Here is a 43734-nt window from a genome sequence, read left to right on the forward strand (position 1 = left end):
CCCATCAGGGAAAAAATGGAATCAATAAAGCCCTGTGCGGCTCGCAGGGTCAGCCGGAATACGCGTTTAATCATCAGGACAGTCGTGATGGCAAGGTCTGAATAGCGCTGAGGCCGTCCGCGTGATGGGGGCGTTGGTGACTCATACCAGGCCTGAATCGCCTCATCATCCAGCCAGAAAGTGATGGAGCCACGATTAATCAGGGCCTTGTTGTAGTTGCACCAGTTGGTGATTTTGAATTTCTGCTTAGCCACGTAACTGCCTGCATTATCAGGATTATGCGTGATCTGATCCTGCAACTCAGCAAAAGTTCGATTTATTCAACAAAGCCGCGCAGCGGCTGAAAATGCGGATCGCTGAACAGACGTCCGCCCCCCAGGCACGACCAGGCCATTGGGCGCAAACGCTGCTGCTGGCAGTGATCCAGCGATCCATCAAGCAGAACATGTTGCTGAACGGGTGAGATCTCAAGCTGGTTGGTCACGAGGCCAAACGGCAAACGAGACTGCAGCAGGGCAAACTGCGAGGGGGTAAAATTGGACACGCCAAAATGCAACACTTTGCCTGCCTGATGCAGGTGCAGAAAGGCTTCGGCAACCTCATCGGCCGCCATGAGCGGGTCGGGGCGATGAATCAACAGCAGATCAAGGCGATCGGTATTGAAATGTCCCAGCGAGCGTTCGGCACTGGCCACAATATGCGCTTTTTCCGTAATGTAATGGCCAATCTGGTGTTCAGGTTTTGCGCGGGTCGCGATACCGCACTTGGTGACGATCTGCAGCCGATCACGTAATCCCGGGGCCTGTCTGAGCGCCTCACCAAATGCGGCCTCACAGCGGTAATCACCATAAATGTCGGCATGATCGACCGTCGAAATGCCCAGTGAAAGATGGTGCTCAATAAACCCCACCAGCTGCTGTGGTGTCATGCCCCATTCCATCAAACGCCAATAGCCCATAATCAGCGGTGAAAAGTCGGGGCCCTGTGGCGCGATGGCTTGCGGTTGTAGCATGGTGTTCTCCCTGTGGCCTTGAGGCTGGATGTGTGTCAGGGAGTATAACGGAAATCACCATGCGGTCAGAATAAGGTGGGTTGCTGCGGTTCCTGCGGTTCTTCTTTGTGCTGCTGACGTAACAGGCGCAAACGGCGCTGGTGACAGAGGCGGAGCACCTCACGCTTTTGACTGTCGCTGTATTGCAGCCAGTTAAAACGTTCCTCACGGCTACGCAGGCAGCCTTTGCAGTAGCCACGTGAATCGGTTTCGCAAATACGCCGGCATGGACTGGGTACCGGAAAAAACTCAAGCTGCTCTGCCACAACGGCCTCTACTGAAACGGTGATACGTCTATTGAAGCCAGAGTCCGGCATTTGTGCAAGAAATAATCATAACTTGAACAATTTATTCACTCTAAATCGCCTTCAATTTAACACTGCGTGCCTGGCGCGCGATAAAAGTTTGCATTAGACCGATTGGTCTACCAGGATGACCCCCATGAATAAGATGCCGCAACGTAATGAAACCCGGGAACACCTGCTGACGACAGGCGAATCGCTTTGCCTGCAACGGGGCTTTACCGGTATGGGCCTGAGCCAGCTACTGAATCAGGCGCAGATCCCTAAGGGATCGTTTTATTACTATTTTCCCTCTAAAGAAGCCTTTGGCGTGGCGTTGCTTGAGCGGTACTTTGTCCGTTACCTGCAGAACCTTGAGCAGCAGCTCTTCCAGCCTGCGGGATCGGCGGGTGAGCGATTATTGGCCCATTTTCGCCATGCGCTCGATCTGTTTGAACGGCAGGGCAATATTGTGGGCTGCCTGAGCGTAAAATTATCAGCCGAAGTCTGCGACCTGTCAGAGCCTATGCGCATAGCCTTGCAGCAGGGAGCCAGCCACGTTATCGCCGCCTATGCTAAGGCGCTGACGCAGGCACAGCACGAAGAGGATTTATCTCTGCCCTCGCCTCCGGAGCAACTGGCTGAACTGCTGTATGTTCTCTGGCTGGGTGCAAGTTTACAGAGCAAGCTATCCCGTAATGCACAGCCCATGCGGCTGGCCTTAATTACCATCGAACAGTGGCTAACAAAACCGCTGGTTTAAAAAAACCACCATTTGTAGACGACCGGTCTACTTGAAAGGAGTTGTTATGGCGAGTACTCAGTTGTTTCGTCCGTTAAAAGTGGGCGCAATTACCGTTCCTCATCGTGTCTTTATGGCCCCACTGACGCGTTTACGTAGCATCGAACCGGGCGATATCCCGACGCCGTTGATGGCCGAATACTATCGCCAACGTGCGGGTGCGGGGTTAATTATCACTGAAGCGACTCAGGTCTCCTTCCAGGCGAAAGGTTATGCGGGCGCGCCAGGTCTGCACACGCAGGAACAAATTGCCGCGTGGAAAGTCATCAATGAAGGCATTCATCAGGCAGGCGGCCACAGCGCAGTCCAGCTTTGGCACACCGGCCGCATTTCACATAACAGCGTTCAGCCTGAAGGTAAGGCACCGGTTGCACCGTCCGCCATTCCGGCAGGAACCCGCACCTCATTGCGTGCTGAAGACGGCAGCGTGTATCGCGAAGATACCTCGATGCCGCGCGAGCTGAGCGTCAGTGAAATCCAGCAGATTGTGGCGGATTTTGGTCAGGCAGCCGCCAATGCGCGTGAAGCTGATTTCGACCTGCTGGAACTGCACTCTGCTCATGGTTATCTGATGCATCAGTTCCTGTCGCCGTCGTCTAACCATCGTACCGATGCCTACGGCGGCAGCGTGGAAAACCGTGGCCGTTTTGCGCTGGAGGTCGTCGATGCCGCCATTGCTAACTGGTCCGCAGACCGCGTAGGTATTCGCGTGTCGCCCGTTGGCAGTTTCCAGAACCTGGATAACGGTCCGAACGAAGAAGAAGATGCGCTGTGGTTTATCGCTGAGCTGGCGAAACGCAACATCGCTTATCTGCACATGTCCGAACCGGACTGGGCAGGCGGCACGCCTTACAGCGATGCGTTTTGCCAGAAAGTGCGGGATACCTTCCCGGGCGTCATCATTGGTGCCGGCGCCTACACCGTCGAAAAAGCCGATGACCTGATCAGCCGTGGCCTGATCGATGCCGTTGCGTTTGGTCGTGACTACATCGCCAACCCGGATCTGGCGCAGCGTTTACAAAAAGATGCTCCGCTTAACCCACAACGTCCCGAATCGTTCTACGGCGGTGGCGCAGAGGGCTATACTGATTATCCTGCGCTGTAAAACAGCAGGCAGCCGTGAGAAGGTGTCACGGCTGCGGTTATTGTTTGGCGATGATCGTCGCTATACTGCGTATTTATGTCATCCGGGGATGACGTTTTTTTAAAGAGGAAACTATGCGTTTACTTCATACCATGCTGCGCGTTGGCGATTTACAACGCTCGATCGATTTTTACACCCTTGTGCTGGGCATGCGTCTGCTGCGTCAAAGCGAAAATGCTGAATATAAATATACGCTTGCGTTCGTCGGCTACACCGAAGAGAGCGAAGGCGCGGTGATTGAACTGACCTATAACTGGGGCGTAGACAGCTACGACCTGGGGAATGCTTATGGCCACATTGCGCTGGGCGTTGATGATGTCGCGGCAACCTGTGAACGTATCCGTAACGACGGCGGCAACGTGACCCGTGAAGCGGGCCCGGTGAAAGGCGGCTCCACCATCATCGCCTTCGTTGAAGATCCTGACGGTTATAAGATCGAGCTGATCGAAAACAAACATGCCGGTCACGGCCTCGGTAACTAACCGTTACCGCCCATCAGCCTGCCGCCTGCAGGCTGATTCTTACTTCCCTCGCCCACATCTGCTGCAGAGAGTGCGCTTTTTTGGCATACTACGCGCTGCCCTTTTTCTGCAATGAGATCCTGATGTCTGAATCGTCTTCCCCCAACGCACTCAATCAACGCTTTCGTGGTTTTTATCCTGTCGTGATCGATGTTGAAACGGCGGGCTTTAATGCGCAAACCGATGCGTTGCTGGAAGTTGCTGCCATCACCCTGAAAATGGATGATGAGGGTTGGCTTCATCACGACGAGACGCTGCATTTTCATGTGGAACCCTTTGTCGGTTCGCTCCTGCACCCTGAAGCGCTGGCGTTTACGGGCATCGATCCCACGAATCCTTTGCGCGGCGCAGTCAGCGAATATGAGGCCCTGCATGCCATTTTTAAAATGGTGCGAAAAGGCATCAAAGAGACCGGATGCAACCGCGCCATCATGGTCGCTCACAACGCCACGTTTGATCTGAACTTTATGAATGCGGCGGCGGAACGTGCGGGCCTGAAACGCAATCCCTTTCATCCCTTTGCGACCTTCGACACGGCCGCGCTGAGCGGACTGGTGCTGGGCCAGACCGTGTTGGCGAAAGCCTGCAAAGCCGCAGGAATGGCGTTCGACAGCAGTCAGGCGCACTCCGCGCTCTATGATACACAGCAAACGGCGACCTTATTTTGCGAGCTGGTTAACCGCTGGAAACGGCTGGGTGGCTGGCCGTTAGCTGTAACGGAAGCGTCGGCGACGGGTGGAGAAACAACCGAGTAACGCGCGTAAAAAAGGCCGACGAGGTCGGCCTTTTTCAGTTATTCCGCTTCTTTAAACTTCTCAGCGGTTTCTTTGATTAACGGCTGCAACTCGCCGCGCTGGAACATTTCAACAATAATGTCGCAGCCGCCGACCAGTTCGCCATCAACCCATAACTGCGGGAACGTGGGCCAGTTGGCGTATTTTGGCAGCTCTGCGCGAATATCCGGGTTCTGCAGAATATCCACGTAAGCAAAGCGCTCACCACAGGCAGACAACGCCTGGACCGCCTGCGCAGAGAAACCGCAGCTTGGCAGTTTCGGCGAACCTTTCATGTACAGCAGGATCGGGTTTTCTGCGATCTGGCGCTGAATTTTTTCTACAGTACTCATTATTGCCTTCCTTAATTCGTCACTTCGTGTTTCTTTATTGTAGCGACTTCACGCCAGGACTGAAAACGAGATTTTGGCTCGTCCGACGTTAAATCGCCATGTTTGCTAAGTAGGCTGGTCAGGCATTCGCAGGAAACTGTGACAAAGACTATGAATGTATTCATAATTTGCAATGAATTTGCTGTTATAAGAGACTGAAATTCCTGATTTATGCCTGATTTTTATCCAGGCCATCAATTAATAAAAAAAGGACTTACTCTTTTAAAAAAAACTGGACTAGAATGACTTCGGCGCTGATCGGTGATCAGATTTTTCTTAACTTTGTCAGAGACCTGTTTGATCTGACAGCTTAACCAGTAAACGGACTATGCGTTCAATCATTACGCTTCTTATTCTGGCTTTTGCGCAACTCTTCTTTAACATCGCTGCTGCCTCCCCGCATGCGACGGTTAAGGCCAGCTTGCATAAGGTAGAGAAAAAAAGTGCGCGCGACGATGATCGGCGCAAACGACGCGCGGTTAAAGCCTCATCTAAAAAAAGTCGCGCCTCCGCTGTTCAGAAAGTCAGTAAGACCACGAAAACCAGCAAAACGACCTCTCACACCACCACGCACAAAACGCTCGCTAAAACGACTTCCTCGCACAAGACGCTGAGCAAAAAAGTCGCCGTTAATGCCGCCAGCAAAAAACGGTATGGTCATCAACGTGCTGCGAAGGCGTTAACGGCAGACAATACCGAAACCGGCACCATTAAAATGAGTAAAGCGCATCGCCAGCGTTACCAGAAAGCGCGTGAAACGGCGATGGCAAAACTGATGGGGCAACTTGGCAAGCGTTATCAGTGGGGAGGCAAATCGCCCCATACGGGTTTTGATTGCAGTGGCCTCGTATGGTACGCCTACAAAGACGTCGTGAAGTTTAAGATCCCCCGTACCGCTAACGAAATGTACCATCTGCGGGATGCAGCACCGGTCAACCGCGAATCCCTTGAAAAAGGCGATCTGGTTTTCTTCCGCATCAACGGGCGTGGAACAGCAGATCATGTCGGGGTTTACCTGGGCAACGGTAAATTCATTCAGTCACCGCGTACCGGTAAAGATATTCAAATCAGTGCGTTGAGCGAAGATTACTGGCAGCGCCATTATATTGGTGCGCGTCGCGTTATGACGCCAAAGACCGTTCGCTAAACGTCCTTCATACAAAAAAGCCGGGTAAAGAAACTTTCCCGGCTTTTTTATTGCCCACATCGCCCCGATTGTGCAGCGGGGTGTTCCGGGCGAAAATGCCGCACCTGCCGGTGATACGGTCTGACAGACAGGACGTATCACCGGCAAGGCTGGACGCGCAGTCAGCCAGTCAGCCAGTCAGCCAGTCAGCCAGTCAGCCAGTCAGCCAGTCAGCCAGTATAGCGTCGCTGCAAACGAATGCGGCTAGTGCAGAATAGCGGTGAAGCTAAACGCGATGATCATTAACAGTGCGGCTGCCGTCGTCATTAATGACAGTTTTAAATCGGTACTCATCCCCTCTCCTTTAACCCTGACGTTTGTAAGGTGAAAGCATTTTCACATACGCGTGGGTAAAAATCTCGTTTTATCCGCACAGCCTTGTTAGAATCCCCCCTTTGTTGCGCAACAGCGCGCAATATCGGTTGCGTCCGCGCCCTTTTCAGACGTTATTTCCTGCCCTGATGACTCAATACCGGACAGAAAAGCGATGTTTTTCGCAGAAAAAACCGTCCGCTGACGCAAACGTTTAACAATATGCTTATCAATAATTTAGATAGGCCCGGGAGTTCGATTTACATGGCAACAATTAAAGATGTGGCGAAGCGTGCGGGCGTGTCCACCACGACCGTCTCACACGTCATCAATAAAACGCGCTTTGTCGCAGAAAATACCTGCGAAGCGGTGTGGGAAGCGATTCGGGAACTGCATTATTCTCCCAGCGCAGTCGCGCGTAGCCTGAAGGTGAATCACACCAAAACGCTGGGCCTGCTCGCCACGTCCAGTGAAGCGCCCTACTTTGCTGAAATTATCGAAGCCATTGAGAATCACTGCTTCGATAAAGGCTATACCCTGATTCTGGGCAACGCACATAATGACCTGCAAAAACAGCGCGCCTATCTGTCGATGATGGCGCAAAAGCGCGTTGACGGGCTTCTGGTGATGTGTTCAGAGTATCCGGATGATCTGCTGCAAATGCTGGAAGCGAACCGCAATATTCCGATGGTGGTGATGGACTGGGGCGAATCCCGTGCCGACTTTACCGATACCGTACTGGACAATGCTTTTCAGGGCGGTTATCTGGCGGGACGTTATTTGATTGAGCGTGGTCATCGCGATATTGGTGCCATTCCCGGCCAGATGGAGCGTAACACGGGAGGCGGTCGCCATGCCGGTTTCCTTAAGGCGCTGGAAGAAGCGGGTATTCAGCCACGTGCCGAATGGATTGTGCAGGGTGACTTTGAACCCGAATCTGGCTATCAGGCCATGCAGCAGATTCTGTCACAGAAGCAGCGCCCAAGCGCCGTATTCTGTGGGGGCGACATCATGGCGATGGGCGCAATCTGCGCGGCCGACGAAATGGGCCTGCGCGTGCCGCAGGATATCTCCGTCATTGGTTACGACAATGTGCGCAATGCGCGCTATTTCACTCCGGCACTGACCACGGTGCATCAACCTAAAGCCCAGTTGGGTGAGAAGGCGCTGGAGATGTTGTTAGATCGCATCACCAGTAAGCGGGAAGAGTCGCAGACGATTGAAGTCCACCCGACGCTTATTGAGCGACGCTCGGTGGGCTATGGTCCTTATCGCGATTATCGCCGTTAATCCTCGCTCAACCACTCCTGATTTAGCGTTTGCGCATCGCCCAGGTACTGGAGTAACCACCCCAGCGCCGGTGATGCGCGATCTTCCGCCCAGCTGACGCAGCAGGGACTTTCCGGAAACGCCTGCGGTAAGTTCAGCTCTGCCATCTCGCCGCTGTCCAGTAAGGGCCGCGCTAAATGGCCCGGTATCATCGCGACACACAAACCGGCGCGCACACAGTCCAGACCGGTTTGCCAGTCCGGGACCACCAGCCGGCGTTGGTTATCCAGCGCCCAGGTCATACGACGCGGTAACGCGCGCGACGTATCTTCCAGCACCAGAGAAGGCCAGTTGCGCAACGCCTCATCATCCAGCGTAGCAACCTGCGTCAGAGGATGCTGACGCGCCACCACGCAACGCCAGTTCAGGGTGCCCATATCGCGAAAGGCGAAACGCCCCCCCACCGGAATCGCCTGTGTCGCACCTATCGCCACATCCACTCGCCCGTCTGCCAGCGCATCCCAGACGCCGTTAAAGACCTCATAGCTGATGTGCAACTCCATGTCGGGAAAATGGCGGTAAAAATCCCTGACAAACTGTCGGGTCCGCTGCGGTTTGACGATGCAGTCCACGGCAATACCAATCTGACCGCGCCAGCCGTTGGCGAGCTGTTGACACTGACGTCGTGTGGCATCCATTTTTTTGATAACGCTGCGCCCTTCCCGCACAAAATGCTCGCCCGCCGGGGCGAGAATCACCTCCCGGTGCTGGCGTTCAAACAGCGGCACAGCCAGCCAGGTTTCCAGCTGGCGAACGGTATAGCTGATGGCAGAAGGCACACGGTGCAGTTCCTGGGCGGCCGCGCTAAAGCTGCCACCGCGTGCGACCGCATCCACCACTTCCAGCGCATATTCAGACCACATAATTTTCCTTCAAAATTTTTAACAGCAACAGGCAAATTTTACCGTTTCACAGCGTGAAGTACAGCTTTTACACTGCCCCGCGTTTATTCTGCAACTGATGAGAACCCGATGTCCGCTTCAAAAGGCTTTATTCCCTATCTTGCCGTGCTCAGTATGCTGGGCTTTCTGGCAACCGATATGTACCTGCCCGCCTTCGGCGCTATGCAGCAAAGTTTTAGCACGTCAGCCGGGATGATCAGCGCCAGCATGAGTCTGTTTCTGGCCGGTTTTGCCTGTGGTCAACTGGTCTGGGGCCCCTTATCTGATCGGTTGGGGCGTAAGCCGGTGCTGCTGGCAGGCCTCGCCCTGTTTGCTCTGGGCTGTGCGGGTATGTTGTGGGTAGATAATGTGATCCTGATGCTGGTACTGCGTTTTGTGCAGGCTATCGGCGTGTGCGCGGCGGCCGTCAGCTGGCAGGCGCTGGTCGTCGATCGCTATCCTCAGTCACAGGCCAATAAAGTCTTTGCTACCATTATGCCGCTCGTCGCGCTGTCTCCCGCCCTGGCACCGTTACTGGGCGCCTGGCTGATCGGCCATTTTCACTGGCGCGCCATTTTTGCGGTGCTGACGGGAATTGCTGTGGCGCTCATCCTGGTCACGCTGCGCCTGCCTTCGCCGCAAAAAAATCAACGTTCCTCTGCTCCGCAGCCTGGGTTTCTGACGCTGCTGCGCGCACGTGCCTACAGCGGTAACGTACTGATGTATTCCGCCTGCTCGGCCAGTTTTTTTGCATGGCTGACGGGTTCGCCGTTTATTCTGGCTGATATTGGTCTGTCTCCTGCGGATATCGGGCTCAGTTATATTCCCCAAACCATCGCCTTTTTAATCGGCGGGTTTGGCTGCCGTGCGCTGCTCAACCGGTTTTCTGGCGCAACACTGCTGCCGTGGTTGCTCGGCGTCTATAGCCTGAGTGTCGGGGCGCTGTTTGCCGTCGCGCTTTCGGGAAGCCCGTCACTCACGGCGTTACTGGTGCCGTTCTGCGGCATGGCGCTGGCAAATGGCGCGATTTATCCGATTGTGGTGTCCAGTGCGCTGCTGCCCTTCCCAAATGCCACCGGGAAAGCGGCGGCATTGCAGAACACGCTTCAGCTCGGACTCTGTTTTGCCGCCAGCCTTGCGGTGTCCGCAGGCTTGATCCAGGCTCTGTTTACGACCACGCTAATTATGATGGTGACGATTGGTCTGGCATTGATGGGCTATCAGCTACAGCGCCGCGCCGGCGCACAAACTGATATTGCCTCATCTGCACATCCCTGCCAGGATAATCACTGAGGCAACGATTTGCGTGTTACCCGTTTTCACTGACTGAATCAGGGTCTGCCAGTGTGCCTCCTCTGCCAGACCCACTCGCACTGTCATCATAATAAAAATGTTTCACACAGCCTTCAGGCTGTGACGGCATCTGTGTGAGCAACGCTGCATGGATACCGACGTTTTCTCTTCTCTGTATCCTTTTTGTTGTCTGGCGCAAGGCGTCATCTGTGACTTTTCTCATAATCCTGAGAAACAGCTCCTGCTTTTTCTCAGGTTCTGACGGTTCTGGTGATGGAGTGGCTATGAGTTCATCATGTGTAGAAGAAGTAGGCATCGAACGTAACCATTGGTATCGCATCGTTCAGGAGTTACTGCAAAAAGCCGATATTGAAATTAACGGTTCGCGGCCCTGGGATATTCAGGTTAAACACCCCGATTTTTTCAAACGCGTTCTGCAGAAAGGATCGCTGGGCCTGGGCGAGAGTTATATGGATGGCTGGTGGGAATGCGAGCGGCTGGATATGTTTTTTCATCGGGCGCTGAAGCATAAACTCGATGAGCAACTGCCGCATCATATTCAGGACATCCTGCGTATTGCGCTGGCGCGTCTGGTGAACCTGCAATCCAAAAAGCGGGCCTGGCAGGTGGGTAAAGCCTACTACGATTTAGGCAACGATCTCTTCAGCCTGATGCTGGATCCTTACATGCAGTATTCCTGCGCGTACTGGAAAGACGCCACCACGCTTGAGGCGGCGCAGGAAGCCAAACTCGATATGATTTGCCGCAAGCTGCAACTCAAACCGGGAATGCGCCTGCTGGATATCGGCTGCGGCTGGGGCGGCCTGGCGGCCTTTGCCGCCAGAAATTATGGCGTGAGCGTTCAGGGCGTAACCATCTCGGCAGAGCAACAAAAACTGGCTCAACAGCGCTGTTGAGGGGCTGGATGTCCAAATCCTGTTGCAGGACTACCGAGATCTCGATCAGCAGTTTGATCGCATTGTGTCCGTGGGCATGTTTGAACATGTCGGGTCTAAAAATTACCCCACCTATTTTGCTACGGTCGATCGCAACCTGAAGCCTGACGGGATTTTCCTGCTTCACACAATAGGCGCGATCAAAACGGATATGCACGTCGATCCCTGGATTGGCAAATATATCTTTCCGAACGGCTGCCTGCCCTCTTTGCGCCATATCGCCGACGTCAGCGAACCCCATTTTATTATGGAAGACTGGCATAACTTTGGCGCGGACTATGACACGACATTGATGGCCTGGCACGAACGCTTCTTACATGCCTGGCCGCACTTGCCGGGCGCTATGACGAACGCTTCCGCCGCATGTTCACGTACTATCTGAATGCCTGCGCGGGTGCGTTTCGCGCCCGCGAGATCCAGCTATGGCAGGTGGTGTTTAGCCGAGGCATAGAGGGGGGATTGCGCGTAGCACGGTAACAGGACGCGCTGCGGTTTGGCGCCGCGCATTGCCCGAACCGGCTCAGGTCGGTTGGCTGAGATGCCGGGGCGACGAAACGCGACGGCGCGTCAGCAGTTTCCCGATAAAAAAGCAGCCCTGATAACAGGGCTGCTTTTTTGCAATAACCGCGTGCGAATGACAACAAGATTGTTGCCAGGCGGGCCTTATTCGTGATCGGCTTCCGGCTGATCGGCCTGCTCCGCAAGCGCCTTCACGGCAGCGGCTTCACGCTGCGCCAGCACGCGCTCTACCGTATCCACAATGGCCTGTGTATGGGGATCGATTTCAATGTTGACCCGATCGCCAAAGGTTTTGGCTCCCAGGGTGGTGCGCTCCAGCGTTTCAGGAATCAAATGGACGCAGAACTTCGTTTTTGTCACATCCCCCACGGTCAGACTGATGCCATCGATGCCGACAAATCCTTTGTGCAGGATGTATTTCATCTGCAGAGGATCCTGAATCCTGAACCACACTTCGCGGTTGTTTTCAGAGCGGATAATTTTGCAAATTTCTGCCGTGGTCATGATATGGCCCGACATCAGGTGTCCGCCAATCTCATCACTGAATTTGGCCGCGCGTTCAATATTCACCACGTCGCCCTGGCGCAAGTCGCCCAGATTGGTCACGCGTAAGGTTTCTTTGATCAGGTCAAAACTCACCAAATCACCGTTAATCTCGGTAACGGTCAGGCAACAGCCGTTATGGGCCACGGATGCGCCAAGTGCCAGGCCTGGCAACAGTTCAGCGGGAAGGCGGACAACATGAGTACGGAATAAACCTTTATCTTCAATGGACACGATTTCTGCGGTGCCCTGCACAATACCGGTAAACATAATCTTTGCCTCTGTGAAGTTTGCCTCCAGTTTATCACAGGCGCGCTTAACTTTTAGATTTCAACGTGCTGAGAGATGCGCAACCGCAAAGCGTGACAAAGATTGGAGAAATCGGCTGCGGCAGTTACACTAGTCCCGACTTCGCCTGAAGTCGTCCTCATTTCCTTATTAATCACACAAGTCAGGTGCTTACGTGCAGAAGTATTTAACAGAAGCGCGTCAATTGCTGGCCCTCGCGATTCCCGTTATCCTGGCTCAGGTGGCGCAAACCGCGATGGGATTTGTAGATACCATTATGGCCGGCGCCGTCAGCGCCACGGATATGGCCGCCGTCGCTGTTGGCACGTCCATTTGGCTTCCCGCCATCCTGTTTGGTCATGGTGTTTTACTGGCATTGACGCCGACCATTGCGCAACTTAATGGTTCAGGTCGCCGCGAGCGCATCGCTGAACAGATCCGTCAGGGGTTTTGGCTGGCGTTTTTTCTCTCATTGCTCATCATGCTGGTCCTCTGGAACGCGGGCTATTTTATTCGCTCGATGCATGATATCGATCCGCTGCTGGCTGAAAAAGCGGAAGGTTATCTGCATGCCCTGCTGTTTGGCGCGCCGGGTTACCTGTTTTTTCAGGTGATGCGTAACCAGTGCGAAGGGCTGTCTAAAACCAAGCCCGGCATGGTGCTGGGCTTTCTGGGATTGATGCTCAACATTCCGCTCAACTATGTCTTTATCTATGGGCATTTTGGTATGCCCGCGTTGGGCGGTGTGGGCTGTGGCGTCGCCACCGCCTCCGTTTACTGGGCGATGTTTATCTGTATGCGCTTTTGGGTGCGGCGCATGCGCAGCATGCAGGATATCCGGCCTGAACAGCGCTGGTCATCGCCCTCGGCCGCCATTCTGAAACGTCTGGCCGGTCTGGGCCTGCCTGTCGCCCTGGCGCTGTTTTTTGAAGTTACCCTGTTTGCCGTGGTGGCGCTGTTAGTCTCCCCGCTGGGCATTGTGAATGTGGCTGGTCACCAGATTGCCCTGAACTTCAGCTCACTGATGTTCGTGCTGCCGCTGTCACTGGGCGTCGCGACAACCATTCGCGTGGGCTATCGCCTGGGTCAGGGATCAACCGAACAGGCGCGCGTGTCCGCCTGGACCGCGCAGGGCGTGGGCGTGAGTATGGCCGTGCTTACGGCGATCTTTACGGTGACCTTCCGCCATCACATTGCGCAGCTCTATAACGATAACCCCGACGTAGTGACGCTGGCTGCTCAACTGATGATGCTGGCCGCCATTTACCAGATTTCGGATTCCATTCAGGTGATTGGTAGCGGTATCCTGCGCGGTTACAAAGACACAAGGTCTATTTTCTTTATAACCTTTATCGCCTACTGGCTACTGGGGCTGCCTTCAGGGTATATCCTGGCGTTGACCGACTGGGTGGTGCCGCGCATGGGCCCGGCAGGATTCTGGTGTGGGTTTATTGTCGGCCTGACCTCAGCCGCCGTCATGATGCTGTGGCGGGTTCGGCGTTTGCAGCAACTCCCGGCCGCGTTAATCCTTTCGCGCGCATCGCGTTAAAAGCAGAACGGGCCGTAACAGGCCCGTTACGTTCAAAAAAACGACGCTTCGCACAGATGATGTTCATTCATTTGCAATTTTGCGTTTTTCCCCTTGCCAGCCTTCTGCGCTGTCGTTAATATTCGTCCCCGCTGTCGCCCTGACAGCATGTTGCGCTCTTAGCTCAGTTGGTTAGAGCACCACCTTGACATGGTGGGGGTCGATGGTTCGAGTCCATTAGAGCGCACCAAGTGCGTCCGTAGCTCAGTTGGTTAGAGCACCACCTTGACATGGTGGGGGTCGGTGGTTCGAGTCCACTCGGACGCACCAAATTTATTTTGCGCTCTTAGCTCAGTTGGTTAGAGCACCACCTTGACATGGTGGGGGTCCATGGTTCGAGTCCATTAGAGCGCACCACTCTTTTACTTCCTTTCTTCACTTGCGCAACAACCCATTTCTTGATTTACATTGCCTTTACGTACTGTTTTTCGATTGGTTTTCGCATACTTAGTGATTATACTGGCCGCGTTGTTTACTTGAAAGGTTTCAGCGACTACGTGCTTATGACGATAATTAAGATTGTTTGCGCAACAACGTCCCGGTGGTTAAGCCAACTAACCACGCAACTTCTCTGCACGCCTGGCCTTCGTCACCTATTCTTATCCTGTATCACCCTTTTCTCTTTCAACCAGCGTTTTCATTTCGGTGCGCTGTCATCGAAACCCTATTTATCATCCATCACAACTTACAGATAACCCGTCATGAAAAAGACTAAGATCGTTTGTACTATCGGCCCAAAAACCGAATCCGAAGAGATGTTGACCCAGCTGCTTGAAGCAGGCATGAACGTGATGCGTCTGAACTTCTCTCACGGCGACTATGCAGAACACGGTCAGCGCATCACCAATATGCGTGCTGTCACCCAAAAAACTGGCATTCCTGCCGCTATTCTGCTGGATACCAAAGGTCCGGAAATCCGCACCATGAAGCTGGAAGGTGGCAATGATGTGTCACTGAAAGCTGGCCAGACCTTTACTTTTACCACTGACCAGAGCGTGATTGGCAACAGCGAACGTGTTGCGGTGACGTATTCTGGCTTTGCCAACGATTTGAAAATCGGCAATACCATTCTGGTTGACGATGGTCTGATCGGCATGAAAGTGACTGAAGTCACCGAAAACAGCGTCATCTGTGAAGTCCTGAACAACGGTGATTTAGGTGAGAATAAAGGTGTTAACCTGCCAGGCGTTTCTATCCAGTTGCCTGCGCTGGCCGAGAAAGACAAACGCGACCTGATTTTTGGTTGTGAGCAAGGCGTTGATTTCGTTGCCGCGTCCTTTATCCGTAAGCGCTCTGACGTGCTGGAAATCCGTGAGCACCTGAAGCAGCACGGCGGCGAAAATATTCAGATCATCTCTAAAATTGAAAACCAGGAAGGCCTGAACAACTTCGACGAGATCCTGGATGCGTCTGACGGCATCATGGTCGCTCGTGGCGATTTGGGCGTTGAAATCCCGGTTGAAGAAGTGATCTTCGCGCAGAAGATGATGATCAAAAAATGTAATAAGGCGCGTAAGGTTGTTATCACCGCCACCCAGATGCTGGATTCCATGATCAAGAATCCACGCCCTACTCGCGCTGAAGCCGGCGACGTAGCGAACGCCATCCTGGACGGGACGGACGCCGTCATGCTGTCGGGCGAAAGTGCGAAAGGCCGTTATCCGCTGGAGTCGGTCACCATCATGGCGACCATCTGTGAGCGTACCGACCGCGTGATGAAGCCGCGCATTGATGAGCAGAATGACAACCGCAAACTGCGTATCACCGAAGCGGTGTGCCGTGGTGCCGTTGAAACCGCCGAGAAGCTCGAAGCGCCACTTATCGTTGTCGCAACAGAAGGCGGTAAATCAGCGAAGGCCGTGCGTAAGTACTTCCCTAACGCCACCATCCTGGCCTTAACCACCAATGCCACCACAGCGCGTCAGTTGATTCTGAGCAAAGGTATTGAGACGCGTATGGTCAGCGAAATTGCCTCAACCGACGATTTCTATCGTCTGGGTAAAGAAGCGGCGCTGGAAAGCGGTTTTGCTCAAAAAGGCGATGTTGTTGTGCTGGTTTCTGGCGCGCTGGTGCCAAGTGGAACCACGAATACCGCATCGGTACACGTGCTGTAATACGGGGTTTATGGCTTTATTATCGAAAGCGCCTTAAAAGGCGCTTTTTTTATGGGCTTTGTAATACAGATTCCTGAAAACGCCAGCCCAAAACAACAATAAAAATGCCCCTGAAATTAAGGTTAATCCGATTAAATCTCTCTGTTTTAGCTAAATTTTTTTATCTTCTTCTTTGATCCGCTGTTTCTTTGAGCGAACGATCATGTTTAAGCATGTTCTTATCAAAAAATTATTCTCAAGTTAAAAAGCTTTGTGTAATACTTGTAACGCTACATGGAGATTAACTCAATCTAGAGGGTATAAATAATGAATCGTACTAAACTGGTACTGGGCGCGGTAATCCTGGGTTCAACTCTGCTGGCTGGTTGCTCAAGCAACGCTAAAATCGACCAGCTGTCTTCAGACGTTCAGACTCTGAACGCTAAAGTTGACCAGCTGAGCAACGACGTGAACGCAGTGCGTTCTGACGTTCAGGCTGCTAAAGATGACGCAGCTCGCGCTAACCAGCGTCTGGACAACCAGGCTCACTCTTACCGTAAGTAAGAGTTCTGGTTTTAAAAATGGTGCCCTTGTGGCACCATTTTTTTGTCTGCTGATCCGCAACTAACGCCTTCTCTTTCACTGATGCCGCGTCGTTCGTCGACAGCACGTTTGCCCTGTCCTGCCTCGTTTACTGTCGCGACTGTCCGATAGCCCCATTCCGCATCGGTTATGTCCAGGCAGGCCTGTCGCCTCAATCTGCTTCGGTTAGTACACTGACAGGACTCGCGCCCTGTCCCGCATTAATTAGTGTGCCGTCAGGACGCTTGCCTCATCCCGCACCGGCTCACCGGCACTGACCAGCACCGGCATGCCCGAACGGCGCGTCAGCGTAGCGTTAATCAAGGCCTGGTCACTTTTCTCGCTCTTCATAAACGTCCTGAAGCCCGCACTTAAGGCCAGAGGCGCGGTTTGCGGATCGTCTTTCTCGCTGCGCGACAAGGGCTGATGGACTTCAACGTAACGTTTGCCATCGGGCTCAACGGTATATTTCACCGGTTGGTTAATCACCTGCACACGCGTTCCCACCGGCACCGCATTAAACAGTGCTTCAATATCGTCCGTGCGCAGGCGAATACAACCCGAACTCACGCGCATGCCGATACCAAAATTGGCATTGGTACCATGGATAAGGTATTGCCCGGTTCCCCGCGCCATACGCAACGCATGCAGCCCCATAGGGTTATCCGGGCCTGCGGGCACCACTGCAGGCAGTGGTAATGCCCTCTTTCGCGTAGCGCTTGCGAATATTCGCGGTAGGCGTCCAGGTGGGGTTAGGGATTTTCTGGCTGATGCTGGTCACCATCACGGGCGTCATGATCCCCATCTGACCGATACCAATCGGATACACGATGACCTTGTTTTCACCTTTTGGGTAATAGTACAACCGCAGTTCCGCCAGGTTTACCACAATGCCTTCGCGTGGCGTATCCGGCAGAATCATCTGTAGCGGAATGGTCAGCTGCGTACCCGGCTTGGGCAACCACGGATCGGTGCCTGGGTTCGCTTCCAGCATGCCCAGCAGGCCAACCTGATAACGCGCAGCGATATCTTCCAGCGGGCGTTTATTATCTGGCACCTGGGTAACAAGATTTTCACCTGTCAGGCGGCTGCCAGGCGGCGGCAAGGGATATTCGGTAGCAAAACCGGGTGCAGAGAGCCCAAAACAGGTCAGCAGCAATGCACCGGCTATATAAAAAGCAGGTTTCATGCGATGTTCTCATCAGACAGTAAAAAGACGCCGGATGGCGTCTTTGGAGTGTATCTTAGCTGAGGTTCTGAGCGGTATGGCGAATTGACTTAATCATCGCCTCCAGCCCCTGCGAGCGCGTCGGCGTGAGGTGCTGAACGAGGGCCAGTTCGCTGAACCAGTGGCGAACATCCAGTGCTACGATTTCAGCGGGTTGCAGGTTCTGATAAAGGCTAAATACGATAGCAATCAGTCCCTTAACGATAGCTGCATCACTGTCACCTTCAAAGGCGATCGTACCGTCTGCCTGCGGGGTCATCTTGATCCACACCTGACTCTGACAGCCGGTAATGGCATTTTCAGGCTGGTGCAGTGTTTCAGACGATTCCGGGAGTTTGGCACCTAATTCAATGATGTACAGATACTTCTCTTCCCAGTTAGCGCAACGATTAAAGTTGCGCACCAGTTTCTCTTTTTCTGGCAACGTGGCCATGAATCACTCCGTTTACGTTGTTCAGCCGCCCAGCAGGCGATGAATACGCGTCAGACCTGCCGCCAGCCGATCCACTTCGTCTTCACTGTTGTAGAACGTGAAAGAAGCGCGACACATCGCGGGGACCTGATAATGGCGCAGCAGCGGCATAGCGCAATGGTGGCCGGTACGAATCGCTATACCGTACTGATCAAGGAAGCTGCCGACATCAAAGGCGTGATGTTTGCCCAGGTTAAAGGCAATCACACCGGTACGCTGCTGCGAACCGTAGATCTGGATATCCGGCACGGAGGCGAGCTTATCAAGCGCATAATTCATCAGGATTGTTTCCCGCTGATGAATCGTATCCAGTCCCAGCGCCTCAACATACTCCAGCGCGGCGCCCAGACCAATGATGCCACCGGTATTCGGCGTTCCGGCTTCAAAACGCCACGGTGCCGTATTCCAGTTGGTGCCGGTGGGCAGCAGGACTTCACCAATCATCGATCCGCCCCCTTCCCAGGGCGGCATGATGTCCAGCAGCGCCTTGCGGCCATACAGCACGCCAATGCCCGTTGGGCCATAGAGCTTATGGCCGGAGAACACATAGAAGTCGCAGCCGATATCCTGTACATCGACGGCGCTGTGCATCACGGCCTGCGCCCCGTCGATCAGGGTAACCACACCTGCTGCCCTGGCCTGCGCGACGATGGCTTTGACCGGATTCACCGTACCAAGCACATTGGACACATGGGTGACCGCCAGCAGGCGCGTGCGGCTGTCAATCAGCCCCGCCAGTTGATCCAGCGCCAGCTCACCGTTGTCGGTCAGGGGCAGTACCCGAATTTCCGCACCACAGCGTTCAGCCACCATCTGCCAGGGCACGATATTCGCATGGTGCTCCATCTGCGTGATAATCAGGTTATCACCGGGTTGCAGTTGACTGCCCGCCCAGCTGTTGGCAACCAGGTTGATGCCTTCCGTCGTACCTTTAACAAAAACGATTTCTTCCGCAGAAGCCGCATTCAGAAAACGTGCCGCCTGTTCGCGAACGTTTTCCATATCGCTGGTTGCCTGCTGGCTGAGCGTGTGAATACCGCGGTGCACGGCGGCATAGCCGTGCTGGTAGAAATGGCTTTCGGCATTGATGACCGACAAAGGACGCTGTGCGCTGGCCGCGCTGTCAAGGTAAGCCAGCGGATGACCGTTGACCTCACGCTTCAGAACCGGAAAATCCGCTCTGATACGCTCGAGATCGAAGTTCATCATGAGTTGTCTCCTGGAAAACGCTGAGCAATGCGCTGGAGCACCGCCTGGCGAAGAACGGGGTTCTCCAGCGTTTCGGTTAACTCAGCCGCAAAGGCGTGAATGATCATGGTCTGCGCGGCGTCCTGCTCGATACCGCGCGAACGCAGGTAGAACATCTGCTCGTCATCAATACGGCCTACGGTCGCACCGTGGCTGCATTTAACGTCATCGGCATAAATTTCCAGCTGCGGCTTGGTATCCACTTCGGCCAAGCGGCCTAACAGCAGATTGTTGTTGGTCATCTGACCATCTGTCTTTAACGCATGCTGCGCCACTTTGATGTGGCCGTTAAACACCGCACGCCCTTTGTCACGCACGATGGTTTTGTGCATCTGACGGCTCAGGCAGTGGCCTTTGTTATGCTCAAGATAGGTGCGGGTATCCGCCACTTCCTGATTCACGGGCAGCACCAGACTGTTCAAAGACAGCTGGGTGTTTTCACCATTGAGCTGCGTACTGGTGTTATGACGGCTTAAACCCGCACCCAGTAAGAAGCTGGTGCTGGTCACCTGCGCATCACGGTTAATCACGATGTCATTATGGGCAAAGTGATAACTTTTAGTGCTTTCAAAGGCCAGCTTGGTGTGCTTCAGCGTAGCATTATCAGCGACAGCAAAGGTAAAGCGACCGCCGGTGAAGTGCGCGCTGTCGTTCAGCGTGACATAGTGCTCGATGACTTCCGCTTCTGCACTCTCTTCCAGTTGCAGATGATGACGGTAATGAACGGTGTTCATGCCATCATCTTTGCCGCTGGTGATGTGCAGCAGGTAAAGCGGACGTGAAGCCGCCTTACCGCGCGGCAGACGAATATGGGTCACTTCTTCAGCCAGGCTTTCCGTCAGATGCAGAAAGACTTCTGGCTGAACGGGCGCAGGCAGATCGCGACGCTCAGCGGCAACGCTGTGCTGAATCTCGAAAAAATCAGTCCCGGTCGCGCTCAGCGCAGACTGGAATTTGCCGTCGACAAACACCAGACGAATGGCATCCAGCGGCAAAGCGAGCGCTTCAACCTGTGAAGCACTCACGTCCTGAGACTCAGGCAACACAAAGTGCTGTGCCAGCAGGCCATCCAGCGGCGTGTATTTCCAGTTTTCATGCTTGCGCGTGGGCAAGCCCAGACGCATTAACTGCTGCCAGTGCTGCTGTGCCTGCATGGAGCGCAGTTCACCGCGCGATTCAAACAGGTGGTGCCACTGTTGCAGCGCAGTATCACTCTTCGTCGGTAAGCCAGCCATAACCCTGCTCCTCCAACTGTTTCACCAGCGAGAAGTCGCCAGATTTCACGATCTTGCCCTGATACAGCACATGCACAAAATCAGGTTTGATATAGTCCAGGATACGCTGATAGTGCGTGACGATGATGAACGCACGCTTCTCATCGCGCAGGCTGTTTACGCCGTTAGCCACGATTTTCAGGGCATCGATGTCGAGACCGGAGTCCGTTTCGTCCAGAATGCACAGATCGGGCTCAAGCGCGGCCATCTGCAGAATATCGTTACGCTTCTTCTCACCGCCGGAGAAACCGACGTTGACAGAACGGGTCAGCAGATCTTCAGGCATCTTGAGCAGATTAATTTTCTCTTCGATGAAATCCTGGAAATCAAAACGATCGAGCTCATCCTGCTGACGGTATTTGCGCACTGCGTTCACAGAGGTCTGCAGGAAAAACTGGTTGCTGACGCCAGGAATTTCAACCGGATACTGGAACGCCATGAAGATCCCTTCACCCGCGCGCTCTTCCGGCTCCAGCTCCAGCAGGTCTTTGCCTTTAAAGGTCACTGAACCGCCGGTGATTTCATAGTCTTCACGGCCAGCTAAGGTCGCAGACAGCGTACTTTTACCTGAACCATTCGGTCCCATGATGGCATGAACTTCGCCTGGTTTAATCTCAAGGTTCAGACCACGTAAGATCGCTTTGTCTTCAACGCTAACCTGTAAATCTTTAATACTTAACATACTTATTCCTTCACATTGCTTCCGGCAACGCGTGTGACGGCGTCAATCAGCCCACACTGTGCTCAAGGCTGATGGCTAACAGTTTTTGTGCTTCCACTGCAAATTCCAGCGGCAGCTCAGAGAATACGTCTTTACAGAAGCCGTTCACGATCATCGAGATAGCATCTTCTTCACTGATGCCACGTTGCAGACAGTAGAACATCTGATCTTCGCCGATACGTGAAGTGGTCGCTTCATGCTCCAGCTGGGCGGTGTTGTTGCGGGTTTCAACATACGGGAACGTATGTGCTCCACAATCTGGCCCAATCAGCATGGAATCACACTGGGTAAAGTTACGTGCGTTGGTGGCCGTCGGCATGATTTTCACCAGGCCACGGTAAGTGTTCTGGCTTTTACCGGCAGAAATACCTTTGGAGATAATGGTCGACCGGGTGTTTTTACCAATGTGAATCATCTTGGTACCGGTGTCCGCCTGCTGGCGTCCGCTGGTTAAGGCGACGGAGTAGAACTCGCCCACGGAGTGATCGCCACGCAGGATACAGCTCGGGTATTTCCACGTAATGGCCGACCCGGTTTCCGACTGCGTCCAGGACATTTTACTGCGGTCGCCTTCACACAGCGCACGCTTGGTCACGAAGTTAAGGATACCGCCCTCGCCTTCACCGCCCGGGAACCAGTTCTGCACGGTGGAGTATTTCACTTCCGCATTCTTGTGGATGATCACCTCGACCACCGCTGCGTGCAGCTGATAGCTGTCACGGACCGGTGCAGAACAGCCTTCAATATAGCTGACATAGCTGTCTTCATCAGCAATCAGGATGGTGCGTTCAAACTGACCGGTTTTCGCCGCGTTAATACGGAAGTAGGTCGACAGCTCCATCGGACAACGCACCCCTTTCGGGATGTAAACAAAGGTACCGTCTGACGCAACCGCTGAATTCAGGGCAGCGAAGAAGTTGTCATTGGGTGGCACTACCGTGCCCAGATATTTCTTCACCAGCTCCGGATGATCGTGAATGGCTTCACCGAACGAGCAGAAGATAATGCCCTGTTCCGCCAGCTTGCTACGATAGGTGGTGGACACCGACACCGAGTCAAAAATGGCGTCAACCGCCACTTCCTTGCCTTCACGCACCGGTACACCCAGTTGGTTGAAGGCGTTTTCCACTTCCTGCGTCAGGTAATCGTTGGCAGGCGTCGCGCCTGAAGCCTGCGTGGCTCCCGGCTCCGACGCACAGGTATCGTCACAATTGCCGCACGACGGCGCGGAATAGTAACTGTAATCCTGATAGTCGAGCTTTTCGTAGTGCGCTTTCAGCCAGTGTGGCTCTTCCATTTCCAGCCAGGCACGAAAAGCTTTAAGCCGAAACTCCAGCATCCACTCTGGCTCGTTACGCTTAGCCGAAATTGCGCGCACGACATCTTCATTGATGCCGTTGGCAAATTCTTCGGTTTGCAACTGGGTAAAGAAGCCCTCTTTATAATTGAGCTTGCCTTCCCACATTTGTACATCGTCAGATGTTTCGCTGTGTCGTGACATATTTCACTTACTCGACGCCAAAGCTTTCACCGCACCCGCAGGCGTGTTGAGCTTTAGGGTTATTGAATTTAAAAATTTGATTCAGGCCTTCACGGACGTAATCCACTTCAGTGCCATCGATAAATGGCATCGCCTGAAGCGGTACAAACAATGTTGCGCCGTAGTAGGTAAACTGCAGGTCGTCATCTTCTGGTTGCTTCACCAGATCCATGACATAACCAAAGCCGGCACAACCGGATTGTTTAATCGCTAAACGCAGGCCCTTGACTTCTGGGTTTTCTGCGGCCAGATTTAGAATTTGTTTCGCTGCGGTTTCGGTCAGCGTTAACCCTTTCCACACATATTCGTCAGGTGAGAAAGAGTCTGCATTCACGGATGACATGTTGCTACCTCTTGTGAGTCCGGACCTTTTCAGGCTATCCCCCTATGGTAGTGATCTCACTGATCACTTCAACCTCTTGTTTTGCAGGGATAATCATTAGGTGCTGTTTTTAACAGCGCATTTATTAAGCATAGCGTCTTCAGCCAGGCTTGCATTCGCAAAACAGGCAGGAAGTATGACCTCGTAACCTGTTAATAACTGGTGAATTTTAAAATCATCACTTTATGATAAACCCTTTATTGATAGGTTACGCCTTTCTGTGTTGTAAACAGATTGTTATTTCCGATTATACCGACAGGTGAAATAAATCGGAAAAAAATTCTCATTTGCCAATTGCAATCGCTGCTCAGTTGAATATAATAATTATTATCATTCAGCATCAGAATGCGTTATGTCGTTATCGGTTTCCGCCTGGCTTCAGCACAAACTTGATGAATACCGTTTTTCGGTTCGCGATCTCACTGTCGATTTTTACCTGGCGCAGGCCAGACTTGACCGGGCTGAGTGTACCGTTCAGCAGTTACGTCAGTTCAATGATACCTGTCTGGATATGGCAGAACTTTGCCAACTGAACGGTGACGACCAGAGTTATTTGCATGCCATGGGTAAGCTTCATCACCGACTGGTCGTAGAAATGCAAAATCCCGACCGGGATCGGCTGTTTCGCATTCAGGCTTACCAGCTTGCAAGACTGTCACTGACCCGGCTATGCCACCAGCTGGCCATTACAGGTGAATGGGAACAGGCGACGGTGCTCCAGAGTAACTTTGTCAAACATGCAGGCTGGATATTCTAATCCAGCCTGCGGTTGACGTCTCCTGCCTTTTTACACCAGCTCAAGCAGAGCCTGAAGCGGATGGCGCATGCCATTGCCTTCAACACGTTTAACCTGGCTCCGGCAGGAAAAACCGGTTGCCAGACAGCGTTGACGCGGCAGCTTTTGCAACTGCGGATGCCATGAGAGCGCATATATGCCCAGCGAATTGTCCAGATTTTTGCTCTCGTGTCCGTAAGTGCCCGCCATGCCACAGCAGCCCACGTTGATGTTTTCCAGCTTTGCACCAAAACGTAAAAAAATCGCCTGCCACTGACCGGGTGTTGCAGGCAAGGCGGTGACTTCGGTGCAGTGCGCAAACAGATACCAGGCTTCGCCGCTGGCAATCTGGACGTCACGTTCCTGCACCGCATTCTGCAACCATTCATGCACCAACAGCACATTGAAATCGCCCCGCGCCTCCCCCAGCGTCTGGCGATATTCATCGCGATAACACAGGACCGTTGCGGGATCGATGCCAACCATTGGCATGCCCAGCCGGGCGACGCGATTGAGAAAATCGGCGGTTTTACTGGCCGTGCGGGCAAAGCGTTGTAAAAAGCCTTTAACGTGTTGTGCCTTACCGTTTGGCGAGAAGGGCAACAGAACAGGTTGATAGCCGAGTTTCTCAATCAGCCTGATAAAGTCGCTGACCAGCCGGGCCTCATAGAAGCTGGTAAAGGGATCCTGCACCACCAGCACCGTTTTCGCCCGCTGCGCCTCCGTCAGCCCTTCAAGCTGTTCCAGCGTCATCTGCATTGCCGGATGGCCGCTCAGCTGCTGTTTGAGAGTGGGTGAGGAAAGCAAGGGCAAATCCACCATGCCAATGTGCGTTTTGCTGAACGATGCGGCCCAGGGCTGTTTAAGGAAGAAGTTAAAGACCGTAGGCGCTTTTGCCATCACGGGCGCATAGCTTTCCACCGCGGCCACCAGATGATCGCTCAGGGGACGAAGATAGCGCGTATGATAAAGCTGCAAAAAACGCGAGCGGAAAGCCGGCACGTCAATTTTAATCGGGCACTGGGTTGAACAGGCCTTACAGGCCAGGCAGCCTGACATGGCGTCCTTCACTTCATGCGAAAAATCATATTCCCCTTTATTCGCATACCAGGTGTTCCGCATGCGGCCAACCAGCCCCCGCAACGACAACGTCTTCTCCGGCAGTTTTTTCTCCAGCATCACCGGATCCACGCCCTGCTCTGCCAGCAAGCGCAGCCATTCGCGTGTTAAGGTGGCGCGCCCTTTAGGTGAATGAATGCGGTTGCGCGTGATTTTCATCGAGGGGCACATCGGGCTGCGCACGTCGAAATTGAAGCACAAGCCATTACCGTTACATTCCATCGCGCCACGCCAGGTGTCACGCACCTGTACAGGAATCTGGCGGTCATAGCTGCCGCGTTTGGTGGCATCCACCTGCATCATCGCCGCATCGCTGTTGTAAGGCGTACAGATCTTGCCGGGGTTCAGCCGGTTATCGGGATCGAACGCCGCTTTGATACGGCGCAGTTCGTTGAAGAGGGTGTCCCCGAAGAAGGCCGGACTGTATTGCGCGCGAAAGCCCTTGCCATGTTCGCCCCACAGCAGACCGCCATAGCGCGCGGTCAGTTCGACCACCTCATCAGAAATCTGCTTCATCATCATTTCCTGATGCGGATCGCACATATCCAGCGCCGGACGGACATGGAGCACGCCCGCGTCCACATGGCCAAACATGCCGTAACTCAGGCCATGGCTGTCAAGAAGCGCACGGAACTCGACGATGTAGTCGGCAAGGTGTTCCGGCGGCACGGCCGTATCTTCGACAAACGGAATCGGCTTCGCCCGCCCTTTCGCATTGCCCAATAATCCCACCGCTTTTTTACGCATGTTATAAATGCGTTCGATGCTGTCCAGGTCGTTACAGCGTTGATAGCCAATGACGCCGCCTTCCTGCTGCGCGATCAGCGCATCAAGTCGGCTGCACAGTTGCGTCAGTTGCTGCTCAATTTTCGCTTCGTCATCCCCGGCAAACTCCACAATATTCAGCCCTGACATCGTTTTGTCGGGAACATCGGTGATCAGCGCTTTCACGGAGTGCCAGACGATGTCCTCCCGTGCCAGATTGAGCACTTTCGAGTCCACCGTTTCGACGGACAGAGCCTGCGCCTGTACCATCAGAGGCGCATTGCGCAAAGCAGAATCAAAGGAGTCGTATTTGATATTCACCACGCGCCGCACTTTAGGCAGGGGCGTAATGTCCAGCCGGGCTTCACTGATAAAGGCCAGCGTGCCTTCTGCGCCGCACAGCAGGCGCGTCAGGTCAAACGTTTGCATATCGTCGCTAAAGACATGACGCAAATCGTAGCCGGTCAGGAAGCGGTTCAGTTTGGGAAATTTTTCCAGAATCAGGTCACGCTGTTCGCTACATCGCCTCAGAACCTGCTGATAGATGCGGCCCTCTGGCGTGGGCGTTTGCGCCAGGCTTTCGGCCAGCGCCGTGGGCATGGGCCGGGTATCCAGAATATCGCCCCCCAGCAGGACCGCCCGCAACCCAAGAACATGATCAGAGGTTTTACCATACACCAGCGATCCCTGGCCGGAGGCATCGGTATTGATCATGCCGCCCAGCGTAGCACGGTTACTGGTCGACAACTCTGGCGAGAAAAAGTAACCAAACGGTTTCAGATACGCGTTAAGTTGATCTTTAACCACGCCCGCTTCTACACGCACCCATCCCTGTTCGGTGTTAACCTCCAGGATACGGTTCATGTAGCGGGACATATCCACAATAATGCCCTGATTCAGTGACTGGCCGTTAGTGCCGGTCCCGCCACCGCGCGGGGTGAAAACCAGACTCGAGAACGCCGGGTCCCCCGCTACGCGGGCAATCAGCGCGACATCAGCCGTCGAGCGCGGAAACAGCACCGCATCGGGCAGCAGCTGATAGATGCTGTTGTCGGTTGAGAGAGAAAGCCTGTCGGCATAACTGGTGGCGGTATCGCCGGTGAAGCCCTGTTCTTTGAGGGTTTCAAGGAATGTCAGCACCCGCTGGATAAGACCCGGTGCCTGAGAAATCTGTGGGATCATGATTCTGTGACCAAAGATGTTGTGTAGGTTTGCGTCTGTCGCGTGCGTTAATCTCCTGTTTTATCACATTTCTGTCAGCCCTGTCGTTTTTTCAGGAAAGGCTGAAACCATTTCTTTACAAGCCTGTTTAAACGCCCTCAAATAGCTCATGATGACGGGTCACTGTCATCCCCTGCGTTGACGGATCTCAAAGAGGTAATGCTTAAGATGAAAAGCCTGGAACGGCAGATAGACCTTCCCCAAATGTTGTTCACTCTGATATTCATTTTGCTGTTGATTGCCGCCTGCTTATGGGTGGTGCAACCTTTTATCCTCGGCTTCGCCTGGGCCAGCATGGTAGTGATTGCAACCTGGCCGTTGATGCTGAGAATTCAGCGACTGCTCTGGGGCCGGCGTTCTCTGGCCGTCATTGTGATGACCATTCTGCTTCTGCTGCTGTTTATTATTCCGGTTGCCCTGCTGGTGAACAGCCTGATTGATAACAGTGCTCCGGTAATTGCCTGGGCGACGCAGGGCCATATGCTGCCGACGCTGAGCTGGCTGAATGACATTCCTGTGGTCGGGGAAAAACTGTATGCCAGCTACCAGAAACTGGTGGCCGGCGGCGGTGCGGCCATCATGGCCAAGCTTCAGCCTTACGTCGGTCGTACAACAGGCTTCTTTGTTGCGCAGGCCGGACACTTTGGCCGGTTTATGATTCATCTGGCCGTGATGCTGCTGTTTAGCGTGCTGCTCTACTGGCGCGGTGAACAGGCGGCGCTGGGAATTCGCCATTTCGCTGTGCGCATGGCGGGCCGTCGCGGTGATGCCGCCGTTTTGCTGGCCGGGCAAGCCGTACGCGCGGTGGCGCTGGGCGTGGTGGTGACTGCGCTGGTACAGGGCGTGCTGGGCGGTATCGGGCTGGCCATCTCCGGCATTCCTTATGCGACCTTGCTGACCGTCCTGATGATCCTCTGCTGTCTGGTCCAGATTGGTCCCCTGCTGGTGCTGGTGCCCGCCATCGTTTATCTTTACTGGAGCGGCGATACGACCTGGGGCACGGTGCTGCTGGTGTGGAGCTGCGTCGTCGGAACACTGGACAATATTTTGCGTCCCGTGCTGATTCGTATGGGTGCCGACCTGCCGCTGATTCTGATTTTATCCGGTGTCATTGGCGGACTCATCGCGTTTGGCATGATCGGACTGTTTATCGGCCCCGTCGTGCTGGCCGTCTCCTATCGCCTGGTGTCCGTCTGGATGAATGAAGTGCCCAGACCACCGGTCGATCCGCTCAAAGCCCTGGACGAAAAGACGGATCAATAGGCCCTGTTCTGCATTTCATATGATTAGTAGTGGTTAAGTAGGCTGGCTGATTAAGATATCACCAGCCTTTTTTCCATTAGTAGTTTTTAAGATAAAACGCATATTTAGCGCTTTAAGCCCATTTTTCGGCCTGAAATGATTATTTTTCATACATAATAACTCTCCTCAACGCTCTTAATGATGGTCAAAATATTATTTCCTTTAAACTAATAAGAGGATTCTTAAAGACGCCAGCAAGCGGTATGAATAACATATTTAACAAGTTTGAAATCAACTCACTGATTTCTAAACACCCTTATTTCCCCTGAGTAGCGTAAAGAATTGCTGTGTGTAGTCTTTGCCCACCCCCTGTGATGGGCTTTTTTTTGCCTGTCGAAAAGGGGTTGCGCCCTCTTTTTACCGGTCAAGGCCGAAGAGCAACCTCGCCCCATATACGCTTTCCGCGCAAGTGATATCTCGACAACCGGAGCGGGTCAGCACTGATCAACCCCGTCTGTTTTTCCGCCGGGAATAAAAAAGCCAGCTTGCGCTGGCCTTAAAGTAACAGTGTAAACGTCGCGTCAGGCAGACTTATTCAGGGCCGCCAGGCTCAGCCACGTTTCCACGACGGTATCCGGGTTAAGTGACAAACTGTCGATGCCCTGCTCCATCAACCAGGCCGCAAAATCCTGATGATCCGAAGGCCCTTGTCCACAGATACCGACGTATTTACCCTGTTTTTTCGCCGCCTTGATCGCCATGGACAGTAAGGCTTTCACCGCCTCATTGCGTTCATCAAACAGGGCAGACACGACGCCGGAATCACGATCGAGCCCCAGCGCCAGCTGCGTCATGTCGTTCGAGCCAATGGAGAAGCCGTCAAAGTGCTGTAAAAACTGCTCCGCCAGCAGAGCATTTGACGGGATTTCACACATCATAATGACCTTCAGTCCGTTCTCACCCCGCTTCAGGCCCTGACGACCTAACTCTTCGACCACCGCCTGCGCCTGGTCCACCGTACGTACAAACGGCACCATGATCTCGACATTGGTCAGTCCCATGTCATTTCGCACCCGCTTCACCGCTTCACACTCAAGCGCAAAACAGTCGCGGAAGCTTTCTGACACGTAACGGCCAGCGCCGCGGAAGCCCAGCATGGGGTTCTCTTCTTCCGGTTCGTATCGTTCTCCGCCGACCAGATTGGCGTATTCATTGGTTTTGAAGTCGGACAATCGCACAATCACCCGTTTGGGTGCGAATGCCGCGCCAAGGGTAGCGATACCTTCAGTCAGGCGCGCAATGTAGAACTCGACGGGATCGTCAAAGCCTTTCATCAGCTGACGAATGTGTTGCTGCAACGCCGGCGGTTGTTGGTCAAACTCAAGCAGCGCTTTAGGATGCACACCGATCATGCGGTTGATGATGAACTCCAGGCGCGCCAGCCCAACCCCTTCATTGGGTAAGCAGGCAAAATCAAAGGCGCGATCCGGGTTACCCACGTTCATCATCACCTTCAGCGGCAGGTCCGGCATGGTATCGACCTGCGAACTGGTCACGTCAAAATCGAGCAGTTCGTCGTAAACATAGCCGGTATCGCCTTCCGCACAGGACACGGTCACGGTATGACCTTCTTTCAGGCGCTCGGTGGCATCGCCGCACCCGACCACCGCCGGAATTCCCAATTCACGCGCTATAATCGCGGCATGACAGGTACGCCCCCCGCGATTGGTGACAATAGCGGAGGCCTTTTTCATGATCGGTTCCCAGTCAGGATCGGTCATATCGGTCACCAGCACGTCACCTTTTTCGATACGGTTCATTTCGCTGATGTCATGAATCACCTTAACCGGCCCGGCACCAATGCGATGGCCAATTGCACGGCCTTCAATGACCACATTTCCCTGGCCTTGCAGGGTGTAACGCTCCATCACCTGACCATTTGAGCGCACGGTTTCCGGTCGCGCCTGCACGATGAACAGCTTGCCGGTATGCCCGTCTTTTGCCCATTCAATATCCATCGGGCGCTTATAGTGCTGCTCGATCAGTACCGCCTGCTGTGCCAGCGCCTGAACTTCGCTGTCGTTCAGGCAGAAGCGGTCGCGTTCCGTTTCCGGCACATCCTCGATTCGCACCTGCTCGCCGTGCTCACGTGAATCGGCATACACCATCCGCACTTTTTTCGAGCCCATGTTGCGGCGCACGATTGCCGGACGCTTCGCGGCCAGTGTGGGTTTATGCACGTAAAACTCATCCGGGTTGACAGCGCCCTGCACCACCATTTCGCCCAGCCCCAGCGCCGCCGTGATAAACACCACCTGATCAAAGCCAGATTCCGTATCAATGGTAAACATCACGCCTGATGCGGCCAGATCGGAACGGACCATACGCTGTATGCCTGCCGACAGGGCAACACCCCGGTGATCGTAGCCCTGATGAACACGGTAAGAGATGGCACGATCGTTAAACAGGGATGCGTAAACATGTTTCACCGCTACCATCACAGCTTCGATGCCCTGCACGTTCAGAAAGGTTTCCTGTTGTCCGGCAAAGGAGGCATCGGGCATATCTTCTGCGGTGGCCGAGGAGCGTACGGCAAAAGAGGCCTCGGCATCGTCTGCTGAGAGCTGTTCGTAGGCCGACAAAATGGCGGCTTCAAGTTCAGGCTGGAAGGGCGTTTCGACGACCCACTGACGAATCTGCTTACCTGCTTTCGCCAGTTGATCAACATCATCAATATTGGTGTCATCCAGCAATGCATAAATACGCTGGTTCAGACCGCTCTGCTCAAGAAACTGATTAAAGGCCCAGGAGGTGGTCGCGAAACCATTGGGTACCGAAACCCCCAGAGAGGACAAATTGGTAATCATCTCACCCAGAGACGCATTTTTGCCTCCTACCCGATCAACATCATGCATGCCAAGCTGGTTGTACCAGAGTACTAACGGCTGTTCGCCTTTATTGGACATTGAACTGATCCTTTATTAATGAATGGGCACATGGAAAATCCTGCTATTAACACAATCAGCCTGGCATAACGTTTTGGCAAACACGATCTGTTGAATCGTTAAAGCAGATTCTGCACGGCAGTTTCAGACTATAACCCGCTTTTTTAAGACGTTGCGCAAAGGATATTTTTTTATCACAACCTACTCATTTAAAAGTGTTTTTCATTTCAATGCCGCCTGAAGCGTCGTTTTTGTTGCGCAACAAGGCGGGTGGAAAAGGCAGCTTCAGGCGCGCTTTTCATGGCAAATCTGTGGCGGAGAAAAGGAATATTTTCTGTCGGTTATGCTAAAACTGTACGACAAATGGTTAAGCCAGACTTCACATGCCCCCGCTGGGATTCGCGCGCCTGAACTTAACCCTGCTCCGTCTTTTCACGACTTCCTTGCACGAGGCATGCTCCATGACCACCGACAGAAGCGTTTTTTATATCTCCGACGGCACTGCGATTACAGCCGAAGTGTTAGGCCACGCTGTGCTATCGCAGTTTCCCGTAAACACCAACAGTGTCACCCTGCCGTTCGTTGAGAATGTTCAGCGCGCGCAGGCGGTTAAAGCGCAGATCAATGCCCTTTTTCAGCAAAGCGGCGTGCGTCCACTGGTCTTTTTTTCTATCGTCACGCCGGAAGTGCGCGACATCATTCTGCAAAGTGACGGGTTTTGTCAGGACATTGTTCAGGCGCTGGTCGCTCCGCTTCAGCAGGAGCTTGGCCTCGCACCGGCACCGGTCGCACACCGAACGCACGGACTGGATGCCAGCAATCTGGGTAAATACGATGCGCGTATTGCGGCGATTGATTACACCCTGGCACATGATGACGGCATTTCACTGCGCGGCCTGGAAGACGCGCAGGTCATTCTGTTAGGCGTTTCCCGTTGTGGTAAAACCCCCACCAGCCTCTATCTGGCGATGCAGTTTGGTATTCGTGCCGCGAACTATCCGTTTATTGCCGATGATATGGATAACCTGAAACTGCCGCCCGCTCTGCGCCAGCATCAGCATAAACTGTTTGGCCTGACAATTGACCCGGAACGCCTGGCGGCCATACGTCAGGAACGCGCGGAAAATACCCGCTATGCTTCCCTGCGTCAGTGTCGACTGGAGGTGGGCGAAGTGGAAGCGCTGTTCCGTACCCACCAGATTCGCTATCTCAACAGTACCAACTATTCCGTGGAAGAGATCGCCACCAAGATCCTCGATATTATGGGCCTGACGCGCCGCATGTACTGATCCGCCGCCGGCAGCGCCCTGTAACGTGGCGCTGCCGTAATTTTGCCTGCCATTGTCACGTTGATGCTTGAATTCACAAGCTAATGGTTTATTGTGACCCTCATCACTTCCCGGTATTCCACCGCTGCGAAGAACACATTTAGAGAACACCATGAATAAAACTGACGAACTGCGCACGGCGCGCATTGGCAGCCTGATCTCTCCTGCCAGTCTGGCAGCTGAATATCCGCTTTCCTCCGACATGGCCGATAATATCACCGCAGCACGCAAGCGCATTGCGCGCATCCTCACGGGCGACGATCCCCGTCTGCTGGTCGTGATTGGTCCCTGCTCCCTGCATGACCCGGTGGCGGCTTTAGACTATGCCCGGCGTTTAAATGCGCTGCGCGAGCAGTATCAGGACCGGCTGGAAATCGTGATGCGGGCCTATTTTGAAAAGCCACGTACGGTGGTCGGCTGGAAAGGCCTGATCTCCGATCCGGATCTGGACGGTAGCTTTGATGTGAACCGCGGCATCGGCATTGCCCGTAAACTACTGATTGATATCAACGCACTCGGCTTACCCACAGCAACGGAATTTCTGGATATGGTGATCGGGCAGTTTATTGCCGATCTGATCAGTTGGGGGGCCATTGGAGCCCGCACCACTGAAAGCCAGATCCATCGTGAAATGGCCTCTGCGCTCTCCTGTCCTGTCGGCTTCAAAAACGGCACCGATGGCAATGTGCGTATTGCTGTGGATGCCATTCGCGCTGCCCGAACCAGCCATATGTTCCTGTCGCCGGATAAACAGGGGCAGATGACCATTTACCAGACCAGCGGCAACCCGCACGGCCATGTGATTTTACGTGGCGGTAAACAGCCCAATTATCATGCCACCGATGTCGCCGAGGCGACTGCCTGCCTGAATGAATTCGGCTTAGCGCCACAGCTGGTGATTGATTTCAGCCACGGCAACTGCCTGAAACAGCATCGTCGTCAGCGCGACGTTGCTGCTGATGTGGCTGAACAGATCAAAGGAGGTTCACGCGCGGTAGCGGGCGTGATGATCGAAAGTTTTATCGAAGAAGGCAATCAGAAAGTGGTGAGCGGTGAGCCCCTGACGTACGGTCAGTCCATCACCGATCCCTGCCTCAACTGGCAAGACAGCGAAGCTGTACTGGCCCTGTTAGCTGAGGCAGTTTCTCACCGTTTATAACTTAGCTGGAACAACTGACTTCCAGTGATTTGCCCCAGTCCGGCGGCCGTTGACGATACTCAGCGGCCGTCGCGTCACTGAAGGGCTGCTGAAGCGCCTGATGTAAACGGGCCAGCGCCCCGCTCTCACCCTGCTCCGCCGCCTCGATCGCCTGCTGTGCCAGATAATTTCGCAAGACCAGCGCCGGATTGGCCGCTTTCATCACCTGTTGGCGCGTCGCATCGCTGACCTGCTCCTGCAACAAACGGGTGCGGTAATCCTGATACCAGCGATCAAAGGCAGCGCGATCGATAAATTCATCCCGTAACGGCGATCGCTGTTCTGACTGCTGCGTTTCACTGAGCAGGCGGAACGTCAGCGTATAATCGCGCCGTTCCTGACTCATTAAGCTGAGCAGACCGGTCAGAATCGCGTTATCCCCTGCCTCTTCGGTCAGAAAGCCCAGTTTCGCCCGCATCCGCTGGCCCCAGACGCGCATCAGTTCGTTTTCATAACCGCTCAGCGCCTGCTTTAGCTGCTCTGTACTGAGTAATCCTGAGAGGGCATGCGCCAGACGATTAAGATTCCACAGACCGATCATCGGCTGATTCTCGAAGCTGTAGCGCCCCTGGTAATCACTGTGATTACAGATAAAGTCCGGCTGGTAGTCATCCAGAAAACCGTAAGGACCGTAATCCATCGTCAGGCCAAGGATCGACATGTTGTCGGTATTCATCACACCATGCGCAAAGCCCACGCTCTGCCACTGCGCAATCAGGCGTGCTGTGCGCAGGACGATATCGGCGAACCACAGATAATAACGGTCGGCGTCCTCCGTCAGATGCGGCCAGTGATGACGAATGGCATACTCCGCCAGCTGTTTGACCTTGTCAGGCTGCTGGCTGTAAAAGAAGTGTTCGAAATGGCCAAAGCGCAGATGACTCGGCGCGATCCGCATCAGCATTGCACCGCGCTCAGCGGTTTCACGGTAAACCGGCTCATCGCTGATGGCTATCGTTAACGCGCGCGTGGTCGGGATCCCCAGATGGTGCAGCGCCTCCGAGGCCAGAAACTCACGCACCGTCGAGCGCACCACAGCACGACCATCGCCCATGCGCGAATACGGCGTCAGCCCTGCTCCTTTTAAATGCCAGTCGAGACGGCTGCCGTCTTGCTGGCGCTGCTCACCCAGCAGAATGCCGCGCCCGTCACCCAGCTGACCTGCCCAGACGCCGAACTGATGGCCACTGTATACCTGCGCCAGCGGTTGCATACCCGGCAACAGGCTTTGTTGAATAAATGGATTTTATGCTGTGGTACTATGAAAACGGTTGTTTCAGATAACATAAAATCAATGCGTTACATGCTTGCGTATGACGGTGTTCTGTCTGGCATCAGCGTTTTCTACCAAAACAGTGCAGACAAAACAGAATGATTACCTATTATTCAACAAAGCCCCGGCAACAGTGACGCACCGTACCAGACACCGTGCCCCTGCCCGGTAAACAGATCGCTCTCCAGCGCCATTTCGTGCGCCAGCGGACCGTTGTGATATAACAGTCTGCCACCGGCAAGCGGGGTGAGATGTAAGGCGGTATAAGTACCCGAAAGCTCTCGAAACCAGCTGTTGTCAAAGACCATGTCTACTCCCAAACGACACCGGGTATCGTATGATAAAACCCACAGTGTAGCGTTGATAGCCGGGATTAAACAGGCGACAGTCGTGCAAATATCAGGGAGAGTGCAGGAATTGCTCGGAGTAGATCAAGGACTCAAACGCATCAGATTTCACCACCGGGAACAAGGCCCCCTGCAGATGCACATTACTTAGATGGCTAACTTTATCCAGTAAAATTTCGTCATCTACGCCACAAATAATCATCCGATCGCAATGGCTACGGAAATTATCAATGATGCTTTGCATAAATGGTAAAAAAGAAGCACGTTTAGCAAGCGACTGAATAAAGTGTTTATCCAGCCTGATACAGCTAAACAGATTATCGTAAACGGCAGTCGTCGACGATTTCCCCGCGCCAAAATGCGACAGAGACAATTTAAACTCACCATATAACGCCGCGAGAAGCGGATTATTTTTTCCCAAATGGAGCGAGAGAAACGTTTCGCTGATATCCAACCTTAAAAAGGGCAGTTGTTTTATTTTACGCGTCAGAAACTCACTTTCTAGCAGGGTGCTTGCCATGCCCTCGTCTGTGGGCATAAAGGCCAGCAGATTGTGCGTTTCGAAAAAGGTCTGATGCTTTTCCAGTAACGAAACCTGCCGCTGCAGCAGGCGCAGGCGCTGTGTCTCATCAAGCTGCGGCAACAGAACATCCTGCGGCAACGTGATAGGCGCACTTTCGTGGACGAACTGGGTAGCCAGCTCAATAGCGGTTAAGTGCCCTTCCTGGGAACAGGCGGCATAAAACCAAATTTCCGACTCATAGTCGGCCGACAGATGAATTTTCATTTTACAGCCAGTATATGTGGCGATAGTGCATCGTATATGATTAAAAACTTTCTGGCAATAGTAGCAAAGGACTGATGAGATAGATATTTTTAGGCCATTACTGGCTTTAGTTTTAAGAAAATAAACTTTAAGCCAAATAATTTTTGGGACAATTCTGTAAAGTATGAAAAAGATTCCCGCTCCCAATGTTATAAATAAAATGAGTTGGTTAAAGCCAAATTAGGAATATTTTTTAGATCCGGTCATTTTCTGAATTAATCCGCACTAACCGGGCGGGCTTAGGTTGACAAATTATATGCGTCGCGCCTGCCAAAACACTTTCCGCCAGTAGACATTATCCAGCGAGGACCGAATGACGCCCTGACTGGTTGAAGCATGGATGAAGGCGTTATCCGTGTCGTAAATGCCCACATGTAAGCCATTTTCGCCACTGCCGGTCCTGAAGAACACCAGGTCGCCGGGCAAAAGGTCCTCTTTGCTGATGCGCGTGCCGATATCACTCTGGGCGGCGGTACTGCGTGGGAGCTGCAAATCAAACTTATCCCGAAATGTCAGATAGACAAAACCCGAGCAGTCAACGACCTTGCGGCTCATGCCACCATAGCGATACGGTGTTCCCCGCCAGCTCCCCAGTTGATCGTTGAGCTGCGCGATAACGGTAATGGAGTCAGAGAGGCGACCATTGACGGGCGGTGCACGATGGCTACAGCCCACCAACAGTAACACCACGAACAGCAACCCCATGCGCATCACAGCTCATCCTTAATCAGTTATAACGGGGTAAATGTAGCGGCAAAGCCCGCTACGTGGCAAGTCTCAGGGTAAAACCGTTAGCAGCGGACGGCCTTCCAGGGTGAGTTGTCGGAAAGGGATACCGTAGAGTGGCGTGAGCTGTTCCGGGCGCAGGACCTCACAGGGTTTGCCCTGTGCCACAACCGCGCCCTGATGCAACAGCCAGACCCGATCGGCATGCCACAGGCTGTGGTTAAGGTCATGGCTGCTGGCAATCACACAAACCCCTGCACGACAGAGTTCCTGAATCAGATTATCGACAGCGTGTTGCTGCGCCACATCCAGCGCCGTCATGGGTTCGTCAAGAATCAGCAGTTTACCGTCCGCATTAATCTGCGGATCGATTTGTGCCATGACCGCACAGAGCCGGACGCGCTGCCATTCGCCCCCGGAAAGCTGATTCAGCGGTCGGGAGAGTTTTTCTGCCAACTGCAGCCGGGCGAGTAAGCTCATTAACCGCGCATCATTGTGTGGCCCTGAAGACGCCAGATGCAAACGAAGATAGTGATAAACCGGCATCATGCCGGGTGGCAGCTGCTGTTGAGGCAGCCAGCCGCGCACCCGGGCCAGCGCCGGTCCGGGCCAGTCAGCCAGCGCTTTATCCTGTAAAGTCATCTGACCGGTTATCGGCTCCAGACCGGCCAGCGCGGACAACAAGGTGCTTTTGCCCGCGCCATTCGGCCCCACCAGATGGATCAGATGCCCGGCATGAAGCGCACCGCTCACCGGTTGCAGCCGTCCGGCAACGGCGACCGCTTGCAGGCTGAGTAACACCTATTTCGCCAGCGCGACCTTAATCGTTTCCAGAATAATCGGGTCTTCTGGCGACATATCGGGCGAGAAACGCTGGATCACGCTGCCGTCACGTCCAATCAGGAATTTTTCAAAATTCCACAAAATATCCCCTGGCGCTTTTGGTGCCCGGCCTTTACTGACCATACGCTCATAAAAGCCACTTTCTTCCGGCCGAACGGCATCCGGTTTTGCGGCCACCAGCTGCGCATAAAGCGGATGACGATGTTCACCATTCACCTCACATTTTTCGAACAGAGGAAAGGTCACACCGTAGGTGGTGCTGCAAAACGTCTTGATTTCTTCGCTGGTGCCGGGTTCCTGCTCCAGGAACTGATTGCACGGAAAACCCAGTACACTGAAGCCCTATGGATATTTTCCAGTGCTTCGTATTGCGGCGTTAAACCACATTTCGAGGCCACGTTCACCACCAGCAGGACGTTGCCCTGCCAGGCAGACAGCGTGGTTTTCTCACCATCCAGCGTAACCAGTTCAGTTTGATAAATGCTCATACGGGGTTCCTGTGGTTAAGACTTGTTTGTCAGCGCAGGCTGACGTGTCGATTTGACTAACAGAACGATAAACAATGGCTCACCCAGCGTGGCCGTGACCACGCCAACAGGCAACTCAGCCGAGGCCAGTGCCAGACGGGCAATAATATCTGCCCCCAACAGTACGCTGGCCCCTGCCAGCGCGGAGGCCGGCAGCAACGCACGATGATCGTGCAATCCCACCAGGCGTAACAGATGAGGAATGACCAGCCCGACAAATCCTATCGCCCCGGCCAGCGCAACGCTTACCCCGACCAGCCAGCCCATGGCCAGCACCAGCAGATTACGCCAGCAGACCAGAGACAGTCCCAACTGGCGCGCGGAGGTCTCACCGAGGGCCAACAGATTGAGCGCGCGGGCCGCCGTCATGCTGGCCAGAATCACCGGCAATAACGCCAGCATCATCCAGCCATAACGCCGGTCGATGCCGCTGAATCCGCCCATCATCCAGTACATCAGTTGGCGCAAATCGAGGCTGCTGCTGAAATACACCGCCCATGTCATCATCGCGCTGCAAATCATGCCCAACGCTACGCCGGTGAGCAACAAACGGCTGACGGATAAATGGCGGTGGGCAAAGTGCAACAGAATCAGCGTAATCACCAACGCGCCCGCTATCGCCGAAAGCGAGAGGCTCCATAATGCGCCACCGCTGAACAGCACGCCCGCCACCAGGCCAATGCCTGCCCCGCTGGACACCCCCAGCAGGCCGGGCTCGGCCAGCGGATTGGTAAACAGCGCCTGCATCATCACCCCGCTCAACGCCAGCGCCGCCCCCACCAGCATCACCGCGACGGTACGGGGTAAACGTAACTGGCCGACAAACAGCCTGCCGCTCTCACTCCACCATGCGGCAGGCCCTATCCAGCGCTCGCCTGCACACAGGCTGACCGTAAAAAGCGCCAGCAGCAGCAGACTCAGGCCCATCAGCCATTTTTGATTTTGCCGTGTGCTGTGCCGTGCAAGTTGTTCAAGCTGGAACATAAGCGGAATTGATCTGGGTAACAGAGAATTGATTGTAAAAGGATTGCGAAAAAAAGAAATGAAAAAGGCCGCTTGCGCGGCCTTTTTAAAACACTGGGATCAGTCACTGTCTTTGGGTGTGGCGTTCTCAACGCGACTTTTAAGCTTCTGCCCTGGACGGAAGGTGACTACGCGACGTGCAGTAATCGGAATATCCTCTCCCGTTTTTGGGTTTCTGCCCGGACGTTGGTTTTTGTCACGCAGATCAAAATTACCAAACCCCGACAGTTTAACCTGTTCTCCATTTTCCAAAGCGCGGCGAACCTCTTCGAAAAACAGCTCCACTAACTCTTTTGCATCACGTTTGCTCAGCCCGAGTTTCTCAAACAGGTATTCTGACATCTCAGCTTTTGTAAGCGCCATAGGTTCAATCCCTCAAGGTTGCCTGGAATCGCTCTTTTAATGCCGCAACGCATTTGGCAACCGTCGCGGCAATCTCCTCTTCTTCGAGTGTCCGGCTGGTATCCTGCAAAATCAGGCTGATTGCGAGGCTCTTATAGCCCTCGGAAACACCCTTACCTCGGTACACGTCAAACAAGTTTACGCCAACTACCTGATTTACGCCAACTTTCTTACACTCTGCGATGATATCTGCTGCGGGCACGTTTTCCGCCACAACAACGGCGATATCTCGGCGGTTTGCCGGGAAGCGCGAAATCTCTTGCGCATCAGGCAGGACGCGGTCTGCGACCTTATTCCAAAGCAGTTCAAAGACTAAGGTGCGACCGTTGAGATCCAGCTTACGTTCAAGTTCGGGATGAACCACTCCGATAAATCCGATTCGTTCATCATGCAAATAAATTGCCGCACTTTGTCCCGGATGTAACGCCGGATTCGCTTCTGCACGGAAAGTGATGGCGTCGAGCTTACCGGTTAAATCCAGTAATGACTCTAAATCGCCTTTCAAATCATAGAAGTCAACCGCCTGGCGCGCCAGATCCCAGTGCTCTTCGAAGCGATTGCCACTCAGTACGCCGGCCAGCATCAAATCCTGACGGATACCTAAATCTGCCTGTGTATCAGGCACAAAACGCAGACCGCTCTCAAACAGGCGCACGCGGCTCTGCTGACGATTCTGGTTATAGACCACGGCGCTCAGCAAACCGGTCCACAGCGACAGACGCATGGTGGACATATCGCTGGAAATCGGGCTTGGCAGCAGCAATGCCTCTTCGCCGGGATGCAGCAACTGCTGGACTTTTGGATCCACGAAGCTGTAGGTAATGGCCTCCTGATAGCCTTTATCCACCAGCAGCATCTTCGCGCGTTTCAGCGACAGGTTGGCTTCACGGTGCTTCGTCATTACCAGCCCGGCCTGCACCGGCACGTTCGGGATATTGTTGTAACCGTAGATGCGCGCAATCTCTTCCACCAGGTCTTCTTCGATAGCCATATCGAAGCGCCAGGTCGGTGCGACCGCCTGCCATTCCTGACTGCCTACGCTCACCTCACAACCGAGGCGGGTCAGAATGTCGGTCACCTGGGCATCGCTGACCACATGACCGATTAAGCGATCCAGCTTCTCACGACGTAAGGTGATAGTGGCAGGCACCGGCAACGCGGCCTCTACCGTCTGATCGATAACCGGACCGGCTTCGCCGCCACAGATGCTCAGCAGCAGCTGAGTCGCCCGCGCGATCGCCTTGTGCTGCAGCGCCGAATCCACGCCACGCTCGTAACGATGTGAAGCATCCGTATGCAAACCATGACGACGCGCCCGGCCGGTAATCGCCAGCGGCTCAAACCAGGCGCATTCCAGTAAAATATTTTGCGTTTCGGTGTTTACGCCGGAATGCTCACCGCCAAAAATGCCGCCCATCGCCAGCGCTTTCTGGTGGTCAGCAATGACCAGCGTATCGCTGCTGAGTCTGGCTTCTGTACCGTCCAGCAGCGTGAGTGCTTCGCCCTCTTCTGCCATGCGCACCACGATCCCGCCGTCAAGACGATCCAGATCGAAGGCGTGCATCGGCTGACCCAGCTCCAGCAGCACGTAGTTGGTGATATCCACGACCGGATCGATAGAGCGAATACCGCAGCGGCGCAGTTTCTCTCTCATCCACAGCGGCGTTGCTGCGGCAACGTTCACGCCTTTGACCACCCGGCCTAAATAGCGAGGACAGGCATCGGTCGCGTCAACGCGAATCGGGAAGGTATCGGGAATCGTGGCAGTGACCGGCTCGATGGCGGGCGCATTTAGCGGCAGGCCGTTCAGGACCGCAACATCCCGAGCGATGCCCATGATGCCCAGACAGTCAGCGCGGTTAGGCGTCACGCTGATTTCGATGGTGTTGTCATCTAACTGCAGATAGTCACGGATATCGGTGCCCACAGGCGCATCGGCAGGCAGTTCAATAATGCCATTGTGATCATCGGAAATACCCAGCTCCGAGAACGAGCACAGCATGCCTTCCGAGGGTTCACCACGCAGCTTTGCGGCTTTGATTTTGAAATCGCCAGGCAGAACGGCACCCACGGTGGCGACGGCTACTTTCAGGCCCTGACGACAGTTCGGCGCACCGCACACGATGTCCAGCAGACGATCGCCCCCGGTGTTGATTTTGGTCACACGCAGCTTGTCGGCATTCGGGTGTTGACCGCACTCTACGACCTCACCGACCACCACGCCATGAAACGCGCCAGCCACTGGCTCAACGCCATCCACTTCCAGACCCGCCATGGTGATTTGTTCTGACAGCGCTGCGCTGTCAAGGGCTGGATTTACCCATTCGCGTAACCAGAGTTCACTGAATTTCATTGGATAACCTGCCCTTACTTAAATTGTTTGAGGAAACGTAAATCATTTTCGAAGAATGCGCGTAAATCGGTCACGCCGTAACGCAGCATGGTCAGACGCTCCATGCCCATACCAAAGGCGAAGCCCGAGTAGACTTCCGGATCGATACCGACGTTGCGCAGCACGTTAGGATGCACCATGCCGCAGCCCAGCACTTCCAGCCACTTGCCGTTTTTCCCCATCACATCCACTTCCGCAGACGGTTCGGTGAACGGGAAGTAAGACGGACGGAAACGGATCTGCAAATCTTCCTCAAAGAAGTTGTTCAGGAAATCGTGCAGCGTGCCTTTCAGGTTGGTGAAGTTGATGTTCTTATCGACGATCAGGCCTTCCATCTGGTGGAACATCGGCGTGTGCGTCTGATCGTAGTCGTTACGGTACACGCGGCCCGGGGCGATAATGCGCAGCGGCGGCTGCTGGTTTTTCATCGTGCGGATCTGTACGCCGGATGTCTGCGTACGCAGCAGGCGAGTGGCATCGAACCAGAAGGTGTCGTGATCGGCACGTGCCGGGTGATGGCCGGGGATATTCAGCGCGTCAAAGTTATGGTAATCGTCTTCAATTTCCGGGCCGGTCACCACCGCAAAGCCCAGTTCACCAAAGAAGGTTTCGATGCGATCGATAGTACGGGTAACCGGATGCAGTCCACCGTTTTCGATACGGCGTCCCGGCAGCGAGACATCGATGGTTTCCGCCGCCAGACGGGCGTTGAGCGCCGCCGACTCCATCGCTTCTTTGCGGGCATTCAGACGATCTGTCACCTGCTGTTTGGCTTCGTTAATCACGGCACCGGCTTCTGGACGCTCTTCTGCTGGCAGCTCACGCAACGTGGTCATCTGCAAAGTCAGATGCCCTTTTTTCCCCAGATATTCGACGCGCACCGCGTCAAGGGCGGCGATATCGGTCGCCCCGTCGATGGCCGCCGTGGCGTTCGCCACCAGTTCTGCTAGTTGGGACATGTTTTCCTCTTTTTCCAGTCAGGCTGGTTAGTACTTGTTGGGACCTGCCGGTCCAATATGCCAGCGCCAAAAATAAAAAAGCCTCCACGTGGGAGGCTTTCAGCGCGATTTTTCGTTTCTTTTCTTATGCGCAAAAGCCCCTGATTGTCAGGCGCTAAAGTAAAAAAAGAAACGGAAAATAGCAGCATTCATGCTTGCGTTACCTTGTCGTGATACTCAACGGCACTATTGAAAAGCGCAGAGGCGAAAAAGTCAATCTTTTTCTCAGGTTACAGGTAATAAAAAAGGGAGCAAGCTCCTGACGAATCCCCACAAAAATGAGACAGACATAGCAAGATGTGATCTACTGATTCTTCCACAAATTCAATGGGATCACCGCTATGCCTGCCCGTAAAGTATGTCAGAATTTTTTTCAGGATGCTCT

Annotated in this window: 37 protein-coding genes, 3 tRNA genes, 1 other RNA gene, 5 pseudogenes and 1 other annotated feature; of the genes and pseudogenes, 19 read left to right on the forward strand and 27 right to left on the reverse strand. The window is 53.9% G+C overall.

All coding sequences use genetic code 11. The features are described 5' to 3' along the window. The 3 genes and pseudogenes from F7Q90_RS13740 to F7Q90_RS13750 all read right to left on the reverse strand — a co-directional run. Nucleotides 1–254 (reverse strand): transposase (locus F7Q90_RS13740; protein WP_346265394.1); only part of this gene is annotated, 254 nt, incomplete at its 3' end. Between the two features lie 77 nt (nucleotides 255–331). Beyond that, nucleotides 332–1012, reverse strand: a pseudogene (locus tag F7Q90_RS13745) (aldo/keto reductase); the annotation flags it as partial. Nucleotides 1013–1077: 65 nt separating this feature from the next. Then, nucleotides 1078–1368, reverse strand: a complete 291-nt coding sequence (locus tag F7Q90_RS13750; protein ID WP_191091045.1) for a DUF1289 domain-containing protein — start codon at nucleotides 1366–1368, stop codon at nucleotides 1078–1080. A 124-nt stretch (nucleotides 1369–1492) separates the two neighbouring features. On the opposite strand from F7Q90_RS13750, the gene F7Q90_RS13755 reads away from it, so the two are divergent. The 4 genes from F7Q90_RS13755 to rnt all read left to right on the forward strand — a co-directional run bounded on the left by F7Q90_RS13755 (nucleotide 1493) and on the right by rnt (nucleotide 4554). After that, on the forward strand, nucleotides 1493–2095 hold the full coding sequence (locus F7Q90_RS13755) for a TetR/AcrR family transcriptional regulator (protein ID WP_006118989.1): 603 nt from the start codon (nucleotides 1493–1495) through the stop codon (nucleotides 2093–2095). Nucleotides 2096–2141: 46 nt separating this feature from the next. Beyond that, nucleotides 2142–3239, forward strand: coding sequence for an alkene reductase (gene nemA / locus F7Q90_RS13760; RefSeq protein WP_006118988.1), 1098 nt, complete (start codon nucleotides 2142–2144; stop codon nucleotides 3237–3239). Between the two features lie 113 nt (nucleotides 3240–3352). After that, nucleotides 3353–3760: a lactoylglutathione lyase gene (gene gloA, locus F7Q90_RS13765; protein ID WP_006118987.1), complete on the forward strand. Its 408-nt coding sequence runs from the start codon at nucleotides 3353–3355 to the stop codon at nucleotides 3758–3760. 122 nt (nucleotides 3761–3882) lie between these two features. Beyond that, on the forward strand, nucleotides 3883–4554 hold the full coding sequence (gene rnt, locus F7Q90_RS13770; RefSeq protein ID WP_006118986.1) for a ribonuclease T: 672 nt from the start codon (nucleotides 3883–3885) through the stop codon (nucleotides 4552–4554). A gap of 38 nt (nucleotides 4555–4592) precedes the next feature. On the opposite strand, the gene F7Q90_RS13775 is transcribed toward rnt, so the two are convergent. Beyond that, the gene (locus F7Q90_RS13775) at nucleotides 4593–4928 is read right to left on the reverse strand and encodes a Grx4 family monothiol glutaredoxin (RefSeq protein WP_170317969.1); all 336 of its coding nucleotides are present in this window, start codon (nucleotides 4926–4928) and stop codon (nucleotides 4593–4595) included. A 364-nt stretch (nucleotides 4929–5292) separates the two neighbouring features. On the opposite strand from F7Q90_RS13775, the gene F7Q90_RS13780 reads away from it, so the two are divergent. Further along, nucleotides 5293–6111 carry a C40 family peptidase gene (locus tag F7Q90_RS13780; RefSeq protein ID WP_006118984.1) on the forward strand — a complete coding sequence of 273 codons (819 nt, stop codon included), beginning with the start codon at nucleotides 5293–5295 and terminating at the stop codon, nucleotides 6109–6111. 243 nt (nucleotides 6112–6354) lie between these two features. Here the strand turns inward: F7Q90_RS13780 and cydH are convergent, their stop codons facing one another. Next, nucleotides 6355–6444, reverse strand: coding sequence for a cytochrome bd-I oxidase subunit CydH (gene cydH, locus F7Q90_RS13785; RefSeq protein WP_100208612.1), 90 nt, complete (start codon nucleotides 6442–6444; stop codon nucleotides 6355–6357). Between the two features lie 282 nt (nucleotides 6445–6726). On the opposite strand from cydH, the gene purR reads away from it, so the two are divergent. Further along, on the forward strand, nucleotides 6727–7752 hold the full coding sequence (gene purR / locus F7Q90_RS13790; RefSeq protein ID WP_006118983.1) for an HTH-type transcriptional repressor PurR: 1026 nt from the start codon (nucleotides 6727–6729) through the stop codon (nucleotides 7750–7752). Here purR and punR read toward each other — a convergent pair. Then, on the reverse strand, nucleotides 7749–8654 hold the full coding sequence (gene punR, locus F7Q90_RS13795; RefSeq protein WP_006118982.1) for a DNA-binding transcriptional activator PunR: 906 nt from the start codon (nucleotides 8652–8654) through the stop codon (nucleotides 7749–7751). The two genes, purR and punR, sit on opposite strands and share 4 nt — an antisense overlap. A gap of 108 nt (nucleotides 8655–8762) precedes the next feature. Between punR and punC the strand changes: the two genes are divergently transcribed. Together punC and cfa are read left to right on the forward strand one after the other, a co-directional pair. Continuing rightward, on the forward strand, nucleotides 8763–9965 hold the full coding sequence (gene punC / locus F7Q90_RS13800; protein WP_006118981.1) for a purine nucleoside transporter PunC: 1203 nt from the start codon (nucleotides 8763–8765) through the stop codon (nucleotides 9963–9965). Nucleotides 9966–10249: 284 nt separating this feature from the next. Then, nucleotides 10250–11398: pseudogene (cfa, locus tag F7Q90_RS13805) on the forward strand (cyclopropane fatty acyl phospholipid synthase). A 186-nt stretch (nucleotides 11399–11584) separates the two neighbouring features. Here the strand turns inward: cfa and F7Q90_RS13810 are convergent. Then, nucleotides 11585–12253, reverse strand: coding sequence for a riboflavin synthase (locus F7Q90_RS13810; protein ID WP_006118980.1), 669 nt, complete (start codon nucleotides 12251–12253; stop codon nucleotides 11585–11587). A gap of 193 nt (nucleotides 12254–12446) precedes the next feature. On the opposite strand from F7Q90_RS13810, the gene F7Q90_RS13815 reads away from it, so the two are divergent. The 6 genes from F7Q90_RS13815 (at nucleotide 12447) to F7Q90_RS13840 (ending at nucleotide 16516) form a co-directional block, all read left to right on the forward strand. Further along, nucleotides 12447–13820, forward strand: a complete 1374-nt coding sequence (locus tag F7Q90_RS13815; protein WP_006118979.1) for an MATE family efflux transporter — start codon at nucleotides 12447–12449, stop codon at nucleotides 13818–13820. Nucleotides 13821–13972: 152 nt separating this feature from the next. Next, nucleotides 13973–14049 (forward strand) — tRNA-Val (locus tag F7Q90_RS13820). Between the two features lie 3 nt (nucleotides 14050–14052). Further along, nucleotides 14053–14129 (forward strand) — tRNA-Val (locus F7Q90_RS13825). A gap of 10 nt (nucleotides 14130–14139) precedes the next feature. Further along, nucleotides 14140–14216: transfer RNA gene (locus F7Q90_RS13830), tRNA-Val, on the forward strand. 344 nt (nucleotides 14217–14560) lie between these two features. Next, nucleotides 14561–15973 carry a pyruvate kinase PykF gene (gene pykF, locus F7Q90_RS13835; RefSeq protein ID WP_006118978.1) on the forward strand — a complete coding sequence of 471 codons (1413 nt, stop codon included), beginning with the start codon at nucleotides 14561–14563 and terminating at the stop codon, nucleotides 15971–15973. 306 nt (nucleotides 15974–16279) lie between these two features. Beyond that, a complete protein-coding gene (locus F7Q90_RS13840) occupies nucleotides 16280–16516 on the forward strand; it encodes a major outer membrane lipoprotein (protein WP_006118977.1) in 237 nt (78 codons plus the stop codon). Between the two features lie 243 nt (nucleotides 16517–16759). On the opposite strand, the pseudogene F7Q90_RS13845 reads toward F7Q90_RS13840, so the two are convergent. The 7 genes and pseudogenes from F7Q90_RS13845 to sufA all read right to left on the reverse strand — a co-directional run bounded on the left by F7Q90_RS13845 (nucleotide 16760) and on the right by sufA (nucleotide 23360). Beyond that, a pseudogene (locus F7Q90_RS13845) lies at nucleotides 16760–17723 on the reverse strand (L,D-transpeptidase family protein). A gap of 55 nt (nucleotides 17724–17778) precedes the next feature. Next, nucleotides 17779–18195, reverse strand: a complete 417-nt coding sequence (gene sufE, locus F7Q90_RS13850; protein WP_006118976.1) for a cysteine desulfuration protein SufE — start codon at nucleotides 18193–18195, stop codon at nucleotides 17779–17781. Nucleotides 18196–18216: 21 nt separating this feature from the next. After that, nucleotides 18217–19440: a cysteine desulfurase SufS gene (sufS, locus tag F7Q90_RS13855; RefSeq protein WP_006118975.1), complete on the reverse strand. Its 1224-nt coding sequence runs from the start codon at nucleotides 19438–19440 to the stop codon at nucleotides 18217–18219. Then, a complete protein-coding gene (gene sufD / locus F7Q90_RS13860) occupies nucleotides 19440–20717 on the reverse strand; it encodes a Fe-S cluster assembly protein SufD (protein ID WP_006118974.1) in 1278 nt (425 codons plus the stop codon). The genes sufS and sufD overlap by 1 nt, the downstream gene beginning before the upstream one ends. Further along, a complete protein-coding gene (sufC, locus tag F7Q90_RS13865) occupies nucleotides 20692–21438 on the reverse strand; it encodes a Fe-S cluster assembly ATPase SufC (protein ID WP_006118973.1) in 747 nt (248 codons plus the stop codon). Before sufC ends, sufD begins: the two co-directional genes overlap by 26 nt. Before the next feature lie 46 nt (nucleotides 21439–21484). Then, a complete protein-coding gene (gene sufB / locus F7Q90_RS13870; RefSeq protein ID WP_006118972.1) occupies nucleotides 21485–22978 on the reverse strand; it encodes a Fe-S cluster assembly protein SufB in 1494 nt (497 codons plus the stop codon). A 7-nt stretch (nucleotides 22979–22985) separates the two neighbouring features. Beyond that, nucleotides 22986–23360, reverse strand: a complete 375-nt coding sequence (sufA, locus tag F7Q90_RS13875; RefSeq protein WP_006118971.1) for a Fe-S cluster assembly scaffold SufA — start codon at nucleotides 23358–23360, stop codon at nucleotides 22986–22988. 391 nt (nucleotides 23361–23751) lie between these two features. Between sufA and F7Q90_RS13880 the strand changes: the two genes are divergently transcribed. Further along, nucleotides 23752–24156, forward strand: coding sequence for a hypothetical protein (locus F7Q90_RS13880; protein ID WP_006118970.1), 405 nt, complete (start codon nucleotides 23752–23754; stop codon nucleotides 24154–24156). 30 nt (nucleotides 24157–24186) lie between these two features. Here F7Q90_RS13880 and ydiJ read toward each other — a convergent pair whose 3' ends face one another. Beyond that, complete coding sequence (gene ydiJ, locus F7Q90_RS13885) at nucleotides 24187–27240, reverse strand: D-2-hydroxyglutarate dehydrogenase YdiJ (RefSeq protein ID WP_006118969.1); 3054 nt, start codon at nucleotides 27238–27240, stop codon at nucleotides 24187–24189. A 207-nt stretch (nucleotides 27241–27447) separates the two neighbouring features. On the opposite strand from ydiJ, the gene ydiK reads away from it, so the two are divergent. Beyond that, nucleotides 27448–28542: an AI-2E family transporter YdiK gene (gene ydiK / locus F7Q90_RS13890; RefSeq protein WP_006118968.1), complete on the forward strand. Its 1095-nt coding sequence runs from the start codon at nucleotides 27448–27450 to the stop codon at nucleotides 28540–28542. A 259-nt stretch (nucleotides 28543–28801) separates the two neighbouring features. Next, nucleotides 28802–28911, forward strand: an RNA gene (rprA, locus tag F7Q90_RS28135) — antisense sRNA RprA. A 191-nt stretch (nucleotides 28912–29102) separates the two neighbouring features. On the opposite strand, the gene ppsA is transcribed toward rprA, so the two are convergent. Then, on the reverse strand, nucleotides 29103–31487 hold the full coding sequence (gene ppsA, locus F7Q90_RS13895; RefSeq protein ID WP_033741141.1) for a phosphoenolpyruvate synthase: 2385 nt from the start codon (nucleotides 31485–31487) through the stop codon (nucleotides 29103–29105). A 440-nt stretch (nucleotides 31488–31927) separates the two neighbouring features. On the opposite strand from ppsA, the gene ppsR reads away from it, so the two are divergent. Continuing rightward, nucleotides 31928–32755 (forward strand): posphoenolpyruvate synthetase regulatory kinase/phosphorylase PpsR, encoded by an 828-nt coding sequence (gene ppsR, locus F7Q90_RS13900; RefSeq protein WP_006118966.1) that lies wholly within the window; start codon nucleotides 31928–31930, stop codon nucleotides 32753–32755. A gap of 151 nt (nucleotides 32756–32906) precedes the next feature. Continuing rightward, complete coding sequence (locus F7Q90_RS13905) at nucleotides 32907–33953, forward strand: 3-deoxy-7-phosphoheptulonate synthase (RefSeq protein WP_006118965.1); 1047 nt, start codon at nucleotides 32907–32909, stop codon at nucleotides 33951–33953. Between the two features lies 1 nt (nucleotide 33954). Here F7Q90_RS13905 and F7Q90_RS13910 read toward each other — a convergent pair. The 11 genes and pseudogenes from F7Q90_RS13910 to pheM all read right to left on the reverse strand — a co-directional run. Next, nucleotides 33955–35223 (reverse strand): annotated as a pseudogene (locus F7Q90_RS13910) (protein adenylyltransferase SelO); the annotation flags it as partial. 155 nt (nucleotides 35224–35378) lie between these two features. Then, nucleotides 35379–35573, reverse strand: coding sequence for a hypothetical protein (locus F7Q90_RS13915; RefSeq protein WP_044241935.1), 195 nt, complete (start codon nucleotides 35571–35573; stop codon nucleotides 35379–35381). 91 nt (nucleotides 35574–35664) lie between these two features. Then, complete coding sequence (locus tag F7Q90_RS13920) at nucleotides 35665–36399, reverse strand: EAL domain-containing protein (RefSeq protein ID WP_006118964.1); 735 nt, start codon at nucleotides 36397–36399, stop codon at nucleotides 35665–35667. A gap of 291 nt (nucleotides 36400–36690) precedes the next feature. Beyond that, on the reverse strand, nucleotides 36691–37149 hold the full coding sequence (locus F7Q90_RS13925) for an NlpC/P60 family protein (protein ID WP_006118963.1): 459 nt from the start codon (nucleotides 37147–37149) through the stop codon (nucleotides 36691–36693). A gap of 66 nt (nucleotides 37150–37215) precedes the next feature. Beyond that, the gene (gene btuD, locus F7Q90_RS13930) at nucleotides 37216–37965 is read right to left on the reverse strand and encodes a vitamin B12 ABC transporter ATP-binding protein BtuD (protein WP_006118962.1); all 750 of its coding nucleotides are present in this window, start codon (nucleotides 37963–37965) and stop codon (nucleotides 37216–37218) included. Then, nucleotides 37966–38495, reverse strand: a pseudogene (locus F7Q90_RS13935) (glutathione peroxidase). It abuts the gene before it with no gap. Between the two features lie 15 nt (nucleotides 38496–38510). Beyond that, complete coding sequence (gene btuC / locus F7Q90_RS13940) at nucleotides 38511–39518, reverse strand: vitamin B12 ABC transporter permease BtuC (RefSeq protein ID WP_006118961.1); 1008 nt, start codon at nucleotides 39516–39518, stop codon at nucleotides 38511–38513. Nucleotides 39519–39617: 99 nt separating this feature from the next. Further along, on the reverse strand, nucleotides 39618–39920 hold the full coding sequence (ihfA, locus tag F7Q90_RS13945) for an integration host factor subunit alpha (RefSeq protein ID WP_006118960.1): 303 nt from the start codon (nucleotides 39918–39920) through the stop codon (nucleotides 39618–39620). 4 nt (nucleotides 39921–39924) lie between these two features. After that, nucleotides 39925–42312, reverse strand: a complete 2388-nt coding sequence (gene pheT / locus F7Q90_RS13950) for a phenylalanine--tRNA ligase subunit beta (protein WP_006118959.1) — start codon at nucleotides 42310–42312, stop codon at nucleotides 39925–39927. 14 nt (nucleotides 42313–42326) lie between these two features. Then, entirely contained in the window at nucleotides 42327–43310 is a 984-nt protein-coding gene (gene pheS, locus F7Q90_RS13955; protein ID WP_006118958.1) for a phenylalanine--tRNA ligase subunit alpha, read from the reverse strand. 71 nt (nucleotides 43311–43381) lie between these two features. Beyond that, nucleotides 43382–43507: a sequence feature (Phe leader region), on the reverse strand. Beyond that, nucleotides 43458–43502 (reverse strand): pheST operon leader peptide PheM, encoded by a 45-nt coding sequence (gene pheM, locus F7Q90_RS13960; RefSeq protein WP_106120997.1) that lies wholly within the window; start codon nucleotides 43500–43502, stop codon nucleotides 43458–43460. It overlaps the preceding feature by 45 nt. Nucleotides 43508–43734 lie beyond the last annotated feature (227 nt).

Source organism: Pantoea stewartii subsp. stewartii, from assembly GCF_008801695.1.
GTDB classification, from domain to species: domain Bacteria; phylum Pseudomonadota; class Gammaproteobacteria; order Enterobacterales; family Enterobacteriaceae; genus Pantoea; species Pantoea stewartii.

Coding starts and splice junctions, on each gene's coding strand:
- F7Q90_RS13915 (WP_044241935.1), bottom strand. CDS start 35,573: ATGGTCTTTGACAACAGCTGGTTTCGAGAGCTTTCGGGTACTTATACC.
- nemA (WP_006118988.1), top strand. CDS start 2,142: ATGGCGAGTACTCAGTTGTTTCGTCCGTTAAAAGTGGGCGCAATTACC.
- rnt (WP_006118986.1), top strand. CDS start 3,883: ATGTCTGAATCGTCTTCCCCCAACGCACTCAATCAACGCTTTCGTGGT.
- pheT (WP_006118959.1), bottom strand. CDS start 42,312: ATGAAATTCAGTGAACTCTGGTTACGCGAATGGGTAAATCCAGCCCTT.
- cydH (WP_100208612.1), bottom strand. CDS start 6,444: ATGAGTACCGATTTAAAACTGTCATTAATGACGACGGCAGCCGCACTG.
- F7Q90_RS13925 (WP_006118963.1), bottom strand. CDS start 37,149: ATGCGCATGGGGTTGCTGTTCGTGGTGTTACTGTTGGTGGGCTGTAGC.
- ydiK (WP_006118968.1), top strand. CDS start 27,448: ATGAAAAGCCTGGAACGGCAGATAGACCTTCCCCAAATGTTGTTCACT.
- ppsR (WP_006118966.1), top strand. CDS start 31,928: ATGACCACCGACAGAAGCGTTTTTTATATCTCCGACGGCACTGCGATT.
- btuC (WP_006118961.1), bottom strand. CDS start 39,518: ATGTTCCAGCTTGAACAACTTGCACGGCACAGCACACGGCAAAATCAA.
- ihfA (WP_006118960.1), bottom strand. CDS start 39,920: ATGGCGCTTACAAAAGCTGAGATGTCAGAATACCTGTTTGAGAAACTC.
- pheS (WP_006118958.1), bottom strand. CDS start 43,310: ATGTCCCAACTAGCAGAACTGGTGGCGAACGCCACGGCGGCCATCGAC.
- punC (WP_006118981.1), top strand. CDS start 8,763: ATGTCCGCTTCAAAAGGCTTTATTCCCTATCTTGCCGTGCTCAGTATG.
- sufS (WP_006118975.1), bottom strand. CDS start 19,440: ATGAACTTCGATCTCGAGCGTATCAGAGCGGATTTTCCGGTTCTGAAG.
- sufE (WP_006118976.1), bottom strand. CDS start 18,195: ATGGCCACGTTGCCAGAAAAAGAGAAACTGGTGCGCAACTTTAATCGT.
- F7Q90_RS13880 (WP_006118970.1), top strand. CDS start 23,752: ATGTCGTTATCGGTTTCCGCCTGGCTTCAGCACAAACTTGATGAATAC.
- sufA (WP_006118971.1), bottom strand. CDS start 23,360: ATGTCATCCGTGAATGCAGACTCTTTCTCACCTGACGAATATGTGTGG.
- punR (WP_006118982.1), bottom strand. CDS start 8,654: ATGTGGTCTGAATATGCGCTGGAAGTGGTGGATGCGGTCGCACGCGGT.
- F7Q90_RS13780 (WP_006118984.1), top strand. CDS start 5,293: ATGCGTTCAATCATTACGCTTCTTATTCTGGCTTTTGCGCAACTCTTC.
- purR (WP_006118983.1), top strand. CDS start 6,727: ATGGCAACAATTAAAGATGTGGCGAAGCGTGCGGGCGTGTCCACCACG.
- sufD (WP_006118974.1), bottom strand. CDS start 20,717: ATGGCTGGCTTACCGACGAAGAGTGATACTGCGCTGCAACAGTGGCAC.
- sufC (WP_006118973.1), bottom strand. CDS start 21,438: ATGTTAAGTATTAAAGATTTACAGGTTAGCGTTGAAGACAAAGCGATC.
- F7Q90_RS13750 (WP_191091045.1), bottom strand. CDS start 1,368: ATGCCGGACTCTGGCTTCAATAGACGTATCACCGTTTCAGTAGAGGCC.
- pykF (WP_006118978.1), top strand. CDS start 14,561: ATGAAAAAGACTAAGATCGTTTGTACTATCGGCCCAAAAACCGAATCC.
- F7Q90_RS13810 (WP_006118980.1), bottom strand. CDS start 12,253: ATGTTTACCGGTATTGTGCAGGGCACCGCAGAAATCGTGTCCATTGAA.
- ppsA (WP_033741141.1), bottom strand. CDS start 31,487: ATGTCCAATAAAGGCGAACAGCCGTTAGTACTCTGGTACAACCAGCTT.
- F7Q90_RS13755 (WP_006118989.1), top strand. CDS start 1,493: ATGAATAAGATGCCGCAACGTAATGAAACCCGGGAACACCTGCTGACG.
- sufB (WP_006118972.1), bottom strand. CDS start 22,978: ATGTCACGACACAGCGAAACATCTGACGATGTACAAATGTGGGAAGGC.
- gloA (WP_006118987.1), top strand. CDS start 3,353: ATGCGTTTACTTCATACCATGCTGCGCGTTGGCGATTTACAACGCTCG.
- ydiJ (WP_006118969.1), bottom strand. CDS start 27,240: ATGATCCCACAGATTTCTCAGGCACCGGGTCTTATCCAGCGGGTGCTG.
- F7Q90_RS13840 (WP_006118977.1), top strand. CDS start 16,280: ATGAATCGTACTAAACTGGTACTGGGCGCGGTAATCCTGGGTTCAACT.
- F7Q90_RS13920 (WP_006118964.1), bottom strand. CDS start 36,399: ATGAAAATTCATCTGTCGGCCGACTATGAGTCGGAAATTTGGTTTTAT.
- F7Q90_RS13905 (WP_006118965.1), top strand. CDS start 32,907: ATGAATAAAACTGACGAACTGCGCACGGCGCGCATTGGCAGCCTGATC.